Source organism: Kitasatospora papulosa (assembly GCF_000717245.1).
GTDB lineage: Bacteria > Actinomycetota > Actinomycetes > Streptomycetales > Streptomycetaceae > Streptomyces > Streptomyces papulosus.
The window spans coordinates 1-50,530 of the sequence record NZ_JNYQ01000022.1; the positions used below are offsets into that span (position 1 = coordinate 1).

General features: G+C 68.7%; 42 protein-coding genes and 4 pseudogenes. 19 read left to right on the plus strand and 27 right to left on the minus strand.

Annotated elements, in window-relative coordinates; all coding sequences use genetic code 11:
• Nucleotides 1-230: 230 nt before the first annotated feature.
• The 4 genes from IA22_RS0131695 to IA22_RS0131710 all read right to left on the minus strand — a co-directional run bounded on the left by IA22_RS0131695 (nucleotide 231) and on the right by IA22_RS0131710 (nucleotide 3,063).
• On the minus strand, nucleotides 231-452 hold the full coding sequence (locus IA22_RS0131695; protein ID WP_030125591.1) for a hypothetical protein: 222 nt from the start codon (nucleotides 450-452) through the stop codon (nucleotides 231-233).
• Nucleotides 453-455: 3 nt separating this feature from the next.
• On the minus strand, nucleotides 456-905 hold the full coding sequence (locus IA22_RS0131700; protein WP_030125592.1) for a hypothetical protein: 450 nt from the start codon (nucleotides 903-905) through the stop codon (nucleotides 456-458).
• Between the two features lie 162 nt (nucleotides 906-1,067).
• A complete protein-coding gene (locus IA22_RS0131705) occupies nucleotides 1,068-2,633 on the minus strand; it encodes a DUF2637 domain-containing protein (protein WP_030125593.1) in 1,566 nt (521 codons plus the stop codon).
• Between the two features lie 79 nt (nucleotides 2,634-2,712).
• Entirely contained in the window at nucleotides 2,713-3,063 is a 351-nt protein-coding gene (locus IA22_RS0131710) for a hypothetical protein (RefSeq protein ID WP_157840948.1), read from the minus strand.
• A gap of 610 nt (nucleotides 3,064-3,673) precedes the next feature.
• Between IA22_RS0131710 and IA22_RS0131715 the strand changes: the two genes are divergently transcribed.
• The 3 genes and pseudogenes from IA22_RS0131715 (at nucleotide 3,674) to IA22_RS37835 (ending at nucleotide 6,479) form a co-directional block, all read left to right on the plus strand.
• The gene (locus IA22_RS0131715) at nucleotides 3,674-4,405 is read left to right on the plus strand and encodes a GntR family transcriptional regulator (protein WP_030125595.1); all 732 of its coding nucleotides are present in this window, start codon (nucleotides 3,674-3,676) and stop codon (nucleotides 4,403-4,405) included.
• 445 nt (nucleotides 4,406-4,850) lie between these two features.
• A pseudogene (locus IA22_RS38370) lies at nucleotides 4,851-5,039 on the plus strand (helix-turn-helix domain-containing protein); the annotation flags it as partial.
• A 558-nt stretch (nucleotides 5,040-5,597) separates the two neighbouring features.
• Nucleotides 5,598-6,479: a hypothetical protein gene (locus tag IA22_RS37835; RefSeq protein WP_030125596.1), complete on the plus strand. Its 882-nt coding sequence runs from the start codon at nucleotides 5,598-5,600 to the stop codon at nucleotides 6,477-6,479.
• 540 nt (nucleotides 6,480-7,019) lie between these two features.
• On the opposite strand, the gene IA22_RS0131725 is transcribed toward IA22_RS37835, so the two are convergent.
• From IA22_RS0131725 to IA22_RS0131735, 3 genes are all read right to left on the minus strand, one after another.
• Nucleotides 7,020-8,006 carry a hypothetical protein gene (locus IA22_RS0131725; RefSeq protein WP_037660020.1) on the minus strand — a complete coding sequence of 329 codons (987 nt, stop codon included), beginning with the start codon at nucleotides 8,004-8,006 and terminating at the stop codon, nucleotides 7,020-7,022.
• A complete protein-coding gene (locus tag IA22_RS0131730; protein ID WP_037660022.1) occupies nucleotides 8,003-8,938 on the minus strand; it encodes a ParA family protein in 936 nt (311 codons plus the stop codon). The genes IA22_RS0131725 and IA22_RS0131730 overlap by 4 nt, the downstream gene beginning before the upstream one ends.
• Before the next feature lie 184 nt (nucleotides 8,939-9,122).
• A complete protein-coding gene (locus tag IA22_RS0131735; RefSeq protein WP_157840949.1) occupies nucleotides 9,123-10,085 on the minus strand; it encodes a hypothetical protein in 963 nt (320 codons plus the stop codon).
• Between the two features lie 152 nt (nucleotides 10,086-10,237).
• Here IA22_RS0131735 and IA22_RS38065 point away from each other — a divergent pair, with 152 nt between their 5' ends.
• On the plus strand, nucleotides 10,238-10,363 hold the full coding sequence (locus IA22_RS38065; RefSeq protein WP_267882414.1) for a hypothetical protein: 126 nt from the start codon (nucleotides 10,238-10,240) through the stop codon (nucleotides 10,361-10,363).
• A 120-nt stretch (nucleotides 10,364-10,483) separates the two neighbouring features.
• On the opposite strand, the gene IA22_RS0131745 is transcribed toward IA22_RS38065, so the two are convergent.
• Complete coding sequence (locus IA22_RS0131745; RefSeq protein WP_051694868.1) at nucleotides 10,484-11,575, minus strand: helix-turn-helix domain-containing protein; 1,092 nt, start codon at nucleotides 11,573-11,575, stop codon at nucleotides 10,484-10,486.
• A 9-nt stretch (nucleotides 11,576-11,584) separates the two neighbouring features.
• The gene (locus IA22_RS0131750; protein WP_234434682.1) at nucleotides 11,585-11,803 is read right to left on the minus strand and encodes a hypothetical protein; all 219 of its coding nucleotides are present in this window, start codon (nucleotides 11,801-11,803) and stop codon (nucleotides 11,585-11,587) included.
• A gap of 1,763 nt (nucleotides 11,804-13,566) precedes the next feature.
• Between IA22_RS0131750 and IA22_RS0131755 the strand changes: the two genes are divergently transcribed.
• The 7 genes from IA22_RS0131755 to IA22_RS37265 all read left to right on the plus strand — a co-directional run bounded on the left by IA22_RS0131755 (nucleotide 13,567) and on the right by IA22_RS37265 (nucleotide 23,113).
• Nucleotides 13,567-16,383, plus strand: coding sequence for a type I restriction endonuclease subunit R (locus tag IA22_RS0131755; protein ID WP_030125602.1), 2,817 nt, complete (start codon nucleotides 13,567-13,569; stop codon nucleotides 16,381-16,383).
• The gene (locus tag IA22_RS34810) at nucleotides 16,380-17,732 is read left to right on the plus strand and encodes a restriction endonuclease subunit S (protein WP_051694869.1); all 1,353 of its coding nucleotides are present in this window, start codon (nucleotides 16,380-16,382) and stop codon (nucleotides 17,730-17,732) included. Before IA22_RS0131755 ends, IA22_RS34810 begins: the two co-directional genes overlap by 4 nt.
• Nucleotides 17,732-18,700: a GIY-YIG nuclease family protein gene (locus IA22_RS0131765; RefSeq protein WP_030125604.1), complete on the plus strand. Its 969-nt coding sequence runs from the start codon at nucleotides 17,732-17,734 to the stop codon at nucleotides 18,698-18,700. Before IA22_RS34810 ends, IA22_RS0131765 begins: the two co-directional genes overlap by 1 nt.
• A gap of 60 nt (nucleotides 18,701-18,760) precedes the next feature.
• Complete coding sequence (locus tag IA22_RS0131770; RefSeq protein WP_030125605.1) at nucleotides 18,761-20,233, plus strand: class I SAM-dependent DNA methyltransferase; 1,473 nt, start codon at nucleotides 18,761-18,763, stop codon at nucleotides 20,231-20,233.
• Between the two features lie 115 nt (nucleotides 20,234-20,348).
• Nucleotides 20,349-20,675 (plus strand): hypothetical protein, encoded by a 327-nt coding sequence (locus IA22_RS0131775; RefSeq protein ID WP_030125606.1) that lies wholly within the window; start codon nucleotides 20,349-20,351, stop codon nucleotides 20,673-20,675.
• 547 nt (nucleotides 20,676-21,222) lie between these two features.
• On the plus strand, nucleotides 21,223-22,806 hold the full coding sequence (locus IA22_RS0131780) for a pentapeptide repeat-containing protein (RefSeq protein WP_338108250.1): 1,584 nt from the start codon (nucleotides 21,223-21,225) through the stop codon (nucleotides 22,804-22,806).
• Nucleotides 22,807-22,966: 160 nt separating this feature from the next.
• The gene (locus IA22_RS37265; protein ID WP_167337648.1) at nucleotides 22,967-23,113 is read left to right on the plus strand and encodes a transposase; all 147 of its coding nucleotides are present in this window, start codon (nucleotides 22,967-22,969) and stop codon (nucleotides 23,111-23,113) included.
• A gap of 36 nt (nucleotides 23,114-23,149) precedes the next feature.
• Here the strand turns inward: IA22_RS37265 and IA22_RS0131790 are convergent, their stop codons facing one another.
• A complete protein-coding gene (locus tag IA22_RS0131790) occupies nucleotides 23,150-24,619 on the minus strand; it encodes a competence protein CoiA family protein (RefSeq protein ID WP_030125608.1) in 1,470 nt (489 codons plus the stop codon).
• A 285-nt stretch (nucleotides 24,620-24,904) separates the two neighbouring features.
• On the opposite strand from IA22_RS0131790, the gene IA22_RS0131795 reads away from it, so the two are divergent.
• Both IA22_RS0131795 and IA22_RS36885 read left to right on the plus strand, forming a co-directional pair.
• Nucleotides 24,905-25,897 (plus strand): recombinase family protein, encoded by a 993-nt coding sequence (locus tag IA22_RS0131795; protein ID WP_037660025.1) that lies wholly within the window; start codon nucleotides 24,905-24,907, stop codon nucleotides 25,895-25,897.
• 137 nt (nucleotides 25,898-26,034) lie between these two features.
• Nucleotides 26,035-27,015, plus strand: a complete 981-nt coding sequence (locus IA22_RS36885) for a DUF6236 family protein (RefSeq protein WP_157840950.1) — start codon at nucleotides 26,035-26,037, stop codon at nucleotides 27,013-27,015.
• Nucleotides 27,016-27,359: 344 nt separating this feature from the next.
• Here the strand turns inward: IA22_RS36885 and IA22_RS34445 are convergent.
• Nucleotides 27,360-28,401 (minus strand): annotated as a pseudogene (locus tag IA22_RS34445) (IS630 family transposase).
• Nucleotides 28,402-28,715: 314 nt separating this feature from the next.
• Here IA22_RS34445 and IA22_RS0131815 point away from each other — a divergent pair.
• Nucleotides 28,716-28,922 (plus strand): annotated as a pseudogene (locus IA22_RS0131815) (hypothetical protein); the annotation flags it as partial.
• Nucleotides 28,923-28,985: 63 nt separating this feature from the next.
• Here the strand turns inward: IA22_RS0131815 and IA22_RS0131820 are convergent.
• The gene (locus IA22_RS0131820) at nucleotides 28,986-29,807 is read right to left on the minus strand and encodes a hypothetical protein (protein WP_030125612.1); all 822 of its coding nucleotides are present in this window, start codon (nucleotides 29,805-29,807) and stop codon (nucleotides 28,986-28,988) included.
• Nucleotides 29,808-29,911: 104 nt separating this feature from the next.
• Nucleotides 29,912-31,021: a tyrosine-type recombinase/integrase gene (locus IA22_RS0131825; RefSeq protein WP_030125613.1), complete on the minus strand. Its 1,110-nt coding sequence runs from the start codon at nucleotides 31,019-31,021 to the stop codon at nucleotides 29,912-29,914.
• Nucleotides 31,022-31,286: 265 nt separating this feature from the next.
• On the opposite strand from IA22_RS0131825, the gene IA22_RS34450 reads away from it, so the two are divergent.
• The 4 genes from IA22_RS34450 (at nucleotide 31,287) to IA22_RS36895 (ending at nucleotide 33,299) form a co-directional block, all read left to right on the plus strand.
• Entirely contained in the window at nucleotides 31,287-31,625 is a 339-nt protein-coding gene (locus tag IA22_RS34450) for a hypothetical protein (protein ID WP_234434683.1), read from the plus strand.
• Nucleotides 31,626-31,915: 290 nt separating this feature from the next.
• Complete coding sequence (locus IA22_RS0131835) at nucleotides 31,916-32,152, plus strand: site-specific integrase (protein ID WP_030125615.1); 237 nt, start codon at nucleotides 31,916-31,918, stop codon at nucleotides 32,150-32,152.
• Between the two features lie 593 nt (nucleotides 32,153-32,745).
• Entirely contained in the window at nucleotides 32,746-32,910 is a 165-nt protein-coding gene (locus IA22_RS36890) for a hypothetical protein (RefSeq protein ID WP_157840951.1), read from the plus strand.
• A 221-nt stretch (nucleotides 32,911-33,131) separates the two neighbouring features.
• Complete coding sequence (locus IA22_RS36895) at nucleotides 33,132-33,299, plus strand: hypothetical protein (RefSeq protein ID WP_157840952.1); 168 nt, start codon at nucleotides 33,132-33,134, stop codon at nucleotides 33,297-33,299.
• Between the two features lie 313 nt (nucleotides 33,300-33,612).
• Here IA22_RS36895 and IA22_RS0131850 read toward each other — a convergent pair whose 3' ends face one another.
• The 5 genes from IA22_RS0131850 to IA22_RS0131870 form a co-directional block, all read right to left on the minus strand.
• Nucleotides 33,613-33,972 (minus strand): hypothetical protein, encoded by a 360-nt coding sequence (locus tag IA22_RS0131850; protein ID WP_037660028.1) that lies wholly within the window; start codon nucleotides 33,970-33,972, stop codon nucleotides 33,613-33,615.
• A 210-nt stretch (nucleotides 33,973-34,182) separates the two neighbouring features.
• A complete protein-coding gene (locus tag IA22_RS36635; RefSeq protein ID WP_106973273.1) occupies nucleotides 34,183-35,109 on the minus strand; it encodes a recombinase family protein in 927 nt (308 codons plus the stop codon).
• Nucleotides 35,106-35,594, minus strand: coding sequence for a hypothetical protein (locus IA22_RS0131860; RefSeq protein WP_030125618.1), 489 nt, complete (start codon nucleotides 35,592-35,594; stop codon nucleotides 35,106-35,108). Before IA22_RS0131860 ends, IA22_RS36635 begins: the two co-directional genes overlap by 4 nt.
• Before the next feature lie 295 nt (nucleotides 35,595-35,889).
• Nucleotides 35,890-36,285 carry a peptidase inhibitor family I36 protein gene (locus tag IA22_RS0131865; RefSeq protein WP_051694870.1) on the minus strand — a complete coding sequence of 132 codons (396 nt, stop codon included), beginning with the start codon at nucleotides 36,283-36,285 and terminating at the stop codon, nucleotides 35,890-35,892.
• A 271-nt stretch (nucleotides 36,286-36,556) separates the two neighbouring features.
• Nucleotides 36,557-37,534, minus strand: coding sequence for a pentapeptide repeat-containing protein (locus IA22_RS0131870; protein ID WP_324605182.1), 978 nt, complete (start codon nucleotides 37,532-37,534; stop codon nucleotides 36,557-36,559).
• A 261-nt stretch (nucleotides 37,535-37,795) separates the two neighbouring features.
• Here IA22_RS0131870 and IA22_RS0131875 point away from each other — a divergent pair, with 261 nt between their 5' ends.
• The gene (locus tag IA22_RS0131875) at nucleotides 37,796-38,809 is read left to right on the plus strand and encodes a competence protein CoiA family protein (protein ID WP_051694871.1); all 1,014 of its coding nucleotides are present in this window, start codon (nucleotides 37,796-37,798) and stop codon (nucleotides 38,807-38,809) included.
• A gap of 55 nt (nucleotides 38,810-38,864) precedes the next feature.
• Here the strand turns inward: IA22_RS0131875 and IA22_RS36900 are convergent, their stop codons facing one another.
• The 9 genes and pseudogenes from IA22_RS36900 to IA22_RS36905 form a co-directional block, all read right to left on the minus strand.
• The gene (locus IA22_RS36900) at nucleotides 38,865-39,005 is read right to left on the minus strand and encodes a hypothetical protein (protein ID WP_157840953.1); all 141 of its coding nucleotides are present in this window, start codon (nucleotides 39,003-39,005) and stop codon (nucleotides 38,865-38,867) included.
• A gap of 693 nt (nucleotides 39,006-39,698) precedes the next feature.
• Entirely contained in the window at nucleotides 39,699-43,781 is a 4,083-nt protein-coding gene (gene mobF / locus IA22_RS0131885; protein ID WP_030125622.1) for a MobF family relaxase, read from the minus strand.
• Between the two features lie 313 nt (nucleotides 43,782-44,094).
• Nucleotides 44,095-44,283 (minus strand): hypothetical protein, encoded by a 189-nt coding sequence (locus IA22_RS0131890; RefSeq protein WP_030125623.1) that lies wholly within the window; start codon nucleotides 44,281-44,283, stop codon nucleotides 44,095-44,097.
• Nucleotides 44,284-44,536: 253 nt separating this feature from the next.
• The gene (locus tag IA22_RS34460; protein WP_276329160.1) at nucleotides 44,537-44,848 is read right to left on the minus strand and encodes a hypothetical protein; all 312 of its coding nucleotides are present in this window, start codon (nucleotides 44,846-44,848) and stop codon (nucleotides 44,537-44,539) included.
• A 206-nt stretch (nucleotides 44,849-45,054) separates the two neighbouring features.
• Nucleotides 45,055-45,543, minus strand: coding sequence for a hypothetical protein (locus tag IA22_RS0131900; protein WP_030125624.1), 489 nt, complete (start codon nucleotides 45,541-45,543; stop codon nucleotides 45,055-45,057).
• 134 nt (nucleotides 45,544-45,677) lie between these two features.
• On the minus strand, nucleotides 45,678-47,075 hold the full coding sequence (locus IA22_RS0131905) for an FtsK/SpoIIIE domain-containing protein (RefSeq protein ID WP_030125625.1): 1,398 nt from the start codon (nucleotides 47,073-47,075) through the stop codon (nucleotides 45,678-45,680).
• The gene (locus IA22_RS0131910) at nucleotides 47,075-47,884 is read right to left on the minus strand and encodes a hypothetical protein (protein ID WP_234434685.1); all 810 of its coding nucleotides are present in this window, start codon (nucleotides 47,882-47,884) and stop codon (nucleotides 47,075-47,077) included. The genes IA22_RS0131905 and IA22_RS0131910 overlap by 1 nt, the downstream gene beginning before the upstream one ends.
• Before the next feature lie 89 nt (nucleotides 47,885-47,973).
• On the minus strand, nucleotides 47,974-48,387 hold the full coding sequence (locus IA22_RS0131915) for a hypothetical protein (protein ID WP_030125627.1): 414 nt from the start codon (nucleotides 48,385-48,387) through the stop codon (nucleotides 47,974-47,976).
• Between the two features lie 2 nt (nucleotides 48,388-48,389).
• A pseudogene (locus IA22_RS36905) lies at nucleotides 48,390-50,530 on the minus strand (hypothetical protein); the annotation flags it as partial.

Here is a 50,530-nt window from a genome sequence, read left to right on the forward strand (position 1 = left end):
GCTGGAGATCGACCACGCGCAGCGCCGTGTCAGGGTGCGCCTCCGGTCGGGCGGAACGGGAGGACGTTGGTGTCGTCGCTCATGATTTTCCCTTCGGAACGCCTTGACAGGCTGTGACCGCCTCGCGTACGCGCGCACGTGTCCGTGCGCCCGAGCGCCCGTGCCTCCGCATTACGCGAGCCGGAGGCGGTCACAGCCCGGATTGACCGGTGGATTGATTGACCCGGCGGTCACTGCTCGTAGCGGGCGACCCAGTTCGCGATGGTGCGGGAGAGGTCGTTCCACGCCTCCTCGTCGCCGCTCTTCTCGCGGGTCGCGGCGATGGCCCGGGCCCGCTCCATCCACGACTCGGCCAGGCCGCGCGGACCGCGTGCGGCCCGCTCCGCCTGGCGCTTCTGGAAGTGCGCCAGGCGGTTGGCCGCCTGCCTCTCTGCCTTCGTCTGCACGGCCACCGGTCAGGCCCCCCGTCGCAGGCCGTCGAAGACGTCCCCGAACTCGTCCCTCTTGGCCTGCACCGCCGTCCCGGCCTGGCCCGACTCGATCGCCGTGGCCTGCCCGTTCTTCGCCAGCGCCTTCCGCCGGCGCTTCTCCTCGCGCTTCTGCGGCAGGTCCTCGTACGCCTTCTGGAACCGGGCGTTGAAGCTGATCAGGTCGGCGAGCGCCTTCTCGACGTCGTCGGCCGCCTTGAACAGCGGCTTCGCGACGTGCCAGGCCCGGAGCCTGGCCTGTCCGGGCAGGTCGCCCTCGATGGACTCCATCTCCTTGACCTCCGCGTCCATCTCGCGGGCCAGGCGGCGCAGATCGTCGACGATCGGCAGGAGCTGCGCCCGGCGCTGCTCAAGGTGGATCGCCCGGTCCGCGGACGACAGGAGGTGCTCGGAAGTCCATTTCTCGGCGGAACTCATGGGTTCTCCTCTACCGTTGGGACTGTGACCAGGGCGGTAAGCACGTCCTGGTCGTGGTGGCTGCTTCCGGCAGCCGCGGTGACTGCTTCCGGCAGTCGCAACGAAGGCCAGCCCGATTCGCGCGGGCTGGCCTTCATTGATGTGTGCCGGACTGCTGTGGTCTCACGCCGTACGGGACGGCGCCTCCGGGTCGATCCCGCGAGCGGGGTCGTATCCGGCTTCGATCAGCGCGACGGCGTCGGCCTTGGTGGTCGACGCGGTGCTGCCGGAGGTGACTCCGATCGCCGTGGCGACCTCCTCCAGCGACACGTCCTCGGGCGCCTTCGCCAGGATCATCCGGGCGACGACGCGCACCCGGCGCTGGCGTGCGGTGAGGTTCGCGGTGTCCTCGGCTTCGACCGCTCGACGGGTGATTTCGGCTTCCTGCAGCCGGGCTTCGGCTGCTCGCCGCTTCGCTTCGGCTGCTTGCTTCTCCGCTTCGGCTACTCGCTGCGTGGCTTCGGCAGCACGCTGGTTGTCGATCGCCGCCTTCGCGAGATCGGCCGCCTTCGTCTTCTGCGCTTCGGCTGCTCGCGCCTCGGCTTCGACCACTCGCGCGTTCGCTTCGGCTGCTCGCTTCTTCGCTTCGGCCACTTCCTCGGACTCGACCGCGTCGGTCAGCGAGGTCGCCGCGCGAGCCTGTGCGTCGGCCTGCGCCTCGGCCTCGGCGACCGCCCCCCGGGCCTGGGCCCCGGCGACGCCCTCAGTGGCCGTCAGATCGGCAGTCAGGGCCGCCATCTCCTTACGGTGCGCCAGGCGCGCCTTCTCCGCCTCGTGCTCGCCCCGCTCCTTCTCCGCCTGCAGCTCGCGGTCCTGCTTGTCCTGCTCCTGCTGGCGTCGCAGCTCCTCGCGCGCCATCTTGTCCGGCAGCGCCAGCGCCTCGTCGACGGTCAGGCCGAACGGCTCCAGCTTCTTCGGGAGGCGGGCGAGAGCCTCCTGGCTGCCCTCCTCCAGTCCGGCCTTGGCGATGTCGACCTTGTACTCGGTCCAGGCGTTGAAGATCGCCCGGTCCCGCTGCCGCTTCACGACCTCGCTGTACGGCTCGTCCCAGATCTTCATCACCTTGAAGATGCGCCAGGTCGTGCGGAAGGCGAGCACCCAGCGGTGAGCGGGGATGGTGTCGTGGTCGGCGGGGAGCGCCGCCTGGTGGACGAGGATCCGCCGGCCCGCTTCCACCCCGATGACGAACAGGACCGGCATCAGCCCGTGGGCCAGGGCCTTGTCCCAGTTCTGGGTGATCGAGCCGTGGGCCACCGCGTTGAAGTACACCGAGGCCACGGTCATCCCGTGGGCGAGTACCCGCAGGAGCGGCCAGGAGGTGCGGATCGTCGCCATGAACAGGTCCAGCAGCAGGCAAGTGACGATCGCCGCGTCCACGCCGATGGCGAAGTACGGGGCGTTGTCGACGGAGAAGCCGAACTCCGTGTGACCGGCCTGGCTCAGGTTCCCGAAGGAGAGGTAGAAGCCGATCGCCCCGATCGCGAGTGAGCCAGCAACCGCCGCGACGCCTAGGCCGATCTTGACCTTCCGGCTGACGTCGGGGACGTCGTCGAGCGGAGTGGTCGAAGCGGACAGGGCAACAGCCGAAGCGATCGGGTGAGTACCCGAAGCGGGTTCCCGGGTCCCCGAAACGGGAGCGGGCCTGAGGGGTTCCGCCACCGTGCGGGGCGGCTCGATCGTGGTCGTCATCTCTCTCCATCCGAAGCGTGTAAGCCAGCGGGCCCGGAGTAGCCGAAGCTCTCCGGGCCCGCTGGCCAATGATCACTACTCAGCGCCCGAGGGCCTGGCAGGCCGGGCAGGTCCACAAGCTCCCGGGCAGGAAGCCGAAGCGGCCCCCGCACTGGTCGCACTGCAGCGTGTTCTGCCTGACCGGCAGAACGCCCGCCCGGCAGGTGCGCTGGCCGGTGAGGAACAGGAGCTGGGTGCTGAAGAAGCCACTCGCCCGCGGGGCGCCCCGCGTGCCGGCGGTCGGGCGTCCGTCGGCAACCAGGTGGTCGACGAGCTGGCGGAACGCGGTGTCGGTCTCATCGCGCTCGTAGCCGCGGCCGTTGTCGTCCTCGGTCATGTCGTCTACGAGCCCGGCGCGAGGAACGTCCAGGGTCGATGTCATCCTGTGCATGCGCATTTGCCCTTCGAGAGAGGGTGAGCTGCGAAGACGGACCCCCGGGGTTGCCTCCCCGGGGGTCCGTCGTTTTGCTCCCGCCGCATCAGCGGCGGGCAGTTCCCCGGACCGGACTCGAACCGATCTCTACCTACGGGGCCCGCGATCTTTGCCCTTGCCTCGTCTGTGAAGAGGTCGGTGGGGTCCGGGACCGTCTCCGGCTGGGCCCTAGGGCGGCCGAGCGGCCACGACCGCGGCGCGGCTCGGGATTAGGAGCGCGCCGGATCGAATCCGTTCGGGGTGGTTCGTTGTGCTTTGTGTTGCTCTCCACCAGTGACGGTGATTCTCCGGCGCCCGGGCTGTGACCCCCCTCTGCGTAGGTCCGGACCCGTGTCAGGTAGTCCGCGTGACCTCCCCTGTCCTGGCCGGGGTGCCCTGATCTGAAGTTCTGAAGGAACGGACAATCGCCGTCCCCCACCCGTAGGCGGCTTCTGACGCTGCGTGCTCAAGGTAGACCACCAGACATACTAAGCGCTACTAGTAGCGCTACATGTATGCGTGGTTTAACCTCATGGATGTACCGCTGCACATGAAGAGGTGCAGCACGAGACAGAGGAAGGAGCCCGGTATGTCGGAGACGACCGGGTACGCGGAGATCGCCACGTACTACCGCCAGCAGATTCAGGACGGGGAGTTCGGGCCGGGCGACACGATGCCGTCGCTACGGCAGGTCTGCGAGCGCTTCGGTGTCGCCAACACGACTGCTAACCGCGCCTACCGCGTGCTCAAGATGGAGGGCTTGACGCTGCCCAAGGCAGGCGTGGGAACGGTCGTGGCCGGGCCAATCAGCAACAACATCGCGTCCCGGATCCTCCTGCACGGGGCCACCGGAAGCGCTCTCGACAGCGGCGAGACGTCCCGCATCTTGGAGGTGGGCACGATCGGAGCGGACTCCTTGATCGCTCCCCGCCTTGACGTGGCGCCCGGCACACCCGTCCACGTGCGCCGTCGCGTGGTCAGCCGGGGAGGCGTCCCGGTGCACGTCAGCAGCTCCTACTATCCGGCCTACGTGATCGCGGTGACGCCCGAGCTAACGCAGCCGGTGTCCACCGGAGCATCGCGGGAGCTTGCGGCGGAACGCTTGGGGACGGCGCAGGACGAGGTGCTGGAAGAGGTGACATCTCGCCTCGCCACAGAGACGGAGAAGACCACCCTCGGCCTCACGGCGGGAGATGTGGTCGTGACTCAGGTAGTGCGGACCGTAACTCTCACGGACGGCCGTGTAGTGGAAGTGGCTGTCAAGGTCGCCGGCGGCTCGACCATCCTCCGCTGGACCACGTCTCTGCGGCCCGAGGCCTGACAGACCAAACGACAAACGGCCGGTCACCAGCCGGTAACTGACCGTTAGAGTGATCGCAAGCAAGACAGCAGAAAGCCCGACCCCCCTCATTCTTGGCGGAGCGAGGGGGCCGGGCTTCAGATCCCGCAGTGCGGGGCCGATCTGTTTCAGATCATACGTGGTCAGCACCCTTCGGGGCGAGCGCCACGGAGGTCGGTGGGAGCAGCGGCAGCGCACTCGGGCAGGGAATGGAGCCCTTCATGTGCCGTGACCAGCGTGGTCACACCACCGCTACACCACACACCGTGGCAAGGACCACATGCCTCGCCACCGCACCCGGATGGTTTTGGGCCTCGGGTACGCACATCGCCAGGCCGACCATTGCTGACACCCGGCCGGGCGATCTCCAGCAGGAGCTCATGATGCCGGCGTCCCGTCGCACCGTTGCCCCTGCTGGGGGAGCCCGATGAGCGTCGAGGCTCTCAACTACTCCCACCGCGTCAAGGTCGGGAACACCACGGCCAAGTTTGTACTGACTCGACTCGCTGACCGAGCCGACGAACGGTTCTCCTGCTTCCCGTCGGTCCCGCTGATCGCGGCCGAAGTCGAGGTCAGCGAGCGCAGCGTTCAACGCGCGCTCACCCTGCTCCGCGACCTGTGTCTCGTATCGGATCGCCCGCAGTACCGGGCTGACGGCTCCCAGACGACCAGCCGCTACACACTTCACGGACCGTGGGACGACTACGCAGGCACCGGCGTCCCGTTCCCGGAGGTCGTCACCCCAAAGCAGGCCCGGATCGAGCTGTGGGCACAGGCTCCAGCGGAAGCCCCGTTCCGGGAGGGCACCGCCGCCGCCGTGGCACTCAGTGGCGACCAGGACGAGGCGGAGGCCGCCGCGCAGCGTGCTGCTGCCGCCGCCGCCAGAACCGCTGCAGCACGAGAGGCAAAACAAGCGCGGGGCCGGAAGGCTGCGGCATCGAAGCAGCCCAGGGTAGGCGCCCCAGATCCCAGCGAAGGCATTCCCGCAGGTGGAAAGGGGGTGACACAGATGTCACCCCCCCCGGTGACACAGATGTCACCCCCCCCGGTGTCGCTGGCGTCACCCCTTGAATCCACATCTACAACCCTCACAACAGAACCCACACGAGCGCCTTCGGCGCGTAGCGCCGGTGACGTCCGTAGGACTGGTGCAGGTAGTAGCGCGTGCGGGCCCGTGAATGGCGGCTCCGCCGCGTCCGGGAAAGAGAGCTCGTCGTCGGAGGACCAGGGCGCGGCCCCGGCCGGGACGGACGTCCCGCAGCAGCGGACCGAGCGCCAGGAGCTGACCGGCGAGCAGGTAGCCGTGGTCAAGGCCGTCGCCGCCTCCCTGCCTGCCGCCCTGGTGGAAATGCTGCCGTACCGCACCGTGCCAAAGCGCAACCGCTCTCAGTTCCTCGCCGCTATGGCCGGACGCACCGCCGCGCAGATCATCGACCGGGCGGCTCGCCGCTGGGTCCAGCACGGGTACGCCGAAGCGCTGCACTCCATCGACGGCAAGGGCATCGGCAGCGCCGTGGGTGTCGCGGTCGCGCTCGTCCAGGCCGGCGAGTGCACACATCCTCGGTGCGAGGACGGATTCAACATCGACACGGGTGAGGAGTGCCGGGTGTGCGAGACGCGACGGGCCGACCGGCGAGCAGCGAAGAAGGCAGCAGCAGAGGCTGGCAGGAACACTGGCACCGTCCGGCAGGCACCGCACCGTCCCGGCTGGTGGGAGTGCACCATCTGCCACGCCCCCGGTAAGGGCGACATTCCGGAGAGCGGCGAGTGCCGCAGGTGCCAGGACGAGACGGCCGCCGCCGCGCAGCAGCTCGCCGCCCAGTGGGAGCAGGAAGCCGCGGAGCGTCAGAAGACCGTGGAGGCCGAGGAGGCCGTCCTCCTCGCGATCGAGGAAGCCGCTGCCCGCCGACAGGCCGAGGACCAGCGCGCGGCCGAGGAGCACACCGCGCGCCGACAGGCAGCCGACGAGGAGACCGCACGCCTCCGAGCCGAGCTCGCCGCGCAGTACCCGGAGCTCGCCGCCGTGTCCGGGTCCACCAGTACCGCACCGTTCTAGGTCGACGAGGGCCCCGGGAGCCGAGGAGGTGCCGGGGCCCTCATGCGCACCCGTCAGCGGCCCGTACGCCCGCGATCACCCATCCATTCGACCGGACCGTCGTCGGGCACCGCGAACGCCCCGCACGCGGCCGCACGGCGCGTCACTTTCAGGTACCGAGAGAAACGGCCGGATGTGTCCTGAGCCTCGGGCGGTGGGCTCCCCCAGCAGCCGATGAATGCACATGTATCGGCCTGAAGTCGGGCAACACCGGGGCCTGGAAATCCGGTCCCCGGTGAACCGGTCGCCGGTAGACCTGGCGCCCTTAGTAAGAACATCAAGCAGGACCATCAAGTAGTCCACGAGGTGTCCTCGCTTCGCTGCGGGCAACCTCGTGCCTGTGGTCGGCTCACCACTGCTGAAACCGCCTCGCGCGTGCCCGTGCGTAAGGGGGTCCAGAAAGTCCAGAAACCCTCGCCGCTGCGCCCGCCGATGCCCTGCCTGTCGCGACGAGGGACCCAGCACCGCCCGGCCCCAAAGAGGCCGGCAGTGCACTTCGGGTCAGACGCCCGGGGCTGCGTCGTCCCCGGCCGCCTGGTCGCGCATCCGGTAGGCCGTTCGGCTCGCGAACTGCCGCAACTCGTGCCGCAGCTGCTCACCCCGGCCCGGGTCGTACAGCAGGGCGGCTGCGAGGATTCCGTCCCCCACCGCGTCGTAGATCTGCCGTTGCTGAGCGAGGGCTCGTTCCATCGTGGCGACGGCCTCCGCTCCTGGGTCCAGGCGCTTCTGGTCGACGTTGTCGCTGTCTGCCTGCTCCGGGTCGTGCTCCTTGCCGGAGGACTGCGCAGGCACCGGGGGGGCTGCCGGTGCGAGACGTGGTGCGCGTCCCTCGGCAGCGGCCGTAGTGAGGACGTCGCGCACCTGGTCCGGCCGGGAGAACTGCCGGGCCGGAGGCAGCACCGCCCGCGCCTCCGCGAGATCAGCGGCCGTGACCTTCCGGTTGCCCCGAAGCTCCTTCACCTCGCGGTACAGAGCGACGGCCGCCTCCTGGCCGTAGTCCGTGAAGACGGGCCGCAGCTCCCGGGCCTGCCCCTCGTTGATGTCCCCAATTGGGGACACTGCGGCGGCGACAGGCCAAGCCTCGATCATCCGGTACGCCTGTGACTTCCGGATCTCCCACACATCGTCCAGGTACTCCACGAACGTCGCGTGCGTCTCCCGGTACAGGCGGCCCCGGCTGATGACCTCCAGCGCCTTGCCCGCGACGATCACCGACTTCCGGAAGCCGGTCAGCGCCTGCTCGCACACGAGCAGGTGCGCGCGCTGCTGGTCGTCCAGCGGGGCCGTCACAGTCTCGGCGACGTCGTACGGCGTAGGGAGCTGCGCTACGGATACGGGCGTCGACACGTCCGCGCCGGTCAGCGTTGCGACGACTCCAGCGGACTGCGCGGCCGCAGCTTCCCGCTGGCCGACGCCAGCCTCCAGCTCCTCGTCGTCCGGCTCGGCGCTGCGGGTCGACGGCATGACCAGGGCACGACGACGGCTCACGCTCCGGCCTCCGGCGTCTCCAGGAAGAGGTGCGCGGCCTGGTCGTAGTCCCCGGCCGCTGTCGACTTCGGCGCGTACAGGCGCACTGGCTGCTCAGCGATCGGGGCCTCCGCCGCCCGGACACTGCGCCGGATCGGCACGACCACCGCGTCCGGGTAGTCCTCGGACACCTTGGTTGCGAGTTGCCGGGCAAAGTCGCTCTTGTCCCACGCGGTGAGGAAGACAGCCCCGACCTTGAGCTTCGGATTCGTCTTGCGCTGGACGCTGCGGATCGTGCGGTCCAGCGACGCCATCGCCTTCATGTCCAGGCCGCCCACCTTCACGGGGACGAGGGCCTCGTCCCCGGCGGTGAGGGCTGCCACGGTGACCAGGCCGAGCGACGGGGCCGCGTCGATCAAAGTCACGTCGTACGGCGAGTGTCCGCCGGCCTCTTGCGCTTCCTGAGCGATGGCGGCTGCGATGGCGTTCTCCGCGCCGATCGGCCGTTCGTACTCGACCCGCGACAGGTCCAGCCCGGACGGCACGACGTCGACGCCTTCGAACAGGGTCGGGTAGGTCGCCTCGGCCAGTGTGCACTCGTCGAAGAAGACGCTGCGCAGCGAGTGGCGCGGCGAGCCCTCCGGATACTGCGGCAGCAACCACACCGACAGGGCGGCCTCCTGGTGGTCGGCGTCGATCACGCGGACCCGGAGGCCAGCAGCGGCCCAGGCGGCGGCGAGCTCCACCGCCGTGGTGGTCTTGCCCGCCCCGCCCTTCTGGTTCACGGCGACATAGACTCGGGCCGGCGTCGCCGGGCGGAACGTCGGCGGCACCAGGATCTGTGGCCGCCAGGCCTGATACGGGGTGTCGGCGTCCCAGGCCGAGACGACGTCCAGCCGGTCGCCAGGCGGGCTGTCGAGAGGTGGCAGTGCCGTTCGTGGTGATTCGGTCATGCGGCGAACCTAACCGGCCACTCGCCTTGCCCGGAACGCCCACCCCGTCACGAGCGTCGATCGTCTCTATGCATCTACGGGCTGCACGGTCGACAGCTGTTCCGGTGAGGCGACCGTGAAGTGCGCCCGGCGAGGCCGGCTGGCGAACGCTCGAGCGAAGCTGCGTTGGGGAGGCGGCAGCTCCCTACTTCTCGGCATCCTCAAGGGGTGGGGGAGTAGCTGCGATGAAGTCGGCGGTCAGCTGGGCGGCGTACGGGCCGAGTTCCTCGTGGTCGAGAACGACGGAGTTCACGATGCGGTTGATGCTGTCGGAGCGGGCCAGGCGTGCGCCGCGGGCCCGGTTCGCGGTGGTGGTAAACAGAGCGCCGGCGGAGGGGCGGGTGCCGTGTTCCGGGTTCCAGACCCGCTGGTCCTGGCCGGGGTCGGGAGCGAGGGTGCCATCAGGCTGCCTGCCGGTGTAGGTGTCCAGGAGCCGGGCGGCGTCCCGGCTGATCGTCACTGTGGTGACAGCGGAGACATCGGCGTTCTTCGGCTTAATCCGCCAGGTGGTGCGGAAGCCTTCGTTGGTCCCGTTGTCCACGTCCATGAGCAGGATGGTGCCGGGCCGCAGCTTCTCGTGTCCGAAGTGCTGGTTGAGCAGCAGGTAGCAGATGGCGCGGTTGCGGTGGGCGTCGCGGCCGGTGAGCCGGTCGGCTGCCTGCATGAACCAGCGAGGGCCCTGTCCGCGCAGTCCGGTGCGCTGGGGGTCGGTGGGCACGGGCGCACCGGCGAGCCGGGCGCGGGTGAGGCTCTTCTCCACCCCGTCAGCGACGCCGAGCTCGAGGAGATGCCCGTAGAAGGACGTGACCGCGGAGACCATGACCGCGCGGGTCGCGAGCGGGGAGTCCTGGTGCCGATCGGAGATCCACACGGCGATCTGCGCGCGGTCGCAGGTGTAGGGGTCGAGCGTGTCGCGACCCGCGTCGCACCAGTTGAGCCAGTCGGTCACGTAGCCCCGGTAGTGTCTCTTGGCTTCCGGGGAGAACGAGCCGGAGAGCAGCTTGTACGGGGAGCCGGGCGCGGTCCAGGAGCCGAGCCGCACGTACGCGTCGTGCGCCCCGCAGTCCTCGGGGTGGCAGTTAGGGCTGTGGCGGTGAAGATGGGGCACGCCTCGGCACCCTACTGGTCGGCGGATCTGCCGCTTGCGGAAGCTATCCCGGTCGCCCTGGAGACGGGTGGGAGAGTTTTCCCTGCGGGCTGTTGCTGTCCATCTGGCGTTGAGAGCACCGAAGGGGTGAAGGAGGTGGTGCCCCGATGTGCATGACGTGCAAGCACCCCGGCAGTAGTCACGCGGTCGTCGTCCCCCGGGAGGGCTGGCCCGAGCGCTGTGACCAGTGCCCGCGCTGCGAGGCGGAGACGCGCAGCGAGCGGGAGCAGGGCAAGTAGAGCAAGGGTGGGCCGGGGCGACACCGCTCCGGCCCGTTGTCTGCATTGCCTTGGATTACCCACCATTGTTGCAGCAACTTGCAACTACTCCACCTGGTCGCTCCGCCCCTTTTTTGCTCTTCACGCTGGTGACGGTGCTGATGCCCAACGGATCGTTCTGGCTGGCACAGGGCGGGTTGGCAGCGGAGGTTTCGTTCCGAGCGGCGTCTGCGGAGACGGAGGATCGGGGCGACCACGCTCAACCTCCACGAGCATCGCGGTGCCGTCCGCCTTGCGCATCATCCAGTCGATGTCGTGGTCCTGGCTGTATTCAAGGGGCGGGGAGGTAACCCACGGTTCAGCCTTCGCTTCCTGATGCCCTTTGGCTCCGTCGTTTTCCCTGTTGCCGGGGTGGTGCTTGACGAGCCGCCTAGGGGCAAACCAGTCGAGGGCCTTGCCGTTGAGCCTTGCGCGTTCTTCGAGGAGGTGGCTGATGCCAGCGTTGAGGACAGCCGTGATCTCGTCGGGCGACAAGGCGGACAGCATGACCTGGAAGGCCGGGCTGATCCTCCCGACATAGTCGGGAGGCCCGTCCGTACCGTCGGCATGCAGCGGGACGCCTTGGCGGGCGTACCTGTTGTGCCGACGGGGAGGCGGGGGCACGGGCCGAGAGCTGCGGCTGTTGGTGATCCGGTGGAAGGCCTCGACGTATGGGCGCTGCTTGGCCGGTTCGATGCCGCAGGCGGTCAGGAAGGTCACGAGCTGTTCCGGTGTGGACGGCAGCTCTTTGCGCTTGACGATCCGCCAGGCGGTGGTGCGCGGCAGGGGCCGGCGTCCGGGGGTGAGGCGGGCGTCGCTCAGGGGCGGGGCACCAGCCCGCTCGTATGCGGCGGCCAGAGCGACGCCGAGGTCGTCCTCGGTGTGGATGAGGGAAGGGGCGGGCGCGTCGAGGTGACGGAGTCGGTCGCGCTGGACGGTTCGGCCGCGGATACGTAGGAGGCGGGCACGATCGTGGTCATCCTGAGTGCCCGAGCAGGCACGTACGTAGGCGTCGAGAACAGCCGGGGTGGGGGCGGCGGCGCCGGACTCGGCCCGCTGAACGGTGCCGCGCGAGATATTGGCGGCCTGGGCCAAGGTGCGCTGAGGTAACCGCGCAGCCCGCCGCAGGGCGGTCAGATGCTCGGCGAGGTGGGCGAAGGGACGCTCTGCGGCGCCAGCGGAGGAGCGGGTCATGGAAGCCGCCTACTTGCCCACGCCGGAGCGCACGGCTGCCTCGACGAAGACGGCGGCCAGACGGCGACCACCGCCGGCCGCGGTCAGGGTGGCCGCGCCGATCGCGCCCAGGCCGCCTAGCAGTGCGAAGACATCGTCCATCGGGGTGCCGGCCAGGAACAGGCCGCTGCCCAGCGATAGGACGCAGATCAACAGGATCAACGAATGGGTGGCCCCGAATCGGCCCATCGATGCCGGTTCCCTGTTCACCGAGCCATCGAAGGAGGGGCAAGGGCAGGAAGGAACAGGGGTGGCCGGTGCCGGCCCCACCGGGCGGGAACCTAGGAGGTCGCTCATGAGCGCAGGACTCCGTCCTGACAAGGGCCGCCGGTCGAATACCGGGGCCTGGGTCACTGGTCGCAAGGTCACGCAGCCCAGAGGCAGTTGGCCCTGCCGACAGCGGGCTGCGCGGTCCACAGCTTTCCATTTTCCTAGATCTCCCGCCCCGCCCCTATGGACTTGTTGTCCACTATGCGGCTTCCTGGCCCTGCAGGCGTTCCCCAATATCTGCCGCATGTGGCCGCTTGGATGGCCCGGTAACTCGGGCACCGCACTGACGTTTTCGAGGGGGCGAGAGCCTGGCACGGCCCAATATTTGTTCCGGATGAGTTGCGGCCGGGCCCTGTCAGAAAGACGGTGGGGGCAGCACGACATCGACGGTCAGCCGCCGGTGTCCTCCTGACGGCTACTGGTCGCAAGCCCAACCGTTTCAGGACCTTGGCAGGCGCGTTGGCCCGCGCCCGCCGATGCGTCGATCCGACACCCGCTGGCGGGTGTCGGATCGACGCGCCTACGGTGAGCGAGATGACGAGACTGGGACGCGTTGCTGCCGAGCTGACCGCGCTCGCGGACCACCTCACTGCCGGCCATCACCGGAGACCAGGACTTTAAGTGTGGTAACGGACCTAAGGGCTGTCCCGTAACTCCACAGACCGCTTACTGACGTCCGGTTCGACCTGCTTCGCAGGGGTCATGCTGAGACCGAGAATCGAAACACAACCGGACAAGCCGACCCGTCCATGGTGACCCACAGGCCTCTGCCCCGAGTTACGGGACAACGCTTAGCTCTCGCCCAACCCGCCGCTGTGTCGAGGCCCTATGGCACGCGCGAGAGGGCGCTTCGAACACGGGTCGACGGGGGAGTGGAGTTCGCTTGTCGAAGTCCGTTACCACACTTAAATGCCCAAGGCTCTGCAATGTAAAGTCGTGGAGTTCCTGGCAGGGCAGCTCGGCATCGCGAACGTCTCGTGTGTGAAGCGATACTCGGAGCGGCCATCGCGTTCACCTGGCATCCGGGCCTTCCGCTGGAGCTTGGACGAGCCCGACCAGTGCGGAGCGCAGGGAGTCAGGCGCTCGATCACCTCAGCTGCGTCCTCCGCCCTCATGCGGCAGGCCGGATCACTGGTCGATGCCGACGCGGACCTTCCGGGAGAACGTCATCCAGGGTGAATGCCGTCGGCAATGGTGACGCCGGTCAGCCGTACCCGGCCGCTGTTGGCTCTCCGTTCGTAGGTCCGAGGGTGTCCGTCATCGGCGGGCGAGGGGCGTCCGAACTGGCTCTGCCTGGATCACGACGTCCGGCCTTCGGTCTGAACTGGCAGGGGACGGTGGCAGGATGATCAGACATGCCGCTTGTGTCACCCCCCTGCACTACCCTCAAGGACACGGCGCGCTGACCTGAAGCAGAGTCAGCGCAGGGGACGAGAGACGGTTGCGGGATGTACGGCGCGCGTCAGGATCGTATTGAGCGGACGACCGAGACGGGACGATCACACTCCGGGACACCGGGTAACCGAGCGGCTCTAGAAGCAGGTTCCTGACCGGGCGCAACAGTCCACCGTCCACCGCCTCATGATTCTTCCATCACAACCTCAGGCCTCCCCCGCGGGCCTTAGCCCGCGCGAGCCCGGCGTTCAGTGGGCAACACTTCCGACACCCATGCTGAGGAAGCCATGAACAGCAAGGATCACGATTCCCGCCTCCCGGCGGAGGCCCGCGCACGTGCCCTCATCGACCAGCAGCTGACTGCCGCAGGTTGGGCGGTACAGGACCGCAAGGCGATGAACCTGTTCGCGGGCGAGCTCGGCGTGCACGGCGTCGCGGTGCGCGAGGTCGTCATGGCACCGGGCCACGGCCGGGTCGACTACCTGCTGTACGTGGAAAAGAAGGTCGTCGGGGTCATCGAGGCCAAACCGCAGGGCACGACCCTGTCAGGCGTGGAGTGGCAGTCAGCGATGTACGCCACCGGCCTGCCGCCGGAGCATCGCAAGCGTGCGCACACGGTGGGTGATCGCATCCCGTTCGTGTTCGAGGCCTCCGGGTCGGAAACTCATTTCACCAACGGCTACGACCCCGAGCCGCGTGCCCGGAAGATCTTCAACTTTCCTAAGCCGGCCACCCTCACGCGAATAGTTCGGGAGACCCAGGACGATCCCGCCTTCCCGACCTGGCGAGCAAAGGTGCGGCGCATGCCGCCTCTGAACGTGGAACGGCTGCGGCCCGCGCAGACCGAAGCGATCTCCAAGACCGAAGCATCACTGGCGGCCCAACGTGCAGACCGGTCGCTGATCCAGATGGCCACCGGTGCGGGCAAGACGCACACCGCCGTAACCCTGTCCTACCGACTGCTCAAGCACGCAGGGTTCAAGCGGGTGCTGTTCCTGGTCGACCGCAACAACCTGGCCAAGCAGACCGCTGGTGAGTTCAGCAACTACGAGACCCCAGACGACGGCCGGAAGTTCACCGAGCTGTACTCGGTCCAGCGCCTGACCCGTCTGGGAATGCTGGAGTCCTCGAACGTGGTGATCTCCACGATCCAGCGCGTCTATTCCGTGCTGCGCGGCAAGGACGTCCCCGAGGGCGACGACCCGACGCTGGACAGCTTCGTGCCGGACGCTCCGGTCGAGATCGCCTACAACAGGGACTTGCCGCCGGAGTCGTTCGACCTGGTGATCGTGGACGAGGCCCACCGCTCCATCTACGGGGTGTGGAAGGGCGTCCTGGAGTACTTCGACGCCCACATCCTGGGGCTGACGGCCACGCCAGGCAAGCAGACGTTCGCGTTCTTCCGCCAGAACCTCGTCTCGCAGTACACCTACACCGAATCGGTGGCCGACTGCGTGAACGTGGACTTCGACATCTACCGCATCAAGACGGAAATCTCGGAGAACGGCGCGACGATCGAGGCCGGCACGTTCGTGCCCAAGGTCGACCGCCGCACCCGCATCCAGCGCATCGAGGCCGTCGACGAGGACGTCAAGTACAAGAAGAGCCAGCTGGACCGGGCGGTGCAGAACCCCAACCAGATCCGCACCGTCCTGGAAACCTTCCGCGACCGGCTGTTCACCGAGATCTTCCCCGGCCGCACTGCGGTCCCCAAGACGCTCATCTTCTGCAAGGACGACGCGCACGCCGAGGAGGTCGTCACCCAGGTGCGGCAGGTCTTCGGCAAGGGCAACGACTTCGCCGCAAAAATCACCTACCAGGCCAAGGACCCTGAGGGCCACCTGCAGGCCTTCCGCTCCTCCGCGAGGCTGCGGATCGCGGTCACGGTGGACATGATCGCCACCGGTACCGACGTCAAGCCGCTGGAGTGCGTGTTCTTCATGCGCGACGTCCGCTCGGCGCAGTACTTCGAGCAGATGAAGGGCCGCGGGGCGCGCACGATGCCCAAGCCCGACTTCCAGGCCGTCACCCCCGATGCCCAGACGAGCCCGGTCGCACGCGAGAAGACGAGGTTCGTCATCATCGACGCCATCGGCGTCACCGAGCACGACTTCGTGGACCCGCCGCTGATGCGCAAGAAGGGCATCAGCCTGGAAAAGCTCCTGGGCAAGGCCGCAAGCCTCACGATCACCGAGGACGAGACCGCAACCCTGGCCTCCCGCCTGGCAGCCCTGGAGCTCCAGGTCACCTCTGCCGAGCGGGCCGAGCTCGACAAGGTCGCCGGCCAACCCCTCAAGGAGATCGTCAAGAAGCTGGTCGAGGCCTGCGACCCCGAGGAGCAGGCCGAAGCCGTCGCTGCTGCCGACGAAGGCGTGGACCCTCAACAGGTGGTCGACGACCTGCTCGAAAAGGCCATCACCCCGCTGGCGGCCAACCCCGAGCTGCGTACGCGCATCATGGAACTGCGCCGCCAGCACGACCAGATCATCGACGACACCAACCCCGACACCCTGCTCGAGGCCTACGGCGTCGGCGCCGAGGACAAGGCCCGCGAGATCGTCACGGACTGGCGCGCCTACCTGGACGAGCACCGCAGCGAGATCTCCGCGATCCAGGTCCTGCAGCAGGCCGAGGAATCCGGTACCAAGTCTGCCGGGAGCACGTTCGCCGAGATCAAGGAACTGGCCGACCGGATCGCCCGCCCGCCGCACCAGTGGACCCCGCAGCGGCTGTGGGAGGCCTACGAGCAGGTGGAGAAAGGCCGCGTCCGACCGAACACAAAGGCCCAGGTCACGGACCTGGTATCCCTGCTGCGCTTTACCCTTACGGGTGACGACGAGCTGGTGCCGTACGCGGACAAGGTCCACGAGCAGTACCAGGGCTGGCTACGGCAGCAGGAGCAGGCCGGCGTCGTCTTCACCGAGACACAGAAGTGGTGGCTGGACAACATGGCGGACGTGATCGCCTCCTCGGCCGGGATCGACGTCGACCAGCTCGACGGTGCCCCGTTCGACGAGCGCGGCGGCATCGACGGCGCCGTACGTGACCTGGGTGCCCAGGTCGGCACCCTCCTCGAGACCCTGAACAAGGAGCTGACCGCGTGACGCCTGAGTTTCAGACCGTCGGCGAGATCGCAGCGGTCGATTCTGGTCCCGCCTTCAAGAGCGCCCACTTCGGTGGACCAGACGAAGGAATCCGGCTGCTGCGAGGTGACAACATCGAACCTGGGGCGCTGCGCTGGGCGGGGACGAGGACCTGGCCTGAGTCGATGCTTCCAGGGTATGAGCACCTGGCAATTAAGGAGGGGGATCTTATCCTTGGGATGGACCGCCCGCTCATCTCCGCGGGTCTCAAGCTCGCTCGGGCTCGCCCCAGTGACCTTCCCGCACTACTCGTCCAGCGAGTCGCCCGAATTCGGCCCCACTCGATCAACGGCGCTTACCTCTACCACTGGCTCAGCGGTTTTGAGTTCCAACAGCACCTCAATGGGTCAGCCACTGGAACTCAGCTGCCACACGTGAACCTGAAGAGTATTAAACAATTTAAGGTCCCGCGTTTCAGTGAAGCCGCCGAAGCGCGGATCGTCGAGGTGCTGGAGGACCACCTCTCCCGCCTCGACGCGGGCGTCGACTACCTCAATGCCGCGCGTCGTCGCTGTGCCCTGTACGAGGACGCCACGATTATGCGTGCCTTGGGTAGCACGGAGAGTCGCCAGGACGGTGTCGAGCAGATCATCAACGGACACCTTCCTGCCCTTGCAGAGGGGTGGTCCTGGCAGACCCTGGGGGAAGTCGCTGATGTCGTCGGCGGGGTCACGAAGGATGCAAAGAAGCAGTCCGACCCTTCCTACATCGAGGTCCCGTACCTGCGCGTAGCTAACGTCCAGCGCGCCCGGTTGGACCTTGAGAACGTGACAACGCTCCGCGTACCGCCCGCCAAGGCTGAAGCACTGCGCCTGCTAAAGGGCGACGTCCTGATGAACGAGGGTGGAGACCGGGACAAGCTCGCTCGCGGGTGGGTCTGGGACGGACAGATTGAAGGGTGCATCCACCAGAACCATGTCTTCCGCGTGCGACCGCGCGACGACATGCGATCGGAGTGGCTGGCCTGGTGCGCCAACACCTACGGTGCACGCTGGGCCCAGAGACACGGTAAGCAGAGCGTCAACCTCGCCTCGATCAGTCTCAAGGTCATCAAGACCATGCCGATCCCAGTTCCCCCCTTGCCGGATCAGGACGAGCGGCTGGCTCAGATTCATGAGGTGGTCAGCCGGAGCCGTCGCCTCATCGGAGAGGTGGAGACTGGGCTCGCACGCGCAGACAGGCTGCGCCGCTCACTTCTGACCGCAGCGTTCTCCGGTCGTCTGACCGGTGCGGCCTCCGACGTCGAGCGGGTCGAAGAGATCGCCGCTGATGTCGTCGAGGCTGAGGCTCCTGAAGGTGTGCTGTTCTGATGGCGGGCAAGCAGGTGCGTTTGTTCCTGGTGGACGGCAAGGCCGGTGGTCTGACGACTGCGGAAATCATGACGTGGACCGGGCAGCTCCTCAAGGGAGCCCGCAAGGACCTGGCGCGTATCCGGGAGCGCAAGGAGGCGCAGAAGACCGGCGTCTACATCCTGTTGGGTGAGGACGAGGAGACCGGGAAGACCAAGGCGTACATCGGGCAGTCGGACAACGTCGCCAAGCGGCTGAGCACGCACGACCAGAACAAGGACTTCTGGTCGGAGGTCGTGGTCATCGCCTCAAAGGACTCCAACCTGACCAGCGCGCACGTGCGCTGGCTGGAGTCGAAGCTGATCGGCATGGCCAAGGCGATCGGCCGGGTGCCACTGGAAAACGGCAACGAGCCCACAGGCGGTGCGGACCTGCCCGAGGCGGACGCTTCGGACATGGAGGAGTTCGTCCGTCAGCTGGAGATCCTGCTGCCGGTCCTGGGCGTGGACGTGCTGCGTGGCAGGGCTACCCGCACGGTTGTCGGTGCTCCCGACGCCGCGCAGACTGCGCCTGCTGGGTCTGGTGACTCGCTACCGGTCACCGAGTCCGAGCCGGACCCTGCGGCAGAGGACTCCCCGGTGTTCCACCTGTTGCAGATGCCCGGTGCTCAGGCGCAGGTTGTCGACGGAGAGTTCACGGTTCTGGCCGGCTCTGAGGTGGCCGCGGAGATGCCGGACCGTTCCAACTACAAGGCTTCGTCGGCCAAGCAGTACAAGGTTCGTCAGGGCCAGCACCGGGCCCTGGTCGCGGACGGGTCGATCGCCGTCGGCCCGGACGGGACCGCCCGTCTGACCCGTGACGTCGTGTTCGGCTCCCCGTCAGCCGCTGGAGCGGTCATCGCTGGACGGGTGTCCATGAACGGGCGGATCAGCTGGATCACCGAGGACAACGTCACCTACGCCTTCTGGGAGTCCGGCAGCCCAAGCTGACCGGCCCCAGGAATCTATTCATCTTGCAGGGCGTATGCCTTGGGCAGGGAAGGAAACAACGTGGCGGACACTCGTCGGCTGGTAGACAAACTGTGGACGTACGCGGGGGTGCTGCGGGACGCCGGGGTGGGCGTGCTGGAGTACACCGAGCAGCTGACCTATCTGCTCTTTTTGAAGATGGCGCACGAGCGTGCCCACCGGCCGCTCAAGCCTGAGCAGATTGTCCCCGAGGAGTACTCCTGGCAGCGCCTGTTGGACACCGAGGGGGTGGCCCTGGAGACCCAGTACACGCTGATCCTGCAGGGGCTGGGCCGCCAGCCGGGCATGTTGGGCACGATCTTCCGCAAGGCGCAGAACCGGGTGCAGGACCCGGCGATCCTCAAGCGGCTGATCCATGACCTGATCAACAAGGAGACATGGTCGGGTGGCGGTGATCTCAACGGCGACGCCTACGAGGCTCTCCTGTCCAAGGGCGCCAGCGACAAGGGGTCGGGCGCGGGCCAGTACTTCACGCCGCGGTCGGTCATTTCCGCGATCGTCGATGTCGTGCGGCCCACCGTGGAGGACACGGTGGTCGACCCGGCCTGCGGCACGGGTGGGTTCCTGCTGGGCGCCCACGAGTACGCCTCCCAGGACGCCGCGCGCATGAACCCCGAGCAGCGTCAGCACCTCAAGGCGTCGTTCGTGCACGGCGTGGAAATCGTTGACGGCACCGCACGCCTGGCTGCCATGAACCTGCTGCTGCACGGCATGGGTGACGCCAAGGGCAAGTCGCTGATCGAGGTCAAGGATGCCCTGATCGACGACCCCGGTAGGCGCTGGTCGGTGGTATTGGCCAACCCGCCCTTCGGCACGAAGTCCTCTATCACGATGGTGGGCGCCGACAGCAAGGAGGCCCGCGAGGACCGGGAGGTCGAGCGCCACGACTTTGTGGTCACTACGAGCAACAAGCAGCTCAACTTCCTGCAGCACATCATGACGATCCTGGACATCAACGGCCGAGCCGCGGTAGTGCTGCCGGACAACGTGCTGTTCGAGGGCGGGGTCGGCGAGGCGCTGCGCCGACGTCTGCTGGACGACTTCGACCTGCACACGATCCTGCGTCTGCCCACCGGAGTGTTCTACGCCCAGGGGGTAAAGGCGAACGTGCTGTTCTTCGACAAGAAGCCGGCCAGTGAGACCCCATGGACCACCAGGACGTGGGTGTACGACCTGCGGACCAACCAACACTTCACGCCCAAGAAGAACCCACTGACCCGCGGGCACCTGGATGACTTCGTCCAGTCTGCCAAGCCCGGTCAGCCCCGCGAGGAGTCCGAGCGATTCAGGTCGTTCACCTACGACCAGCTGATCACCCGCGACAAGGTCAACCTGGACATCATCTGGCTTCGGGACGAGTCTCTTGAGGACCTCGACCACCTGCCTGCCCCCGACGTGATCGCCCGCGAGATCGTCGAAGACCTCACCGCTGCCCTGGAAGAGTTCGCGGCCGTCGCCGATGCTCTGGAGGCCAAGGAAACAAGCGAGGCCTGACCCTGCAGACCGCCTCGGAGGGCGCAGGGATGTCGACTGAAACCGGGTTTCACCGTCCCACTCGCTCAGGTGGGACACAATGTCCGGAGTCCAACTAACGCAAAGGTAAGTCGAAATGACCATCACACAGGCCGACCTCAACGCCCTCAGCGTCGCCCACCCGAACCTGAGCGCGAACGGATACGGCTCAAGCGCCTTCGCCCCGAAGCCTGTCCGTCTCGACGAGGTTCAGGCTGCCTACGCCTGGATCGCTGAGCAGACCTGGCTGACTGTGCCGGCGGAGAGCTCCTCGTACGGCCTCAAGCATGCGATGGAGCGTGTGACTGGCATGTACGTCACGAACGGCGCGTTCATCGCCGCGGCGCTGCTGCACGCCCCGGCTGGCCTGGAGGTCAAGCTGGACGACCTGAACCCGGCGATCGGGATCAAGGTGGAGGGGTAACCCGGGCGGCGCCCTCAGACCCGCTGCGTCACCGCCTTCACGGGCGACACCGTTCGGCGTCGTCCAGTTCGGCGGTGCGGAGGGAGCCGGCGACCTTGTCCGGCATGTTGGGGTGCAGGTAAGAACCCTGTCACCCGCCGCAAACAGCGGTGATCAGGGCTCCCCAGCATCTGCCGCGCACGTGGGTGCGACACCCTCGGACGTCAAGGCCACCGCCGCAACTGCCCGCCCTTCCCCACTCGTCTCTCCGGGTATGTCGCACCCGAGTCCCGGTCCTTCTCCGACTCCGCCCGCCTGGCCGCACTGCGCCCAGGACAGCACCCCGGATAACCCTGTCGGATGCCGAGGCATCCACGTCCCCGGCCACACTGCGTGTCTCGCCCACCTGGCCGTCAACGACCGCGCCACCTACCTGGCCGGATTGGCGCCCGGGGATGACATCGACCACCGCGGTACCACCTTCACCGACCCCCTACTCGCCGATCTCCTCAACGTCCTCCGGGACCCCGGCACAGACAACCTCCGACTTGGTCGAGCTGATTTCGACTTGGCAACTTTCACCGGGTTCGTCCGGTTCGACTCGGCGACCTTCACAGGGGCTGCCTGGTTCCAGTCAGCAACCTTCCTCGGGCCCGCCTTTTTTGACTCGGTAACCTTCATCGAGCCCGCCTCGTTCAGCTCGGCGACCTTCACCGGGGACACCCGGTTCGAGTCGGCGACCTTCACCAGGGCTGCCTGGTTCGACTCGGCGACCTTCACTGGGGACACCGCCTCGTTCAGCTCGGCGACCTTCACCGAGGACGCCTGGTTCGAGTCGGCGACCTTCACTGGGGACACCGCCTCGTTCAGCTCGGCGACCTTCACCGGGGACGCCCGATTCCACTCGGCGACCTTCACCGGAGACACCTGGTTCGAGTCGGCGACCTTCACCAGGGCTGCGTGGTTCGAGTCGGCGACCTTCCGAGCGGAATTTGTTTGCGAGGGTGTGTCTATCGGGGAAGACGCTCTTTTCCAGCGGGCTGTCTTTGAGCGGGCGAGCAGTTTCGGGCCGCTGGAGTGTGCAGGGCGGGTGCTGTTGTCCGGAGCGGAGTTCGCAGGCCCGGTGGTCGTTACGGTTGCTGCACGTCGTGTGGAGTGTCGGCGCACGCGTTGGTCAGCGACCGCTGAGCTGCGTCTGCGGTACGCCACGGTGGACTTCTCCCACGCGGTCTTCGAGTACCCCCTGACGATCGCCGCAGAGGCCGGCCCGTTCGTCCTCACCGACGGGCGGGCGATGGCTGAGCAAGGGCTTGTCGGTGCGCCTGACACCGTCGTCAGGATCGCGTCGCTGCGTGGGGTGGACGCGGCGCACCTGGTCCTCGCCGGCGTCGATCTGTCGCGGTGCCTGTTCGTCGGCACCGTGCATCTGGATCAGCTCAGGCTGGAGGGTGCCTGTGTCTTCGACAGGGTTCCGCCCCCTGCCTGGGTAGGGCGGGGGCCGCGGTTCGCCGTGCGCCGCACGCTGGCTGAGGAACAGCACTGGAGGGCGGGCAGGCCGGGTGCGGCCCGAGGATGGAACACGGCCGTGCTCGGGGCTGGAGGTGTGGGACCGGCGCAGTTGGAACCGGTCTACCGGGCGCTGCGCAAGGCATTCGAGGACGGCAAGAACGAACCAGGGGCGGCGGACTTCTACTACGGCGAGATGGAGATGCGCCGGCACGACCGTGAGGGCACGACCCGTACCGAGCGCGGGCTGCTGCATGGCTACTGGGCCTTGTCCGGATACGGCCTGCGGGCCTCTCGGGCCGTGTACTGGCTCGCCGCCACCATGCTCGCCACAGTGGTGCTGCTGATGGGCTTCGGTATCGCCCAGGACACCCCGAAACAACAGGCGACCGGAACGATCCCGGCCGGCGGCGGCAAGGCCACCTTCGAGATCGACAAAGACGATCCGCAGAACCCCAGTAGTGACAGGTTCACAGGGGAGCGCTTCGAGAAGGCGCTGAACGTCACGCTCAACTCGGTGGTGTTCCGCTCCTCTGGTCAGGACATGACCACCGCCGGTACGTACATCGAGATGGCCTCCCGCCTGACCGAGCCAGTCCTGTTGGGCCTCGCGGTCTTAGCGGTCCGCAACCGCGTCAAGCGCTGACCGACAGAGCTTTCGCTGACGCTACGAAAGGTCGGCTGGCACTCACTGAGGCGACGAGCACGCCGGGACTGCCCCAACCCACCAGATTCGAGGACTGATCACAGCCGTTTGCGGCGGGTGACAGCGTTCTTACCGACACCCCGACATCAAGGACGAGGATGTGGCCCGCCTGTCCCCGCTGAAGAACGCGCACATCAACTTCCTGGGCCGTTACCTGTTCAACATCGCCGCGTCCGGCCCCGCCCAGGGCCTGCGGCCCCTGCGCGACCCGGACGAGGTCGAGCCTGACGACGAGGACGAGGACTGATCCGCGCGTACCCGCCGCGCTGTGCCAGAGGGCCAGTCAGGCCGTGCAGCGGCGCCACGGCTTGTCGTACGGGCCGCCGCAGGTGCTGCACGAGGCGGTGTAGAGGGCGGCGGCCGGGCCCATCTGGCTGCTGGGCTCGGCCGGGTACTGGCGGCGGGAGATCGTCACGAGGAGCCGGGGAACGGGACACGCGCAGGGGTCGCCCGTACGCCGACGGCGCGGTGCGGCGGGCCGGGACTCAGCCGGTTCGACGCTTTCGCCGCCCGGGGATTCCATGTGCTCGGTGCGGTAGCCCTCGATGGGTACCTTCCTGCGGCGCCGGGTGTTGCGGATGAATCGCTGCTCCCACTCGCGGGTCGGGAACAGCAGCAGCATCCCGGCCAGCAGGCGGAACGCGTCACCGCTGACTTGTCCGGGCACCGGATCGAGGACCGCGATCGGCGCCCAGTCCTCCCTGTTGATCAGCGGCACGCCGCCGGCCCAGTGGGCTTCGGAACCGCTCCAGCCCGCGGTGGCGTCGATGTCGTGCTCGCGAGCCAGGTATTCCACCGCCCGCTGCACGTCGAGGCGTTCCATGAGCTTGCTGTGCAGCTCCGACCCGGCACGGCGGTGCAGCTGGCGTACCTTCTCCTCGGTCGCTGTGGCCCTGGACAAGGCGCGGGCCCGAGACTGCGCGTTGCGCGCGTCGATCTCTGCCCGCCTCTTGTCGGCTTCCGCCTTCCGGCGGGCCTGACGCTCGGCGTCGATCCGCCGCCGCTCCGCCTCTTCCACCAGATAGGCGTCCTCGGCGGCGGCGTACTGCGGCGCCGTCCACACCTGGGCGAGCTGCCGCTGCGGGTAGAACAGATGTCGGCGCGGGGCGTGCGGGACGACCTTGCCGGTGAACACCCAGCGCAGGAAGTCGGCGACGGGCACCTGCGGTGCCGCGGCCCACCCGCCTTGGGCGAACTTCACCAGCCCCTCGGCGGCGAGCAGCCCGTCGTCCGTCGTGGCCAGCCGCAGGGAGGGCACCGTGCCCAGCCAGGGCGGGCGGGGGCGGTCGCTGAACCAGCACGAGGTGACGCCGTCCTCGCGCATCCGCGCCGTGCGGGCGGTGATGTCCGCCGCGGTGATCGGGGACAGCTGAGCTTCCAGGGCCATGCGCCACGTCCCGGCCGGGTCGGTGGCCAGCACGTCCGCGCGCCAGGAGCCGTCCGCCGCACGGACTTCCAGCTCGGCGTGGCCGCCCGCGTCCCGGGTGGCGCTGGCGAGTTCGAGCTTGAGCAGGTGGTGCGCCTCCGACTCGCCCTGGCGGGCGATCTCGCAGTCCGGGGCGTGCGGGGCGTGGGCGAAAAACTTGAGCCCGCTGTATGAGGTCTTCGCGTGCATCGGGTGCCGGCACTCGGCGCAGGTGATCGGCGCGAGCGGACGGACCTTCCACACCGTCTCCCACGCCTGCCCGCACCCGAGATCGGGCAGGTGCGCGAAGACGGTTCCCCACTCGGCGTGCACGGCCCGGAACGCCATCGGCCCCCCTCTGAAGGACTATCAGCTCAGAGTGTTACGGCGGCCACTGACAGTCGACACCGCAGAATTCAGACGGACGGCCGGAAGTCGATCACGCACTCCCTCGGGCCGGGTTCGGGCCACGGCCGCACGCCGCGTCACTGTCAGAAACGAACCTTTCCCGGAGCAAGATCAAGAAAGGTCGGCGGAAGCGGCCCGGAAGCCGGATCGGCTGTCAGAACTCGTTCTCACTCAAAAGTGGAACAAGGCATGTTCTGGGAATGGTTTGTGACACGATCCGGGGTCATGACGGACCCTCAAACCGCACAGGCGAGCGACGCGGACAACGTCGAGCGCCACCCCTGCCCGCGCTGTCACGCACAGCCAGGCTCACCCTGCCGCTCCCGCTCCGGAGCGGTCGCCAGCACCTACCACACCGGCCGCTTCACGAAGGTGCCCCGACTCGCCAAGCTCCTGCGCGTCCCCACCCCGGCCGACCGCGGCCCCGGGCAGCCGTGGCGGCCCGGCACCCCCGCGCCCGCGCCCGTCGACCCGGACACCCCGAGCACGGACATCCGCATCGGCTACGCCCGCTGCTCGACCCTCGGGCAGGAACTCGACAGCCAGCTGGACGCGCTCGCCGCGAAGAACATCCCCCGGGACAAGATCTTCGCCGAGAAGATCAGCACCCGGGTGCGGGTCCGCCCCAGGTTCGAGGCCGCGCTCGCCGCCGCGCGGGAGATCAAGGCGCACGCCCCGCACTGCCGGGTGATCTTCACGGTGTACGAGATGAAGCGCCTCGGCCGGGACGCCGCCGAGCTGACCGCGCTCGCCGACCACCTCGCCGCCCACGGCCTGGTCCTGGAGATGCTCGCGGGGCCCCTGGCCGGGATCTACGACCCCACCGGACACGGCCGCCTGCTGTTCGCGTTCTTCGCCGCCATGGCGGAGACCGAGCGGGAGAACATCCGCGAGTCCACGCTCGAAGGACTCGATGCCGCGGCCCGCAAGGGCAAGCACGGCGGCCGCCCGCCGGTCATCACCGACGACATGCTCCACACCGTGCTCCGCCGCCGCGCGAACGGCGAGACGGTCGAGCAGATCCAGCCCGACCTGATCATCCCCACCGGCCGAAGCAAGGGGCAGAACCCGAGCCTGTCGAGCATCTACCGGGCCCTGGCCGAACACGAGAAGCGGCAGGCGTACCCGGAGGCCGTCACTGCGGCGCACGCCGACTTCGCCGCCCTCCAGTGGGTTGGGAGCATTCCGGACCAGATGGCGGGGAGCATGAGCGCATGATCTCCTCGACCTGCTGCCCTGGGGCGACAACCCCAGCTATCGCATGCGTAGTTGAGCCAGCCCGGCTACGCCCCTGCCACGAACGCCATGTTCTTTCGGTGACCACCGGAAGAATCACCCAGCATCGGGGGAAATAAATGCCGACACTTCTCTACTACCCGCTGGCTAAGCCTCCGCTAGAGGTGGTCCATGAATCCTTGTTGTACTGGGACGGCATCGCTTCAATTGTGTCCCGGACGCAGGAAGCGTACGAGCACACGATCACGGGAGAGCTGGAAAACCTCAAGGATCAGGGATTCTATCACCCTATTAACCCCCTTGATCAATACGACCTTTTGACCAATAGGGAGATCGAAGACTTCCCCGGTCTGGTCAGCAAGCTGCATGCAATGGGCCCGCATAGGCATCGCACTGTTTATCTCGACAACGGCAAGTACGGGTACCTGCTCGAAGACGGACTCATCGCACTCGGCGTAGCTCGCCGGCCCCGCAGCGGAGAGTCTCCGAATTTCAAGAGCCTTGTCCTTTCTTCCAAAGCGGCAGTTCTCTTGGCCGGGACCATGGCTCAGGAAGTCGCCCGCTCGACGCTGAACCACTCCTACACTCCCTACACCGATCAGCGGTCAGCGGACGAGTCATCACTGAGGCCAGACTCCCGAAAGGTCTCGGCTTGGCGCGTGGAACTCGGCAGCATGCTGCCCATGCCGGCACCCGGAACCCCGACCTCAGAAGTCTTGGCCTTTCGAGAAAGATACGCCTCCGAACGAGAGCGTTTGGTCAATGCAACCCAAATCATGCTCAGTGAACTAAACCGACACTGGGAACACCCGGCCGATGTTCTTGAACGCATGCGTAAGGAACTGGCCCAAGCGCGAGCCGATTATCAAGAAGCCGCAAAAAGTAGTCGCATGGCGTGGATCACCAGGTCCATCTCCGCCACGGTGGCGGTAAGCACCGCGGCGGTCGGTGCCCTGGTCGTCCCAGACCTAGGGTGGGTAGCCGGTATCGCAGGAAGCATCGGGTTCAACATCGCAACTCGCGAGGTTCGTCCTGCGATTCAGAAAAAACAAGAGCATCCGTTCAGCTACCTCCGACTCGTCGAGAAGGAACTCTCGTAGCAGCGGCTCCCCGCTTCCTTGTCGGCATCGAGCTCGACGGCCGGTGCCTACCAGGGAGCGGCGACCCGGCCCGCCTGCTGGGGTGCGGCGCCGCTCCTAGAGCCGGCGGCCCGTTTCGCTCGCGTTTACCTGTGGACGACGGGGATGCGGTGCCCCGGGTCGGCCCGATGCTGAGGGCAGACAGTCACCCGAGAATTCCCAGCCCAGGACCATGATCAATCTCAGCGCTACATCCTGTACCGCAACTACTCAGACCCGGATCAGGGCCGCGGTGATGCTGCCGGCGGCCTTGAGCCCGGCAGCCGTGACGCTCGGCGTCGTGAAGGTCATACGCGGTTCTACCACTAGTGTCCTGAGTCGTTAATTCGTGTGCAGTATGCGGCGAGGGTGTCGAGGATGTCGTCGGCGGTCTTCGTCCAGACGAACGGCTTGGGGTTCTTGTTCCACTCGTTGATCCAGCCGCGGATGTCCCTTTCGAGTTCGACGACGCTGCGGTGGGCCGAGCGGCGGAGTTTGCGGGAGGTCAGCTCGGCAAACCAGCGCTCGACGAGGTTGAGCCACGACGCCGAGGTGGGGGTGAAGTGCAGGTGGAAGCGGGGGTGACGCAGCAGCCACTTCTTGACCGGCTCGGTCTTGTGGGTGGCGTAGTTGTCCAGGACCAGGTGGAGTTCGAGGTGCTGGGGGACAGCTGCGTCGATGACCTTCAGGAAGCGGAGGAACTCCTGGTGGCGGTGTCGGCGGTAGTGCTGGGCGATGACCGAGCCTGAGGCGATGTCCAGGGCGGCGAAGAGGCTGGTTGTGCCGTGCCGAACGTAGTCGTGCGTCATCTTCGCCGGCGTGGTCGGCGCCATCGGCAGCACCGGTTGGGTTCGGTCCAGTGCCTGTATCTGCGACTTCTCGTCCACCGCCAGGACCAGGGCGTTCTCCGGCGGGGACAGGTAGATGCCCACCACGTCGCGGACTTTGGTCACGAACTGCGGGTCGGTCGACAGCTTCCAGGTTTCCACGATGTGGGGCTTGAGGCCGAACGCCCGCCAGATCCGCGAGACGGCCGACTGCGACATGCCCTCCGCCTCGGCCATCGAACGCGTCGACCAGTGCGAATCACCGGTCGGCGGCGTCTGGCCAAGCGTCCTGGCGACCAGGGCTTCGACCTGCTCGTCCGTGATCCTCCGCGGTGAACCGGGACCGCCACTTGCGCACCGTCTCCCGCGAGACACCCAGGTCGTCCGCGACACGCGCGTTCGACAGACCTTCCGCACACGACAGCACGATCCTCGACCGCAGCACGAGCGCCTGCGACGCGGTCTGCTTGCGCAACCAGCCCCGCAGCACCCGGCGTTCGCGATCGGACAACTCCAGCGGCAAGGGCTTCGGACCAGGCATCGCCCCACCCTATAACCGCAAGCGAACTACCGACTCAGGACACTAGTAGTGCTTCGTTAGGTTCTGCGTCTGCTTCGGTTGCGGGGCAGGGGGCAGTTGAACCGCCCCGTTTCGAGCGGTCGCCCCCAGAACGGGGGTTCGCTGAAAGATCGTCGATCACGGGTGGGCCTGGCTACGGGCCCCGTCATGCCGGTGGAGTTCTTAACTGATGATCAGGCCGAGGCGTACGGGAAGTTCGCCGAGGAGCCGACGAGACCTGAATTGGAGCGGTTCTTCTTCCTCGGCGATGTCGGCCGGGATCTGATCGCGCTGCGGAGGAGCTGGAGCTGGTCGAGGCACACGGCACGGATCTGGACGCGGCCGCGCTGTGGCGGGCGGTGGAGGAGGTCGCCCCGCGGGCGGCGGTGATGAGCGCGGCCGCGATGGTGGTCTCGCTGGTTCCCGAGGATGAGTACTCGGCGGCGGTCGCGATGCGGGCGGCGCTGGCCACCCGGTACAACACGGTGCGGCCGTTCCTGGCGCGGCGGGCGGCGGGCACGTCCTGCCAGGGATCACGGTGAGCCGCTTGGTACCGGGCTGGTAGTTCAGTCAGCGGTGAGAGTGCGTCGTACCGGGGCGGTGACGACGCGGGTCCATGCCAGTGCGCACTGCAGGGCCCCCTCCTCGCGCGTCTTGTACGGGCCGCTGACCATGAAGGAGTCGGCAAGGCGGTAGTTCCAGCCGTTGCGCCCGGTCCGGCCGGTGCCGCCGTAGGACGGCTCCACGTAGCCCAGCACCGTGTCGTCCTCGGCAATCAGGTCCCACCGGTGGGTGTCGCGGTGGTCCGCGCCCTTGACCAGGCGGGCGCTGCCCGCGACGGCGCGGGCCGCCTTCTGCGACAGCCGCCTGCGCCGGGCCGGTGCCGTCTTCTTCGGCGCGTCGGCAGGCTGCGGGGAGGACAGCATCGAATCGTCACGTGACGACTCTGTGGGCGGGGCCTGCACCGCGGCGCGCGGCGGGGCAGACTCGGCGACCAGGTCGACAACGGTGACGGTCGGGGCCTGGAGACGGTCCGGGATGCCGTGCAGGGCTTGCGCGGCCGGGGCGGCCTGCCGTGCGCGGGCCGCCAGGACGACCGGGACCCGCGCCACGACCCCGAGGTCGAAGTCATCGGCGGGCAGTCCGACGTTCAGAGCGCCGGCCAGGCGCCGGGCGGCGGCGGCCAGGCTGTCGGCCAGCTCTACCGCGGGCACCTCCGCGTACGCCTCCAGTAGCTCTCGCTCTTCGCCGGCGGCGACCCGGTGCTCCTGGTCCTGTCGCTGACGGGCGCGGTACGCCTTGGCCTGGCAGGCGCGCGAACAGTAGCGGCGGGCCCGGGGGCCGCGCTGCGCGGGAAGGGCCCCGCCGCATACCGGGCACGTCGTCATGCGTCCCCCTCGGTCAATCGTCACGTGATGATTAAGTGAGCACAGTACCGGCTTCCCGCTCAATCGTCACGTGACGATTGAGCGGGTCTCGGCGACTCGCCCGGTCACAGGCCGATACCGACGAGGGGGGAGTTCTTCACGCGGTCGACGTCGTCCATGTACCGGGCGAGGACGCGGGAGCCGTCGGCCCAGCCGCCCGCGCGGGCGATCTCCAGTGGATCGTGGCCGGCGGCCCGGGCGGCGGTGGCGAAGCCGCGCCGCAGGGAGTGCCCGGACCAGTCGCCGGTGAGGCCGGCGGCGACGGCCAGGCGCTCGATCACCTCGGCGGCGGCCTCGGCGGTCATCCGTCCGGCCGGGTCCCCGATGGTGCGCCCGCCCCGGGTCATCGGCGGGGAGATGCGGTCCCAGCGGTCGACGCGGACGAACAGCGGGCCCTCGGTGCGTCCGGCGCCGGCGAGGGCGGCGAGGTAGGCGCGCAGGGCGCGGACGGGGCAGGTGGCCGGGTCGGTGCCGTACAGGATCGCGTTCGTGGTGTGCTTGCGGACCTTCTTGCGGTACAGGGTCACGTCGTAGCCGTGCTCGGTCTCCACGACGGCGGCCAGGTCCAACGCGGCCAGCTCGGAGACGCGGGCGGCGGTGGCAAAGCCGAGAAGGACCAGGGCGGCGTTGCGCTGCCCGGCGAGGGTGGCCCGGTCAACTCCGGCGAGCATGGCGCGGATCTGTGCGGGCAGGGCCGCGGTCGCCTGCTTCGGCTGCGCGGCCGCCGCCTTCTCCTGCGCGAGCCGGTCCTTGTAGGCGTTGAGGACGGCCCGGGCGCCGCGCATGGTCGGCTTGGGCCGGCTCCGCTCCTCGTGCCAGGAGGTCACGGCGGACAGGGCGCGCTCGATGGTGGATGGCCCGGCCGGCCGCCCGGTGCGGGGCCGCGGGGTGACGGTCAGGTGCCGCACCCACTCCGCCATCGTCTCGGCGGATGCGGGCACGACGGTGCGGCCCTCGGTCGCGCACCAGGCGGCGAACGCCTCCCGGTCGGCGCCGTAGGCCCGACGGGTGGAGGAGGCGACGCTGGCGGCGATGGCGGCCGCGGTCTCCGGGGACAAGTGCCGGTCGCGGTCGACGGGTGCGAGCTCCGTCCCGGGCGGGCGGTCGTCGACCAGTTCCGCCTCCACGACGTCCCCACCGTCCGGAACGGCGAACTCCGAGGTCCCTGCGTCCATGTGGTCCCCCCTCAGTTCTGGCTCTTGAGAAGGAACATTATCAAGAGCCAGTAACGACGCCTCCTCCTCTTATCCCTTCAGTTCTAACGCGGATAGACCGTTGACTAAAGAGGCCGCCCGCCCTACCGTCACTCCTGTAAGAACGACATCTATCCACGTTCGATCAAACGGGGAGTGCGTTATCAAGATCACTGTCACGGTCGACCAGCCGACTCCGGAGTTCCAGGAGCGCCTCCTGGCGCTCCTGGCGGAATACGCCGCCCATGTGGAGGTCGACACCACCTGGGACCGCGAGCGCGCCCGGCGGTACTACCTCGCCCTGCCGACCCGCGCCCAGCGCATCCTGAAGGAAGCCGCGAAACGGGACGGCTACGTCAGTGCCGACGACCTGCGGGATACCGAGGACAGCAGCCTCCGCGGCCACAGCGCAGCCCTGAAGCGCATCCTCGACCGCGGCATCCGGGAGGGCTGGTGGCCCGACGGCATGGAGGCGCCGATCCAGGCCCAGGGCCCCGGCTTCGGGAAGGTGGTCGGCTACCGGATGCCCGACCACCTCATCAGCGTGTTCCGCATGGCCATCAACAACACCTCCCGCGACTGGTAGCAGCCGCCAGGACCAACCACGGAGGGCGCCCGCCCTCCCGCGGGCGCCCTCGCCACGTTCAGGCACGGCCGACCGCCCCGCCGGCAGCGTCATCACAGTCGCCGTCGACGGCCGTACCGAGCGGTCCGAGCTGACCAGAGTCCCACTGAACGACGACACGGTCGCGGCCGAGCCCCTGGCAGGTTTCTATGAGGGGCCGTCAGCCTCATCAGCCCTGACGGGTGTCATCAGGCATGACGTGCGGCGACTACAGCCCGGGATGAACCGGCTGGAGTCGCCGTCGTTGCGGCATGGAGAGCGGGCTGCAGCCCGAGTCCATCGGCGACGTCGTCACCCGCACCGGCGAACGCGCCGGCATCGACATCCGCTTCACCGGCCACAGCCCCCGCCACGTCCTCCCGACTCAAGGGCCACGACCAGATCGTCATTGCCAAGCAGGGTGGCTGGCCCCCCACTCCAAGGTGCTGGCCGGCTACCTCGAGGTCGTCGACCAGTGGGAGGACAACGCCCTGCTCGGCGTGCTCTAGGCAAGGGCCTCATCCTCACGCGCAGTCCCGAACGGTCGCCCTGCTGTTATAATGGAAGAACGAAGAACAACGTAAGTTCACTGCTTTGCACCATGCTTGACGCTTCGTCAGACGTGTGGGAAGCTTGAGTCATGTCGAGGGGTACTTTCAGGTACCCCAAAAATAGGGCCCTCCATCGCCACACGTGCGTCTGGGGCCCTTTTTGCTTGCCTAATTGAATGAAAACCAAGTGCCCTCCGGTGGCCGGCCGGGGGGTTTTCGCGTATCTGGAGGTCGTTCATACCCGTTCCACGCCCCACGCTCGCGTCACCTGCGGCCCGCCGCCGCTGATGATCGCGACGTCAGCCGCGGGGGCAGTTGCGGGGCTTGGCGCCGAGCTCCGCAAATCGTCTAGCACTTTCCGCCCCTGCCCACCGCGCTCCAGCCTACGAACGAACTGCTCAGTCTGAACTTCCCTCCCCACCCCTACCGGGGTCAGGAGGTTGCATTCCGCCGCCGACCCGCTGACCGGGTGGGGGCACCTTTTTCCGCACCGCCACTGCCCTACCCCCGTGCGCCCTGAAGCGGGGCTACGCCTACCGAATAGAGGACCCATGCAGCAGCAGCCCAACCCCAGCGAGCCGAACACTCGAATCGTGACGGCTCTCCTCGGCACGGTCGTAATCGGCCTCATCGCAGTGAGCTACCCCATGTTGATCCCCGCCCTCACGGTGGCGTGCGCCGCGTTCATGGCGCTCGCCATCATCCTCAAGCTGTGAGGGCCGGAGAGGACACCACGTCGCCTCATGACTAGTCGAGAACTACGTCGCAGAGCCCGTATCTATCAGGGGTTGCGTCTCTAACCACGTGTCCTCGAACCCTTGAGCACAGCCGCACCCGGCTGATGCTCTCACCGCAGCCACGCCCCGTCATCACGGGCGCTCGTCATTCCCGTCCGGACCTGCCCTGGCTCCGTGCGCCCTGAAATTGGAGACCCTTCATGGACCACATCGCTCTCGCCACAGCCCTCATCGTCGGAACCGGCCTGCTCTGCGCCACCGCCGTCTGCATCGTCGCCATCTGCCGAGCCCACCGGACAGACGTCGTCGCCGTCGTGCGGGCGCTGCCGGAACTCGCTCTCACCTTGGTCCGCCGACGACGCCGGTAACGCCCCCGGGGTGGGCCTCCGGCCCAATAACAACTCCCCGAGCCGCAGACTGGCCACCAGGGTTGGTCCTAGATGGAGCAGGGTTCCGGGCGGTGGACCGCCCGGAACAGCCGCGTTGCCTGGTCCTGGCTTACATGCTGCGGCGATGGCCTGCGCCTGGTGCTCGAGGTCCAGCCTGACGCGCGTGACCTCGGTACGGTCAACCGCGCAGACGGCTCGGCCCGGCTGAAGCGAACAGCCCGGGTGCGGTCATCCCTCCACCCTGCTTCCGGCTCGTACTGGGTGCCACCAGAAGGAGTGCTGAGATGCAGTGTCAGGTGGAAACCTGAGGGGGCGCGTAGGTGATGCCGACGTCTCCGGCGGAGGTCGCGGCGAGAACCACAACCTTCCAGATCGCGCCGGGAAGGCCAGCCCGGGGACCGTCGCAGGCTTCGTTGAGGAGATCCACGGTCAATCCCACGGACTTGCCCTCAGGCGCTTTTGCCGAGAAATTGACCTGCTCCGCCGCCCATGGGCCCCCTTCAACAGAGGCGAACTTCACCAGGGCGTGGTATGCCGTGAAGTCTTCGCCGTTCCGAGTGAGGATAAGAGTGCCCGGCCGCAGGTCGATGCCGACACGGACCTGAATGTCATCCGGGGCAACGAAGGGGTCGCCAGTGGCGTTCAGATCCACGCTGCTCTCCAAGGGCTGAGGTGGCAGTTCAGCTACTCAGCATGGCAGCTGACCGCCCGTCGGCTGACGTTCCGGCCGAAGCAATGGGGCCCTGGTCGGACGAGCGAGCCAGCGAGCCAGTAAGTCGGCGAGTCAGCAAGCTGGCTAGCTGACGAGCCACTCTGACCAGCAGAAGCCCCGCACCGAGCGGCGCGGGGTTTTGCTGTGTGGTCAGTTCGTGATCCGCACGGACGTCACCCGGTCGGAATGGATGCGGTGGGCCTTGCGGCCGGCGGGCGACTGCATGAGTCCGGTGGACGACCGCTCGATCATCGACACGTGCACGGACAACGGAGCGGGCACGCGTACCGAGTACCCCTGTCCCCGGCGGATCGTTTGCCCGCCCTCGAGGAAGCGGCGGATCGCCTCGTCTCCGGAGTCCTGCAGGTGTTCGGCGACCAGCCCGGGGACGTCGATGACCACAGTCGGATCGATGGCGGGCTCCTCCTGGCCGTCGACGGCGGCCGGGCCAGGTTGGTCGTCCGATGCCTGGTGCTCGCTCACATCGCGGGCTCCGGCATCGTCGAGGATGCGCCGGATCGTCTTCGGTGAGGTGCCGTACTGCCGGGCGAGTGCCTTCACGGCGGTGCCCTGCTCGGTGTAGGCGGTGACGACGTCGGCGGCCTGGTCCTCCGTAAGCGCGGTCGGGCGTCCGAGGGTCTTGCCGGAGGCTGCTGCTGCGGCGATGCCTTCGCGGGTGTTCTCCGAGATCATGTCGCGCTGGAACTCCAGCACGGCCGCGAGCACGCTGACCATCATCTTGGTGCCCGGGTCGTCCGAGGCGAGGTCGATGCCGGAAAGCAGCCCCGACTCCACCCGTAGGTGCAGGCTGCGCCGGATGAGCACCGGCCGCAGCTCGATGATGTCCGCCACCGACCGGAAGAGGCGGGCAGCGTCCGCGATCCGGATCGTGTCGCCGACCGCGGCTTCATCGAGCAGCTGCTTGAAGCCGGTGCGGTTGAGGGACAGGACACGGCTGGAGGTCGCCGGGTCCTCGTAGGCCGGAGCGCCGGCGGCGAGCAGCGCGGCCAGGGCGTGCTGCTGTCGGGCGTCGGTCTGCTTGTCCGTCGAGTGCCGCAGGTACAGGCGGTCGGTCATGCTCCGGCTGCCATCGGTTCGTCGTCTGCCAGCTCGATCAGAGCGAGCACCGAGGCATGGCGGTCCGAATCGCTGCCCAGCGGCCGGCCGCGCTCGACTTCTCTCCGGTGGAGCCGGTGCTGACGCTCAGTCCAGTCGCGCAGGACGGCGCGAGCCTCGTCCGGTGTGGCGTCGATCGCGGCAGCGATCTCGGTCCAAGTGGCCCCGAGGAGGATGGCCTCTCGGATGTCGCCCCCGCGGCGGGCGGCGAGGTCGCGCCGCATCGACTCCGACAGGGCGAGCACGGCCAGCACATCGCCGGCGTCACCACGCTCGACAGGCTCGGGGAAGTCTGCGGGCAGTGTCCTGTTCATCAGCCGGTCCACATGGCCTGCGCGCTTCTCCATCTGCCAGGAGAGCGAGACCCGTCCGCCGGTGATCGTGCGGACGTCGTCGGGGCGGCGGACCGTGAGGTCGGTCCAGTGCTCGTGCGCGGGTGTGCCCATGAAGCCCCCTCAGTCGGCCGGGCCCGGTGGCGTCGGCGTCCGATCAGCACCCTAGGGGGCTAAATGGGGGGGCGCCAATACGGAACGGATTCCAATGGAACGGGCACCCGTTTTTGACCTATTTGGGCGTTTCGGCGGATTGGGTTGGCTCCAGGGGGCGAAGACAACCGTTTCCGCCCCCGGCAGTTGATCGGCCAGAAGCGACGGCCCGTTGAGATAACGCAGGGGTCCCGGACGGCTCTCCGTCCGGGACCCCTGTCAGCTGTTGCGCTGCGATGTCCTGTCGCTGGTGAATTCAGCAGGACCAGGTGTGAGAGCGCAGGTAGGTGCCCACGCCCGCCAAGTTGACCTTCCCTCCCCTGCCGAGACAGAGCGCCTTGGTGCCGCCGTAGTTGATTGCGGTGTAGGCGGACACGGATGCTCCGGAGGTGCCGTTGTTGAACGCGGACTGCACCCGAGTGCCGGGGGACCAGCTGCAGACGCTGGTGCCATTGTTCCAGTCCGGGTCATCTCCGCTCCACGCGCAGACGGAGCCGGTCCCGTTGTCACCGGTGTAGACGCAGAAGGAACCCGTGTTGCAGTTCCAGGCGGTGGTGGTTGCGTTCGCGGATGTCGGCATGAGCCACGCGCTTGCGACGAGCGCCGCGGTGACTCCGAGACCAAGCTGCATCCTCTTGAGTACCCGTGCCATGAGTTCCCTTTCCATCGGCCTGCCCTGAGCAGACGCCCGAAGATCAACGATCGTGAACGTATCCGTCGGAGCCGAGTGGTGGCAGGTCGCACGTCCGGGGCAAGCAGGGAGATGGGATCACGTGTCGGGCGCACGGCAGTGGGCGATGCGCCTTCACTTGCTGCAGCGTGCCACCCCCCAACCGCCGTCAAGTGGACGCGGAGACCGGACCAAGCCACCGTTTCCGCCTCTCCGCTCCATCGGGCGACTGTACGACCGTGCCGTTACGCCCCTACGGGCTGGGCAACCAAGACGTGGGAAGGACGACCTCTGCTGGGGCTGGTGTGCCGACAGCAGCCAGAAGCCCTTGCGGAGCCGGACCTGTTGCGTTGTCGAAGCGCACCGTGCAGTCGGAGAACCTTGCGTCGGCGAACTGCACACCGCCGGAGAACGTCGCCCCGCCAAAGTTCACCGTGCCGTCGGAGAAAACTGCTTGGTAGAAGTTCACGCCGTCCGAGAGCACAGCTCTACTGAAGAACACCATGCCGCCAGAGAACGTGGCGCCGGCAAAGTTCACTTTGCCGTCGGAGAACACCGCTCCGTTGAAGGAGACCATGCCATCGGAGAACGTCGCTCCCCTGAAGGACACCGTGCTGCCGGCGAACACCGCGCCCTTGAAGGACATCAGGTCGACGTCGAAGGTGACGCCTGTGAGGTCGAGGTAGGAGCCTTGCCAGGAGCGCTGGGTGCCCTGAGGGCGTTGGTAGTGCTCGCCGATGAGGCGAAGGATTGTGTGCCGTACCTCGCGGAGGGCGAGGTACCGCTGGTGTTCCTCTAGATGAGCAGGATCCTCGCCGGGGTCGGGTGTGTAGGGGAGCCGTAGGTAGGCGCACAGGACGTCGATACACGTCTGCCGCAGTCCGGGCTCGGGGGCGTCGTCTGCGAGGCCAGCCAAGGCGTGCACTCCACCGAGGCGTACGGCGGGGGAGTCCGTGCCGAGCTTGTCGACGGCCTGGCTGAAGCGCTCGGTGTGCAGCCGGGTGGCTTCGCGGTGGGCGCCGGCTTCGTCGACGCGTTGGCGGCGGTAGGCGACGACTAGGGCGACGAGCGCGCCGGCCCCGGCGACCACGCCGAAGGAGAGCTTCACCAAGTCGAAGAGCGTCTTCGCGTCGAGCTTCGCGGTGGTGTCGATCTCCTGGAAGTCCAGCAGGACTACTAACCCGTAGAAGACTCCGCCCGCGACCAGGACCGCCGTGACGAAGGTCAACACCAGGGCTCGGCCGACCTTCCACAGCCGCAGCTCGCGCTCATTCGGTGATCGTGACCTTCGCCTGAACATCATGAAGATGAAGACAAGGCACTGAAGTCAGTGGTTGCAACGAGCACGATGTCGGCAGGACCTGGTCCTTATGACCGTTTCCGCCCCCTTGGCGATACGGATCAGATGGCGACAACTGCAACTCCGGCAATGACTGTCAGTGGCTGGTGTGATACTCCGCGCACACGATTCGGGTGACGGCGGGAGTCTTCGGTGTTGGATGATCTGCTCGTGGTCGGGTTCGACCTTCAGGATCAGCGTGAAGTTCACATCAGCGAGAAGCCCTTGGACCACTGGCGTGCGCTTGGCTACGGACGCGGCGAGACGGTGGTCTGCTTCTATTGCTGGCGCGGCATCGACGCTCCGGCAGGCACGAGGGTGCCGCTGCTGGCTCGCGGCCGGATCGGCGGCCTTGTCCGCCCACACTTCGCGCATCCGGCCGGCACCGCACCGCTCCTTGGGGGACACAGCCGCGAAACGGTCTGGCACATGAACGCCAAGCACCGCCTTGCCCGTTGGGCAGAAGCTCTCCCCAACGTCGCGCGCGTCCGGATGGAACAGTGGACGGATGGAGGCGAGCGCCGTGCCGACGTGCACGTCACGCTCGACGGCGGTGCCCACCTGGCCCTGGAGGCACAGCGCGAGCTGATCACCGATGAGCTCTGGCAGGCCCGGCACAGGGACTACGCCGCCAACGGGATCCGTGACGTGTGGTTCATGCGGCCGAACACCCGTATCCCACACGTGCTCTTCGCCGAGGGCACCCCGGCCTGGACCCTCTATCAGCGTGACGAAGCCGCAGAGGCTCGGCTCGGCGAGCCCCACTCCCGGGCCGATTGGCAGTGGTGGAACAAGGACTTGCGTCTGTTCAGCCCGCATCACCCGCCCTGCCCCGGAGACCCTGTCATCTGCGAACGCTTCCCACTCAGGGATCTCGGCCTCGACCCCAGTGGGGTGACTTTCCCTCCCGCGATGGTTGAGCGACTCGAAAAAGAAGCCGCGCGCGTGCGGCAAGCCGCCGACCAGGCAAAGCGCCAACACCAACAGCGTCAACTTGGGCAACAGCGCGAGGCCGCTCTCCACCCTCCAAGGCGCCCTTGGCGGCCCAGCCCCCTGCCACCCGTGCAGCCGGTGCCGCGGCCGACGAACGGCGAGCTCGTCTGCCAAGCCTGTCACCGACCGCTCGCCGAGTCCCTTGCCCCCTACGGACGGCACATCCTTTGTTGACCCGACTACTGGGCCAAGATCCTGCGAGAGGACTTTTTCCGCCCTCTTCTTTTGATCACGACTTCAGGTAGGCGAGTAGGGCGCCGCCGGCGGCGATGCTGACACCGATTGCGGGGATGAGCGTCGGCTGGGCGACTGCGATGAGTCCGGCGAGCATGGCGCCGATGAGGACGATGGCGGTGCGGTCAGTGGTCATGGGTGTGCTCCTGGGTGAGGCTGGTGTGGTGGTGAGGCGACAGTGCGGGCACCCGGTGGCCAAGGGAATCAAGGCTGCGCGGGTGAGGGCGGACAATGCCCGCAGTAATATCGCCGGGCACAGCAGCAGCCGCCGGAATTAATTCCATTATTCTTCTCCAGGGTGTTCAATTGGGGAGTCAATGTAGCAGGGAGCAAGGGCGCCGCGATCCACCCTCAAAGGCCTCTGCACTGGGGTTTTCTTATCCAGCGGCCCCTGTTTCCTGATGGAGCGCGCGAAAAAACCATAGGAATGAACTCGATTCCGATAGGAATTGCGCCGCAGGCTCCACCGAGTGGGTGCGGCCCTTGCCTGCGACCTGTACTGACGTGCGGAAAGAGCTTCTATGACCTTTGTCTTTGGGTGCGATATTTCCTGATAGGAAGATTCTGATAGCGGCGCGAAAACGGCGCACAGCAGAATCTCGCCTCGACGTGACGGACGTCACGCAAAAGAGCCCCGCACTGATTGGTGCGGGGCTCTGCGTGACGTCCGTGATTGGTGCGGACGTGCCGAGGTTCTCAGGCGATGTCCTCGTGGTCGGGCAGGATCTTCGTCGAGGCTGGGGCCGGACCCAGATCTCCGCATCTGCCGGGACCACGTCGACACCGGCGTCGGCGGCGACTGTGGCGACAGTTCCATCTGTGTACCTGGTCAGCGTCCTCGGCTGGGTCCCGAACGGCTCGGTGCCGGCGGTTCGTACCGGCGGTTCTGCTGCCCGACGCGGGCGGCTTGCGCCTGCTGCGCTTGCTGGATGTCAGCCCGTGCCCGGGTCTCTGCGCGGTGGAGCTCCGGGTGCTGCTGGGCGATCCGCTGACGGAGGGCCTTCTCGGTGCGGGCGTCGTCGGCGACGGCCCGGTACATCGCGGCGTTCTCCCTCGCCGTGTTCGCCGTGGCGTTGAAGCGGGCGATGCGCTTCTGGTCACCGGCGTCCCTCTGCTGGGCGCGGGCGGGCACCTTGGTCTGGCGCATCTCGGTGAGCCGGGCCGCGACGGTATCGACGTCCGGCACCCGGTGCTCGGTGGCACCGAGGAGAGTGGCGTACGGGCTCTCCCGCACGGTCTTCCAGGCGTCCGCGGCTGCCCGCCCGGCGGCCATCCGTGCTTCGGCACCCTCGCGGTACCCGGCCGCCCTGTCCTGCTCGGCCTGCTTTTTGAGCTGGGTGTGCTCCTTGCGTGAGGTGCCCGCCATCCGCAGGGCCAAGCGGCCCTTGTCGTCTGACAGGGACAGGTGGCGCAGATGCTCGTCGGCAGTCGCGGCAACCTTGGCGGCCGCTGTCTCCCGGGCCTGCTCGGCGCGGGCGAGGGCCAGGTGCTCGTCGGCCTGGTCCAGCACCGCGTAGATCGGTGCGACCTCGAGCCGCCCCGGGGTGGTCCCGCCGGCGGCGGCGTCCTCGATCTCCTGCAGCAGCGCGGCCTTGGCCTCGTCAGCGGCGTCCGCGTCCCGGTCCTCCCGGCGGGCGTCGACGGGACCGGTGGCGATGAGCCGGGTCAGCTCCTGGTCGGTGTGGCCGCCGTACGGGCGCTGGGACCAGGCCCGCGTCCCCGCCAGCTCCCGCTCCTCGCGCATGTCCTCCAGGCGCTGCTTCTGCTCGTCGGTCAGCCGGTACTCGCGCGGGGCGGTGGCTTCTTCCTCCCGCTGCTGCACGTGCCGTGGCGAGCGTGCGCGGGCTGCTGCGGTGCTGACGGCCCGGGTGGGTGTCGGCGACGGCACGACGACCGCAGGGGCCGGGGCGGGCGGCTCGTGGAACAGGTCGCTCACCATGCTGTCGGGCCGGGACTGCCCGAGGAACCGGGCGTACGCGTCGACGGCACGCTCCAGGCGCTCTGTCTCCGTACGGGCCGCACCGAGCCGCGCCCGGGTCTCCTCAGACTCGATCACTGCGAGCGGAAGCCAGAGGTGGTTCTCCTTCTTGCCCCTCGTCAGCCCGGGGTACGCGGCGAACGCGTTCGCACCGTGCCCGTACAGCAGGCTGGTGTCGCACGTCATGCCCTGAGATGCGGCGATCGTCATCGCGTACCCCAGCGACAGAGCCCCGCCCGCGATCTGGTCGGGCGTCAGCCACGCGGACACGTAGGCGTCGTCCTGGCCGCGCTCTCGGGTGCGCCACGTGACCTCGACCCGCCCGTCGTCGGCGAGCTGGGAGACGACGGCCCGGTACCCGTTGAGGAGGTCCGGCCCCTGGCCGCGCCGCGACCGGTAGTCGTTGGCGCGGACCCGTACGGCGTCGCCCTCGGCGAGGGTGAGCCGGTCCCCGCCGGGCAGGGCGTAGGTGCGCTCCTCCCCGAGTTCGCCGGCGGCGCGGCGAATCTGCTGCGCCCCGGCGTTGAGCGCGTCCACGTCGCTGTTGCGGGCGGCGAGGACGACCAGCTTGTCGAGTAGGTCATGGGTGTCGGGCCAGCGGTCGCGCCGGAACTCGTCCCAGACGGTGAGGATCTGGGAGCGGGCCTCGTCGGCGGACTCGGTGGGGTGGACGCGGCCGCGCTCGGCGAGCAGCCGGAGCGCCTGGTCGTGGTCCCCGGTGCGCCACACCTCCAGGGCGTGCCGTTCGGCGGCGTCCTCCTGGCGGCGGTTCTCGGTGAGGGTGAGCCCGCCGACCAGTTCGTGGATGTCCTTGAACCATCCGCCGGCGGCGATGGCCTGGAGCTGGAGAGGGTCGCCGATGCCGATCACCTTGGTCCCGGTGCGGGCCGCCTCGCGCATGAGGACCTCGGCCGCCCGGTCGTCCACCATCGTGGCCTCGTCCACGACCAGGACGTCGATCCCGCTGAGCCCGGAACTGGTGCGGATCTGCTGGAGCCAGGAGGCCACCGTGCGGGCAGGGATGCCGGACGCCTGGGTGAGCTGCTGGGCGGCCACCGCACTCAGGCACGCACCCGCGTACGTGGTGCCGGTCGCGTCCCACCCGATCCGGCACGCCTCCATCAGCGTCGACTTGCCGGCTCCGGCGACGCCGACGACGGTGTCGATGCCGTGCCCGCCGGTCAGTAGCCGGGTGACCGCCGCGCGCTGCTCGTCGGACAGCTCGAAGCCGACCGCGACCTGGAAGACGTCGACGGCGGCCGCCGCCTGGTCCGGTGTCAGGGCGGCGCGGCCTTCGCCGTGGCGGGTGAGCGCCTGGTCACGTACGTACGCCTCGGCATCCAGGATGTCCTGGGTGGTGTAGCGGGCGGTCGACGTCATCACGGTGGAGCCGTAGTCCGGCGCCCGGACCGCGTACCCGGCCACGTCCAGGACCTCGTCGACGAGCTGGTCCAGGCGGCCGACGTCGTCGGCGTCCAGCCCGTACGGCAAGGCGTTGCCGACCGCGGCGAGCAGCTGCGCGCGCGAGAAGGTCTTGTTGTTCGCCGTGAGCCCGGTCTCCGGGTTGAAGACGACCGCGGCGAGGTCGGAGGGCGGGGGAATCCGCGGTCCACCGGGGCGGTCGAGCGCGGGGCCGGCCCCAGGGTCGGGCGGTCCGGGTGCGGCGGCCGCGACCATCGCGTCGACGTCGACCCCAGCCTCCTCGGCCCGCTGCCGCCAGCTCGCCCGCATCCCGGCAGCATCCGCCGCGTGCTTGGCTCGCAGGCTCTCGGCTGCCGCACGGTCTCGCTCCTGGCGCCCGGACTCGTCCCCCGCCATCTCCACGATCCGCCCGTGCCGCCGCGAGTACAACTCGCGCACCTGCTCGGGAACGCCCGCCACTTCCCAGGCGCCGGTCCGCTCGGCCTGCTCGCGCCGTACGCCGTACCGCTCGTAGGCCAGGGCCCGGATGCGGGCCTTGAAGAACGCGTCGGCGGCGGCCGCGTGCCGGTGCAGGTCCTGGCCGCTGTTGCCGATGGAGCGCCACTCGCCGTCCTCGCACAGCGCCATGTTGGCGATCGTGACGTGGAGGTGGAGATGTGGATCGCCGGGCTGCCCGTCGCCCATCGGCCGGGCCGACTGGTGCTCGACCGACCACGCCAGCAGACCGCCGGTCACGAGCCGGACCGGCTGTCCATCCTCCGAGCCGACCGCGTACCCGACCCACCGCTCGACCTCCCGGAGCGTCTCCGTCTTCGCCCGGTGCACCAGGTCCCGGTACTCCTGGCCGTCGACGTCGGGCAGCAGCCCGGCGAGCGCGCTGTCGCTCTTGGGCATGTCCAGCATCAGGTCCCAGCCGCGCACCCGGTCATCCACCCGGGCGTCGGCGTGCTCGCGGGCGTCGGCCAGTTCCTGCTCCCCGTAGACGTCCGCGAGGTCGAGGCCGGCGGCGCGGGCGAGCTTGTGCAGGGTGCCCACCTGCATCCGGTGCCGGTCGCCCTGGCGGTGCACCATCCGCTGCTGCTGCGCGAGCACCTTCTGTTGCTTTTGCTTGCCCTCCAGTAGATCCGCGGCTGCGACACCGCGCTCCTCGGCGGCCGCCTCGATAGCCTCGACCAGACGAGCCGTCGTCAGCTTGGCGAGCAGGTGCGCGCGGGCGGACGTCCGCGTACGGATGAGCCGGGCCCCGGTCTGCGGGTGACACCCCGCCATCAACCGCCGGGCCGCCTCCTTGCCCTCCTCATCGAGGACCGCGCCCTCGGTCAGCCCGACCGCCGCGAGGCCGCTGCCCATCCACACCAGCGCGGCATCGCCCTCCTCCCGGAGTCGGTACTCCAGCGCCCGGTCGGGCTGCTCCTGGACGACGTCCTCGGACGCGACGACCGAGCACCCGGCCTGCTCGCGCAGCCGGTACTCGACCTGTTCGTCGTCGCGGATCGCCGTCACCCATGCCATGCCCGTGTCCCCGTGTCCCGCGCTGTGTCGTGCGCTGTGTCCCTGTGTTCCGGCTTGTGCTCTTGTGCTTTTCCCGGCTTGCCGGGGTTCCCGCGAGGGGAACCCCCTTCGTGCTTCCTCTGTTTTTGATCATGACCGGAACGGTCGGTGTCGACGAGGTCGGTACGGCCGGGGTCCATCACCGTACGGTCGGATCGGCGGCTGACCAAAAGGTCGGCCAGCCAGAGAACGGCTAGCTACGACAACCCGCGGTTGTCGGCGGGCAATGCGGAGGCTCGTCGCAGATCCTCCGGGCTCAGCCCCTGTACCCATGTCACCGAGCGGTGCCCGGTCCGAGGGCCCGCCGGCCTTTCGGGTCCGGCAGCGCCTGGTGCTCGTCGTCGTCCAGGCGCTGCTCCGCCCCGAGGCGTTCGGCGGGCAGCAGCCGCGGTGCCGAGTCAGCCGAAGAAGTGTTCTGGGTTGTGCTGGGACCGGTGCCGAGTCGCCGTCGTGTCGTGCTCATGGGAGGAGTCTCCTCGCACGGCCCGGGGGCGGCGTACGGCATGTGTTGTGGGACGGCGAACTGGGTTTCCCTGCCGTCGGTCGCCGACGTACGGGAGCCTCTCCGGTCCGTTGGCGACGCGGGCCCAAGGCCCCAATAGGCGTGGGCGAAGCCCTCGTAATTCGTCCCTCCCCGGAAACGCAGAAGGCCCCCGGTCCGCCTCGGGGAGGCAGGCCGGGGGCCTTGAGCATCAGGGTCCTACGCGGGGTGATGGTTACGCGGCGAGCGCGACGCCGGCGGCGGCGACGAACGCGTCAGCCTCCTTGATGGCGCGCTCGCGGGCTGCGGCCAGAGGTGTTGCCCCGTCCCTCCCGCGCAGTCCGTATGCGGCGTCGACGGCTGCTTGCGCGGCCGGGGCGAGGGAGGGCAGCAGCATCGAGACGTGCAGGAGCGGCGCGGTGATCGCGGACCGGGTGGCGTGGCTCTCGGCGCGTGCCTCGCTCCAGTCCTGGCCCCGGAGGCGCAAGTCTTCGCGGATCCACATCGCCCGACGGTGGTTGGCGAGCGCGGTCGCCAGCTCGGTCACGGCGGCGAGCCCTTGGGCCCGGCGGGCGGCGGCCGCGGCTTCCGTCCGCTGGGCTCGCTAGCTGATGTGCTGGAGCGTGCCGGTCAGTAACGCTCCGGCGAGGGTGCCGAGTACGGCGACGATGGCGGTGAGCATGTCGGTCTCCTCAGTGGTGTGGGTGGGGTGGCCGCGCGCCTGACAGCCACCCCAGCGTGCTGTCGGTCGGATCAGCCGTTGTGGTTCTGGGTCCGGCCGAACATCCCCTTGGTGCTCGTGTGCACCTCGGTGTGGTTCGTGACCGGGCCGTTGAAGTGGTTGTGGTTCTCCGTGTGCATGTCTGCCTTGGCGCGGCCTACGGACCGCAGTAGCGACCCGGCGGCGAGGACCAGGGCGACGGGCCCGGCCGCACCGACGGCGAGGATGACCGGGTCGACCTGCCCGAGCGTGTAGAGCACGAGGGAGGTGGCGCCTCCGACAGACAGGGCGGCGACGCTTCCGGAGAGCATCAGCGCGCTGGCGTCCGTCGCCTTCTGGCTCATGGGCGGCCTTCCCGGCTGCGCGACCGGCGGGGTCGTGCCGACCGTGGGGAGCTCGGATTCGTCGCGGAACGACGTCGGCGTCGGCTTGTACGCCTCGTCGATGAGCCGACGGGCCCGGGCGTCGGCCTCCAGCTCGCTGAGCGGGCGGCCTGCTGCGGTGTTCTCGGTGTGCTCCACTGGGTGCTCCTTCTTCGTCGCGATGGGGAAGGGCCGGGGCCCGGAGGCGGAATCTCCAGGGCCCCGGTGCGTGGGTATGCGGCAGGCCCGGAGCGGGGGATGCTCCGGGCCTGCGTGCTGCTGTGCGGGGGCGGTCAGTCCGCCGGGATCGGGACGATGAGCCCAGTGCTGTCGGGCCGGGCGATCTCCCCTTTCCCGCGCAGGCCGCTGATCGTGGTGCGCAGGGAGCCGCGGCGGACCTCGCGGCCTCCGTCGGCGTTCAGCGCGGCCAAGAGGTCGACCTCGGCCAGGCCGCCCGCCGGCAGCGCCGCGAGGATCCGCTGGGCGGTCGACATCGTGGCGGTGTCGGGCTCCGGCTCCGGGCTGGGCGACTCGTCCGTGTCGTCGTCGTCTTCCCCGTCGCCTCCACCGGCCGCCTGGCGCTCTTTGGCGGTCATGTAGGCCTCCAGGTCGATCGGTTCGCCGGGAGGCGCGTGGTCGCCGTACAGGGCCAGCACGACCGGGTCGTGGCCGGTGCACGGGGCGACGGATCCGATGACGTACGTGCGGGCCATGCTCGTCGGCCGGACGCCGGTCAGGTGGTAGAGCATCCCCTGGCTGTTGACGTCGTCGTCGTCCTCGGTCGCCGTCTCGTTGTAGCGCCGGATCTTCCGTACCTGGCCCACGACCTTCGGAATCGGCTGGAGTGCCTCGCCGCGGGGGATGAGCCCGTCGCCGACGAGCTGCTGCATCATCGCGCTGGACCAGCGCAGCAGGATGACCTCGCCCTCCTTGAGCATGGCGCGCAGGGTGTCCGACCCGCCCAGCTCGTCGAGGTGTCCGGCCTGGGCGGCGATGATGATGCCGACCCCGACGCTGCGGCCGGTCCTGCCGAGTTCCTTGATGAGCAGGGCACCTTCCTCGCGGAACGGGGCTCCCTTCTCCAGCAGCCGGTTCGCCTCGTCGACGAGCCCGTACGTCAGCGGGTCGGGGTCGTCCTTGACGAAGCCGGAGCGTCCGAGCTCCGCATAGGCGACCATCCGGCGCTCGGCTTCGGCGACCAGGCCGCGCAGCATGAGGATCGTCTCGTACTGGGTGGTGACCCTCGTTGCGACGTTGCCCTTGGCCTCGGGGACGGACTGGCCGTGCTTGAGGTCGGCGAGGTGCACGACGATGCCGGACCGCTTGCAGGCGATCAGGACCGCCTGGACGAGCCGGGACTTGCCGGCGCCGGTGGTCCCGAAGATGGCGCCGCGCTGGGCGTTGCCGGTCTTGGGGTCGAAGAGGCGGAACCGCAGCGCCGCAGCGTCGTAGTAGGAGCCGATCGCGATACGGCCGCGGGCGTCCATCACCAGGTCGTCCGTACGGATCTCCCGCATGCCCATCAGCGGGTTCTCGGGGTAGACCCTGACGATCGCCTCGCGCCCGACGCCCTGCTCGAAGATGACCCGGCTGTAGTCCTCCACCTTCAGCAGGTCGCACAGTGCTTCGTGGTCGTAGCGCTTCACCCCACCTGGGGGCGTCTTCAGCACGTACTCCTGGACGGTCGCCATCAGGTGAGCTCCTTCTTCATCTCGTAGGTGTTGGCCTCGATGAGCTCGATGCCCGGCATCGCCGTGCTGGCGATCTCGGCCCACGTCTCCTCGTCGGTGCTGCTCGTCGCCCCAGGCTCGGCGGCCGGCCGCTGCCCGAGGACCAGGAGGCGGACACCGGCGCCGCGGCCCGGTACGGGGCCGATCTCGATCAGCTCCTCCGGCAGGTCCAGTTCGGCGGACAGGCCGGGCTTGGAGATGTCGGGCACGGGCTGCCCGCGCTTCTGGGCGCCGATGACGATGGCCAGGCATCCCTCGCTCACCTGCTGGTGCTGCAGGAGCACGGTGCCGGGTGCGACGCCTCCCTCCACCGCGAAGCGCTCACCCCACCAACGGGCCTGCGGGGTGTCGTAGGTCGGGGCCGGTTCGACGGCGGTCTCCTCCGTCTTCTCGACGGCGTCGGCGAGCTCCTGGGCCAGCGCCTCGTCGACGAGCTCGCGGGCGGTAAGTCCGGGGCGCAGGTACCAGGTGGCGCCGGTCCAGAGCGCGATGGCTGCGGCCTGCAGGAGCACGGACACCGACCCCTCGGGGGCCAGGCGTTCACCGACGAGTACCGCCGCGCAGCCCGCGTGCGGGGCGGCGTAGACGGAGATGGCCGTCCACCGCACGGAGGCGGGGGCGCGCAGGACTTGATGGTTCGCCGCGAGGCCGACGGCGGCCGTGGCAGCCGCGGCGAGGGCTCCGGGGAGGGTGAAGGCGTCGTTGCCCAGTCCCCCGGTGAGGACAACGGTTCCGGCGACGGCGGCGGCTCGGCCGGCCGTTGCGCGCACGCGAGCGAGCATGGGAGGTACCTCCAGGAACGAGGGCGGGGCGGCCGGGCCCCATGGGCTCCGGCCGCCCCGCACAGGGGAGAAGGGGGTTATCGGTTGCTGTAGTACGTCCGGTCAGCCACGGCGCCCGGCTTGTTCGTCATGGCCTCGTGGACAGGCCCGTAGTCGGCCTCGTGGCCCTCCTTGGCGTTCTGGAAGTCACGCCCCATCTCGGCGGCCTCGGTGCTCAGGTCCTCAGCCGCGGCCAGGACGCCGCGCATGATGCCCGCCGCATCGCGGTGTGCGCCGGTCACGGCGTCGTCGACGCCCAGACCGGCTGCTGTGTCGGCCAGGTTGTCGACCGACTTCGCGCACCCTTCGATGTAGTTGTAGGCGCCTCGTACGGCCTCGCTGAGCGCGAGCATGGCGACCGACGCAGCGGTCAGACGCACCGCGATGATCGTGAACGTGACGCCGTCCGTGAGGGTGTCGGCGACCTTGGAGCCGACGCGTGCGAGATCCATGGCTACTCCTGGTGGTAAGAGGCGTCGGCGGGTGCGGTGTGGCCCATGTCGCGGGTCACGTCGGCGGGGTGCTTGTCGTAGTCGGCCGCTACCTGCCCGGCGTGGGCGATGGCCTCGGAGGCCCGGGGCAGACCCGCCGCGAGTTCTTCGGCCTTGGTCTCCACGACCCCGGCCCGCTCGATCAGGCGGGCGCACCAGCCGATGAGAACGCCGGGGACGAACTTGGCGGAAAGTTCGGCGTGCAGGGATTCCAGCGAGCTCACCAGCCGCTCGCAGCGGTCGGCGACGAGCTTGGCGTGCTCGGCGCCGGCCAGGATCTCCTCGGCCATGTCCTCGTCGGACTCGATGACGTCGTAGACCGTCAGGTCGGCGTCGACGAACTGGGTGTCTTGTACGGCAGGCGCTCCGCCCATGGGCCGGGCCCCCTTCCTTTGCCCTGGTACCGAGCCGGTCGGCTCGGCAGATGTGCTGGTCTTCTTCGGTGCTCCGGCCGGGAGTCCCGGGCGCCCTCGGGTGATAGCGCCGGGGGCGGGCTTGGGCGGCTCCTCGCGGTCCAGCCGGGTGAGGGTGACGGTGTACTTGGCGCTCATCCCGGGCGGCGGCCGGAGCCACTCGCCGTCCGTGTGTGGCTGCTGCCGGGGCGGCGGCTGCTGCTGCTGGCGGTTGCTGCGTGAGCGCGACCCCGGCCGGGAGCCTGTCGGCCCGGGCGGGGGCTGCCCCTGCTTGTTCTTCCGGAACTGGAACTTCGGGCGCTTCTTGGCTCCCGGCGGGGACGTCGGCCCCGGCCGGGGTGGACCGGGCGGCTGAGTCGGCGGAACCGTGGGCCCCGGTGCCGGGGGCGTCGGGCCCGGCGGCGGAACCTTCGGCGTGGGCCCCGGTGCTGGCGGTGTGGTCGTCGGCCCCGCCGTGGAGGCTGGAGCCGACGTCGTCGGGGGGTTCTTGGGGGTCTTCGTCAGGCTGACCTTGGGCCCCGGCGGCGGCGTGGCGGGCGCCTTCTTCTTGGCCCTGGACAGTACGGGCGAGGACAGGCTCTTACGCCGCCTCTCCAACCGCTTCTGAGCACCCTCGGCCACTGCCTGCCCGAAGGTCGTACGGCCTGCGGCGTCCTTCTCCCGCTTCTTCCTCGCCTTGTCCTTGCGCTTGGCCTTGTCCTTGAGGCGCCGGTTCCGGATTTTGTCCTTCACCGCCTGCTCCTTGTCCCGGCTGCTGTTCGTCCTCGCCCGGTCCGCGTCCCGGTCCTCGGCCCGGTCGTCCAGCCGCGCTGCCTGCCGGTCCGCCTTGCGCTGGCTCTTCGCCCCCTGGCGGGCCGCGGCCCGCTCCTGTCGGCCACGGGCCCGCTCCATCGACGGACTGGAGGCGCTGGAGCTCGGCGACTTACCACCGCCTGGGCTCTTGAGCCCTTTGCCAGAGCCGTCCTTGCCCTTGCCCTGCCCCGTGGAACCGGTCGACGAGCCGGTCTTGCTGCCGCCGGTCGGACCGCCCTTGCCCGAGCTGCCCTTCCCGCCGGCCCCGGACTTGCCGCCACCGCTGCCGACCGAGCCGCTACCCGTCGACGACTTGCCGCCCGGTCCGGACTTCCCGGTGCCGGACGACAACGGCTTGCCGCTCCCGCCGGACCCGCTCTTGCCGGAGCTGCCCTTGCCGCCCGACGATCCGCCCGACCCGTTCCCCTTGGACCCGCCCCGGCCGCCGTCGGTCAGCGCCTGGACGCGGCCCTTGGCGCGGGCCTTCTCCGCGTCACCGCCGATCTGCGCCAGGGCGGCCTCGTGCTCCGCGCGGTTCTTGACCTTCTCGGCCTTCGCCTTCGCGGCGGCCTGCCGTACGGGTGCCATGTCCTGGAACCGCTGGCGGCGGTCGTTCAGCCACCCGGTCATGCCGCGCAGGGCGGCGACGGCGGTCCCGATGGCGAGGACCATCGCGCCCCGGCCCGAACTCGCGATGCCGTCCGACTGCAGAGCGGCCGGGATGGGCGGCGAGGAGGCGTCGGGAAGAGCGGGGACCGGCGGCGGCGGAACCGCCGGAGCGGGGAGGCTCAGCGACGGGCGGGCCAGGGCCGTGCCCGTGGTGCTTGGCACGGAAGCCGCGGGCGTGGGCGCCGGGGCCGGCGGCGGCGTCGAGGGCAGCGGCGGGGCCGGTGGTGGGG

Coding starts and splice junctions, on each gene's coding strand:
- IA22_RS0131790 (WP_030125608.1), bottom strand. CDS start 24,619: ATGGCGTTCCGGGCCGTGCACGCCGAGTGGGGAACCGTCTTCGCGCAC.
- IA22_RS0131905 (WP_030125625.1), bottom strand. CDS start 47,075: ATGGCGACCGTCCAGGAGTACGTGCTGAAGACGCCCCCAGGTGGGGTG.
- IA22_RS36900 (WP_157840953.1), bottom strand. CDS start 39,005: ATGACCACTGACCGCACCGCCATCGTCCTCATCGGCGCCATGCTCGCC.
- IA22_RS0131860 (WP_030125618.1), bottom strand. CDS start 35,594: ATGGGCACACCCGCGCACGAGCACTGGACCGACCTCACGGTCCGCCGC.
- IA22_RS0131710 (WP_157840948.1), bottom strand. CDS start 3,063: ATGCACAGGATGACATCGACCCTGGACGTTCCTCGCGCCGGGCTCGTA.
- IA22_RS0131700 (WP_030125592.1), bottom strand. CDS start 905: ATGAGTTCCGCCGAGAAATGGACTTCCGAGCACCTCCTGTCGTCCGCG.
- IA22_RS36885 (WP_157840950.1), top strand. CDS start 26,035: ATGCCGACACTTCTCTACTACCCGCTGGCTAAGCCTCCGCTAGAGGTG.
- IA22_RS0131820 (WP_030125612.1), bottom strand. CDS start 29,807: ATGACGACGTGCCCGGTATGCGGCGGGGCCCTTCCCGCGCAGCGCGGC.
- IA22_RS0131765 (WP_030125604.1), top strand. CDS start 17,732: ATGGCGGGCAAGCAGGTGCGTTTGTTCCTGGTGGACGGCAAGGCCGGT.
- IA22_RS0131835 (WP_030125615.1), top strand. CDS start 31,916: ATGGAGAGCGGGCTGCAGCCCGAGTCCATCGGCGACGTCGTCACCCGC.
- IA22_RS0131750 (WP_234434682.1), bottom strand. CDS start 11,803: ATGGGCCGATTCGGGGCCACCCATTCGTTGATCCTGTTGATCTGCGTC.
- mobF (WP_030125622.1), bottom strand. CDS start 43,781: ATGGCATGGGTGACGGCGATCCGCGACGACGAACAGGTCGAGTACCGG.
- IA22_RS0131730 (WP_037660022.1), bottom strand. CDS start 8,938: ATGACCGAATCACCACGAACGGCACTGCCACCTCTCGACAGCCCGCCT.
- IA22_RS0131705 (WP_030125593.1), bottom strand. CDS start 2,633: ATGACGACCACGATCGAGCCGCCCCGCACGGTGGCGGAACCCCTCAGG.
- IA22_RS0131745 (WP_051694868.1), bottom strand. CDS start 11,575: ATGACCCGCTCCTCCGCTGGCGCCGCAGAGCGTCCCTTCGCCCACCTC.
- IA22_RS0131825 (WP_030125613.1), bottom strand. CDS start 31,021: ATGGACGCAGGGACCTCGGAGTTCGCCGTTCCGGACGGTGGGGACGTC.
- IA22_RS0131755 (WP_030125602.1), top strand. CDS start 13,567: ATGAACAGCAAGGATCACGATTCCCGCCTCCCGGCGGAGGCCCGCGCA.
- IA22_RS36895 (WP_157840952.1), top strand. CDS start 33,132: ATGGACCACATCGCTCTCGCCACAGCCCTCATCGTCGGAACCGGCCTG.
- IA22_RS38065 (WP_267882414.1), top strand. CDS start 10,238: ATGACGTGCAAGCACCCCGGCAGTAGTCACGCGGTCGTCGTCCCCCGG.
- IA22_RS0131915 (WP_030125627.1), bottom strand. CDS start 48,387: ATGGATCTCGCACGCGTCGGCTCCAAGGTCGCCGACACCCTCACGGAC.
- IA22_RS0131865 (WP_051694870.1), bottom strand. CDS start 36,285: ATGGCACGGGTACTCAAGAGGATGCAGCTTGGTCTCGGAGTCACCGCG.
- IA22_RS0131715 (WP_030125595.1), top strand. CDS start 3,674: ATGTCGGAGACGACCGGGTACGCGGAGATCGCCACGTACTACCGCCAG.
- IA22_RS0131775 (WP_030125606.1), top strand. CDS start 20,349: ATGACCATCACACAGGCCGACCTCAACGCCCTCAGCGTCGCCCACCCG.
- IA22_RS36635 (WP_106973273.1), bottom strand. CDS start 35,109: ATGACCGACCGCCTGTACCTGCGGCACTCGACGGACAAGCAGACCGAC.
- IA22_RS36890 (WP_157840951.1), top strand. CDS start 32,746: ATGCAGCAGCAGCCCAACCCCAGCGAGCCGAACACTCGAATCGTGACG.
- IA22_RS0131795 (WP_037660025.1), top strand. CDS start 24,905: ATGACGGACCCTCAAACCGCACAGGCGAGCGACGCGGACAACGTCGAG.
- IA22_RS0131890 (WP_030125623.1), bottom strand. CDS start 44,283: ATGAGCACGACACGACGGCGACTCGGCACCGGTCCCAGCACAACCCAG.